The 57,671-nt window shown below is 67.1% G+C and carries 45 protein-coding genes and 4 tRNA genes (2 of these 49 cut by a window edge); 15 read left to right on the top strand and 34 right to left on the bottom strand.

Translation table 11 applies throughout. The features are described 5' to 3' along the window. The 10 genes from murD to HRL41_RS00495 all read right to left on the bottom strand — a co-directional run. Positions 1-905, bottom strand: partial view of a UDP-N-acetylmuramoyl-L-alanine--D-glutamate ligase gene (gene murD, locus HRL41_RS00540; protein ID WP_172135021.1) — the 5' portion only. It extends 589 nt beyond the left edge of the window; the window shows 905 of its 1,494 coding nt (coding positions 1-905); its start codon is at positions 903-905; its stop codon lies beyond the left edge, outside the window. 1 nt (position 906) lies between these two features. After that, positions 907-1,953, bottom strand: a complete 1,047-nt coding sequence (gene mraY, locus HRL41_RS00535; protein WP_172135020.1) for a phospho-N-acetylmuramoyl-pentapeptide-transferase — start codon at positions 1,951-1,953, stop codon at positions 907-909. 1 nt (position 1,954) lies between these two features. Continuing rightward, positions 1,955-3,568 carry a UDP-N-acetylmuramoyl-tripeptide--D-alanyl-D-alanine ligase gene (gene murF, locus HRL41_RS00530; RefSeq protein ID WP_172135019.1) on the bottom strand — a complete coding sequence of 538 codons (1,614 nt, stop codon included), beginning with the start codon at positions 3,566-3,568 and terminating at the stop codon, positions 1,955-1,957. A 3-nt stretch (positions 3,569-3,571) separates the two neighbouring features. Beyond that, entirely contained in the window at positions 3,572-5,155 is a 1,584-nt protein-coding gene (locus HRL41_RS00525) for a UDP-N-acetylmuramoyl-L-alanyl-D-glutamate--2,6-diaminopimelate ligase (protein ID WP_172135018.1), read from the bottom strand. Positions 5,156-5,162: 7 nt separating this feature from the next. Next, positions 5,163-6,953, bottom strand: coding sequence for a penicillin-binding protein 2 (locus HRL41_RS00520; RefSeq protein WP_253904612.1), 1,791 nt, complete (start codon positions 6,951-6,953; stop codon positions 5,163-5,165). Positions 6,954-6,966: 13 nt separating this feature from the next. After that, a complete protein-coding gene (locus tag HRL41_RS00515; RefSeq protein ID WP_172135017.1) occupies positions 6,967-7,428 on the bottom strand; it encodes a cell division protein FtsL in 462 nt (153 codons plus the stop codon). Between the two features lie 54 nt (positions 7,429-7,482). Then, a complete protein-coding gene (gene rsmH / locus HRL41_RS00510) occupies positions 7,483-8,442 on the bottom strand; it encodes a 16S rRNA (cytosine(1402)-N(4))-methyltransferase RsmH (RefSeq protein ID WP_172135029.1) in 960 nt (319 codons plus the stop codon). Positions 8,443-8,460: 18 nt separating this feature from the next. After that, a complete protein-coding gene (locus HRL41_RS00505; RefSeq protein ID WP_172135016.1) occupies positions 8,461-8,940 on the bottom strand; it encodes a division/cell wall cluster transcriptional repressor MraZ in 480 nt (159 codons plus the stop codon). A 441-nt stretch (positions 8,941-9,381) separates the two neighbouring features. Further along, positions 9,382-10,293 (bottom strand): site-specific tyrosine recombinase, encoded by a 912-nt coding sequence (locus HRL41_RS00500; RefSeq protein ID WP_172135015.1) that lies wholly within the window; start codon positions 10,291-10,293, stop codon positions 9,382-9,384. A gap of 65 nt (positions 10,294-10,358) precedes the next feature. Further along, a complete protein-coding gene (locus HRL41_RS00495) occupies positions 10,359-11,960 on the bottom strand; it encodes a CTP synthase (protein ID WP_172135014.1) in 1,602 nt (533 codons plus the stop codon). A gap of 230 nt (positions 11,961-12,190) precedes the next feature. On the opposite strand from HRL41_RS00495, the gene HRL41_RS00490 reads away from it, so the two are divergent. After that, entirely contained in the window at positions 12,191-13,672 is a 1,482-nt protein-coding gene (locus HRL41_RS00490; RefSeq protein ID WP_172135013.1) for a DUF1846 domain-containing protein, read from the top strand. A 192-nt stretch (positions 13,673-13,864) separates the two neighbouring features. Here HRL41_RS00490 and HRL41_RS00485 read toward each other — a convergent pair whose 3' ends face one another. After that, positions 13,865-14,827 (bottom strand): NAD(+)/NADH kinase, encoded by a 963-nt coding sequence (locus tag HRL41_RS00485; RefSeq protein WP_172135012.1) that lies wholly within the window; start codon positions 14,825-14,827, stop codon positions 13,865-13,867. A gap of 69 nt (positions 14,828-14,896) precedes the next feature. Here HRL41_RS00485 and murJ point away from each other — a divergent pair, with 69 nt between their 5' ends. Then, on the top strand, positions 14,897-16,837 hold the full coding sequence (murJ, locus tag HRL41_RS00480) for a murein biosynthesis integral membrane protein MurJ (protein ID WP_172135011.1): 1,941 nt from the start codon (positions 14,897-14,899) through the stop codon (positions 16,835-16,837). A 250-nt stretch (positions 16,838-17,087) separates the two neighbouring features. Here murJ and map read toward each other — a convergent pair whose 3' ends face one another. The 11 genes from map to HRL41_RS00425 form a co-directional block, all read right to left on the bottom strand. Further along, positions 17,088-17,861, bottom strand: coding sequence for a type I methionyl aminopeptidase (gene map / locus HRL41_RS00475; protein ID WP_172135010.1), 774 nt, complete (start codon positions 17,859-17,861; stop codon positions 17,088-17,090). A 150-nt stretch (positions 17,862-18,011) separates the two neighbouring features. Next, complete coding sequence (gene rplA / locus HRL41_RS00470) at positions 18,012-18,722, bottom strand: 50S ribosomal protein L1 (protein WP_165171176.1); 711 nt, start codon at positions 18,720-18,722, stop codon at positions 18,012-18,014. A gap of 133 nt (positions 18,723-18,855) precedes the next feature. Next, the gene (gene rplK / locus HRL41_RS00465; protein WP_165171178.1) at positions 18,856-19,356 is read right to left on the bottom strand and encodes a 50S ribosomal protein L11; all 501 of its coding nucleotides are present in this window, start codon (positions 19,354-19,356) and stop codon (positions 18,856-18,858) included. A gap of 111 nt (positions 19,357-19,467) precedes the next feature. Further along, positions 19,468-19,998: a transcription termination/antitermination protein NusG gene (gene nusG, locus HRL41_RS00460; protein WP_165050517.1), complete on the bottom strand. Its 531-nt coding sequence runs from the start codon at positions 19,996-19,998 to the stop codon at positions 19,468-19,470. A gap of 4 nt (positions 19,999-20,002) precedes the next feature. Continuing rightward, positions 20,003-20,416: a preprotein translocase subunit SecE gene (gene secE / locus HRL41_RS00455; protein ID WP_172135009.1), complete on the bottom strand. Its 414-nt coding sequence runs from the start codon at positions 20,414-20,416 to the stop codon at positions 20,003-20,005. 85 nt (positions 20,417-20,501) lie between these two features. Beyond that, a tRNA-Trp gene (locus tag HRL41_RS00450) sits at positions 20,502-20,578 on the bottom strand. Positions 20,579-20,605: 27 nt separating this feature from the next. Next, positions 20,606-20,755, bottom strand: coding sequence for a 50S ribosomal protein L33 (gene rpmG, locus HRL41_RS00445; protein ID WP_022363057.1), 150 nt, complete (start codon positions 20,753-20,755; stop codon positions 20,606-20,608). 115 nt (positions 20,756-20,870) lie between these two features. After that, positions 20,871-22,067: an elongation factor Tu gene (tuf, locus tag HRL41_RS00440; RefSeq protein ID WP_165171182.1), complete on the bottom strand. Its 1,197-nt coding sequence runs from the start codon at positions 22,065-22,067 to the stop codon at positions 20,871-20,873. Positions 22,068-22,158: 91 nt separating this feature from the next. Beyond that, positions 22,159-22,235 (bottom strand) — tRNA-Met (locus tag HRL41_RS00435). A gap of 5 nt (positions 22,236-22,240) precedes the next feature. Next, a tRNA-Thr gene (locus HRL41_RS00430) sits at positions 22,241-22,316 on the bottom strand. Positions 22,317-22,320: 4 nt separating this feature from the next. Further along, positions 22,321-22,405: transfer RNA gene (locus tag HRL41_RS00425), tRNA-Tyr, on the bottom strand. 410 nt (positions 22,406-22,815) lie between these two features. Between HRL41_RS00425 and HRL41_RS00420 the strand changes: the two genes are divergently transcribed. Then, complete coding sequence (locus tag HRL41_RS00420) at positions 22,816-23,958, top strand: NlpC/P60 family protein (protein WP_172135008.1); 1,143 nt, start codon at positions 22,816-22,818, stop codon at positions 23,956-23,958. Between the two features lie 272 nt (positions 23,959-24,230). Here the strand turns inward: HRL41_RS00420 and putP are convergent, their stop codons facing one another. Next, positions 24,231-25,793: a sodium/proline symporter PutP gene (gene putP, locus HRL41_RS00415; RefSeq protein WP_172135007.1), complete on the bottom strand. Its 1,563-nt coding sequence runs from the start codon at positions 25,791-25,793 to the stop codon at positions 24,231-24,233. Positions 25,794-25,980: 187 nt separating this feature from the next. Between putP and HRL41_RS00410 the strand changes: the two genes are divergently transcribed. Next, a complete protein-coding gene (locus tag HRL41_RS00410) occupies positions 25,981-27,276 on the top strand; it encodes an aminotransferase class I/II-fold pyridoxal phosphate-dependent enzyme (protein WP_172135006.1) in 1,296 nt (431 codons plus the stop codon). Positions 27,277-27,615: 339 nt separating this feature from the next. Here the strand turns inward: HRL41_RS00410 and HRL41_RS00405 are convergent, their stop codons facing one another. The 5 genes from HRL41_RS00405 to HRL41_RS00385 form a co-directional block, all read right to left on the bottom strand. Beyond that, on the bottom strand, positions 27,616-28,506 hold the full coding sequence (locus HRL41_RS00405; RefSeq protein ID WP_253904611.1) for a DmsC/YnfH family molybdoenzyme membrane anchor subunit: 891 nt from the start codon (positions 28,504-28,506) through the stop codon (positions 27,616-27,618). A 169-nt stretch (positions 28,507-28,675) separates the two neighbouring features. Next, positions 28,676-29,359 (bottom strand): Tat proofreading chaperone DmsD, encoded by a 684-nt coding sequence (gene dmsD, locus HRL41_RS00400; protein WP_172135005.1) that lies wholly within the window; start codon positions 29,357-29,359, stop codon positions 28,676-28,678. A gap of 349 nt (positions 29,360-29,708) precedes the next feature. Beyond that, positions 29,709-30,572 (bottom strand): DmsC/YnfH family molybdoenzyme membrane anchor subunit, encoded by an 864-nt coding sequence (locus HRL41_RS00395; protein WP_172135004.1) that lies wholly within the window; start codon positions 30,570-30,572, stop codon positions 29,709-29,711. A 1-nt stretch (position 30,573) separates the two neighbouring features. Then, complete coding sequence (locus tag HRL41_RS00390) at positions 30,574-31,194, bottom strand: 4Fe-4S dicluster domain-containing protein (protein WP_172135003.1); 621 nt, start codon at positions 31,192-31,194, stop codon at positions 30,574-30,576. A gap of 30 nt (positions 31,195-31,224) precedes the next feature. Beyond that, positions 31,225-33,621 (bottom strand): DMSO/selenate family reductase complex A subunit, encoded by a 2,397-nt coding sequence (locus tag HRL41_RS00385; RefSeq protein ID WP_172135002.1) that lies wholly within the window; start codon positions 33,619-33,621, stop codon positions 31,225-31,227. Between the two features lie 259 nt (positions 33,622-33,880). Between HRL41_RS00385 and HRL41_RS00380 the strand changes: the two genes are divergently transcribed. The 3 genes from HRL41_RS00380 (at position 33,881) to HRL41_RS00370 (ending at position 36,344) form a co-directional block, all read left to right on the top strand. Beyond that, positions 33,881-35,542 carry a LuxR C-terminal-related transcriptional regulator gene (locus HRL41_RS00380; RefSeq protein ID WP_172135001.1) on the top strand — a complete coding sequence of 554 codons (1,662 nt, stop codon included), beginning with the start codon at positions 33,881-33,883 and terminating at the stop codon, positions 35,540-35,542. 180 nt (positions 35,543-35,722) lie between these two features. Beyond that, entirely contained in the window at positions 35,723-36,085 is a 363-nt protein-coding gene (locus tag HRL41_RS00375) for a type II toxin-antitoxin system RelE/ParE family toxin (RefSeq protein WP_172135000.1), read from the top strand. Further along, entirely contained in the window at positions 36,069-36,344 is a 276-nt protein-coding gene (locus tag HRL41_RS00370) for a helix-turn-helix domain-containing protein (RefSeq protein ID WP_371808772.1), read from the top strand. The genes HRL41_RS00375 and HRL41_RS00370 overlap by 17 nt, the downstream gene beginning before the upstream one ends. A 546-nt stretch (positions 36,345-36,890) precedes the next feature. Here HRL41_RS00370 and nifJ read toward each other — a convergent pair. Further along, positions 36,891-40,430 carry a pyruvate:ferredoxin (flavodoxin) oxidoreductase gene (gene nifJ, locus HRL41_RS00365; protein ID WP_172134999.1) on the bottom strand — a complete coding sequence of 1,180 codons (3,540 nt, stop codon included), beginning with the start codon at positions 40,428-40,430 and terminating at the stop codon, positions 36,891-36,893. A 507-nt stretch (positions 40,431-40,937) separates the two neighbouring features. On the opposite strand from nifJ, the gene HRL41_RS00360 reads away from it, so the two are divergent. The 8 genes from HRL41_RS00360 (at position 40,938) to HRL41_RS00325 (ending at position 51,526) form a co-directional block, all read left to right on the top strand. Continuing rightward, on the top strand, positions 40,938-42,551 hold the full coding sequence (locus tag HRL41_RS00360; protein WP_172134998.1) for an ABC transporter substrate-binding protein: 1,614 nt from the start codon (positions 40,938-40,940) through the stop codon (positions 42,549-42,551). A 105-nt stretch (positions 42,552-42,656) separates the two neighbouring features. Continuing rightward, positions 42,657-43,562 carry a GDSL-type esterase/lipase family protein gene (locus tag HRL41_RS00355; RefSeq protein WP_172134997.1) on the top strand — a complete coding sequence of 302 codons (906 nt, stop codon included), beginning with the start codon at positions 42,657-42,659 and terminating at the stop codon, positions 43,560-43,562. Positions 43,563-43,806: 244 nt separating this feature from the next. Further along, on the top strand, positions 43,807-44,763 hold the full coding sequence (locus HRL41_RS00350; RefSeq protein WP_165171204.1) for an ABC transporter permease: 957 nt from the start codon (positions 43,807-43,809) through the stop codon (positions 44,761-44,763). A gap of 4 nt (positions 44,764-44,767) precedes the next feature. Next, positions 44,768-46,789 (top strand): dipeptide/oligopeptide/nickel ABC transporter permease/ATP-binding protein, encoded by a 2,022-nt coding sequence (locus HRL41_RS00345; RefSeq protein WP_172134996.1) that lies wholly within the window; start codon positions 44,768-44,770, stop codon positions 46,787-46,789. After that, a complete protein-coding gene (locus tag HRL41_RS00340; protein WP_165171208.1) occupies positions 46,789-47,646 on the top strand; it encodes an ABC transporter ATP-binding protein in 858 nt (285 codons plus the stop codon). Before HRL41_RS00345 ends, HRL41_RS00340 begins: the two co-directional genes overlap by 1 nt. Before the next feature lie 143 nt (positions 47,647-47,789). Then, on the top strand, positions 47,790-48,740 hold the full coding sequence (locus tag HRL41_RS00335; protein WP_165171210.1) for a dihydrodipicolinate synthase family protein: 951 nt from the start codon (positions 47,790-47,792) through the stop codon (positions 48,738-48,740). Between the two features lie 87 nt (positions 48,741-48,827). Beyond that, positions 48,828-50,069, top strand: a complete 1,242-nt coding sequence (locus HRL41_RS00330) for an AGE family epimerase/isomerase (protein WP_172134995.1) — start codon at positions 48,828-48,830, stop codon at positions 50,067-50,069. Positions 50,070-50,149: 80 nt separating this feature from the next. Beyond that, a complete protein-coding gene (locus HRL41_RS00325) occupies positions 50,150-51,526 on the top strand; it encodes an ROK family protein (protein ID WP_172134994.1) in 1,377 nt (458 codons plus the stop codon). 134 nt (positions 51,527-51,660) lie between these two features. On the opposite strand, the gene nagA is transcribed toward HRL41_RS00325, so the two are convergent. The 5 genes from nagA to secY form a co-directional block, all read right to left on the bottom strand. After that, positions 51,661-52,809: an N-acetylglucosamine-6-phosphate deacetylase gene (gene nagA, locus HRL41_RS00320; protein WP_172134993.1), complete on the bottom strand. Its 1,149-nt coding sequence runs from the start codon at positions 52,807-52,809 to the stop codon at positions 51,661-51,663. A 172-nt stretch (positions 52,810-52,981) separates the two neighbouring features. Beyond that, positions 52,982-53,719, bottom strand: coding sequence for a glucosamine-6-phosphate deaminase (gene nagB, locus HRL41_RS00315; RefSeq protein ID WP_172134992.1), 738 nt, complete (start codon positions 53,717-53,719; stop codon positions 52,982-52,984). 15 nt (positions 53,720-53,734) lie between these two features. Then, positions 53,735-55,912, bottom strand: a complete 2,178-nt coding sequence (locus HRL41_RS00310; protein ID WP_172134991.1) for a cytochrome C oxidase Cbb3 — start codon at positions 55,910-55,912, stop codon at positions 53,735-53,737. Positions 55,913-56,008: 96 nt separating this feature from the next. Beyond that, complete coding sequence (locus HRL41_RS00305) at positions 56,009-56,635, bottom strand: adenylate kinase (RefSeq protein WP_165171220.1); 627 nt, start codon at positions 56,633-56,635, stop codon at positions 56,009-56,011. Positions 56,636-56,744: 109 nt separating this feature from the next. Continuing rightward, on the bottom strand, positions 56,745-57,671 hold the 3' portion of the coding sequence (secY, locus tag HRL41_RS00300; RefSeq protein ID WP_165171222.1) for a preprotein translocase subunit SecY. It continues 354 nt past the right edge of the window; the window shows 927 of its 1,281 coding nt (coding positions 355-1,281); its start codon lies beyond the right edge, outside the window — the gene reads right to left on this strand; it ends in the stop codon at positions 56,745-56,747.

The raw sequence follows: 57,671 nt of genomic DNA, 5'->3' as shown, positions 1-57,671 counted from the left end.
TCCTCGCCGCGCAGGGCCACGCGCAGGCGCCCGTCGGCGCCCACGAAGGCGGCGTTCTCCGCGCCGCACGCCGCGCGCATGTCGGCGTCCACGCCGCGCGCGGTGCCCACGGGCACGTAGTCGAACCCGCGCTCCTCGCGCGAGAGCGCCTTGAGCGCGCGCACCTTGGCGCGCACCTCGTCGTCGGTGGCGTCGAGCACGGCCACCCCGCCGGGCACGCTGCCCAGGTTGGCGAGCACCTTCCACTTGGCCGCGGCGTAGTTCTCGTGCGTGCGGTGCCACTTCACGTGGTCGGGCGTGATGTTGAGCACCACGGCCACCTGGGGCGCGAACGCGCACGTCGACGCCAGCTGGTAGGAGGACACCTCGGCCACGTAGACGTCGGCGTCGTCCGCCGCCACGGCCTCGATGCACGTGTCGCCGATGTTGCCCACCGCCCGCGCGCGCATGCCGCACGCCGCGAGCACGTGGGCTGCGAGCGCCGTCGTGGTGGTCTTGCCGTTCGTGCCCGTGATGGCCACCCACTTCGACTCCGCGCGGCTCTCGCGCCATGCGAACTCAACCTCGCTGATGACCTCGTCGCTGTGCGCGGCGGCGTTGCGGTAGAACGCCGAGAACTCCGAGATGCCCGGGCTCGCGACGCACACGTCGTAGCGCCCCGTGATCTCCTCGGTGTCGAAGGTCACCTCGGCGCCGCGCGCCTGCGCCTCGCGCGCCCACGCGCGCGCCTCGTCCGTCGCCGCGCCCGCCGCCACGGACATGCTCTCGACGCGCGTGCCGAGGCGGTCGAGCAGGTAGCCCGCGCATGCGCGCCCGCTCACGCCGAGCCCCAGCACGAGCACGCGCCCGAGGTTCTCGGGCGCGAGCTTCCTGCCGTCAACCAGCTTCTTTCCGCTTGCGCTCATATCAAGCCACCACCATCATCGACTCGGCGAAGTACAGCACGAAACCACAGGCCGCGAGCACCCCCGACACGATCCAGAACCGCACGACCACCTTCGTCTCGCTCCAGCCCTTCTTCTCGAAGTGGTGGTGGAGCGGCGCCATGAGGAAGACGCGCTTCTTCGTCCGCTTGTAGTAGAACACCTGGATCATGACCGAGAGCGCCTCGGCGACGAACAGCCCCCCGATGATGATCACCACGAACTCGGTCTTGGTGACCACCGCCAGGCACCCGAGCGCCATGCCGAGCGCGAGCGAGCCCGTGTCGCCCATGAAGATGTCTGCCGGGAAGGAGTTGAACCACAGAAAGCCGATGCACGCGCCCGCGAGCGCCGCCGCGAAGATGGCGGGCTCGAGCAGGTCGGAGCGGTACGCGATGGCCGCCATCACGATCATCACGATCATCACCGTGCCCGCCGCCAGGCCGTCGAGGCCGTCGGTGAGGTTCACGGCGTTGCACAGGCCCACGAGCAGGATGAGGTCGAATACGAGGTAGAGCCACGGGACGGCGATGCCGTCGCCGATGGGGATGACGGTGGTGAGGACGCCGAGGTCGAACGTGTAGACGAAGGGGATCTCCACCGTCGGCGCCACGCCGAGCAGGTTGACCGCCACCTCGACGAACACGGCCGCGATGACGAACTGGCCGATGAGCTTCGCCTTCGGCGTGAGGCCGAGCGAGCGCTCATGCGCCACCTTTGACGCGTCGTCGATGAGCCCGAGCGCGCCCGTGAGCACCGTGGCGCCGAGCAGCAGCAGCGTCTCGGGCACGGGAAGCCCCACGAGCAGCGCCGTGACGATGACGGCGATGAGCATGATGACGCCGCCCATGGTGGGCGTGCCCTGCTTCACGAGGTGGCTCTGGGGGCCGTCGGCGCGCACCTGCTGGCCGATGTGGCTCGACCTCAGGAAGCGGATCCACGCCGGCATGAGGGCGATGGTGAGCACGAGCGACAGCACGATGGCCAGAAACACCAGAAACGTCGGATATGCTGCGAAAATAGAGAACATGCTAGTTAACCAACCCTTCGACCACGCGGGTAAGGCCCATGAAGTGGGACGCCTTGACGAGCACCGCGTCGCCCTTCTCCAGATACACGTCGAGCTCCTCGAGCACCTCGGCCACCGTGTCCGCGCGCATGACGCGCGCGGGGTCCATGCCGGCGTCGAGCGCGCCCTGAGCGATGCCGCGGGACAGCTCGCCCACGCAGATGAGCAGGTCGAGCGGCAGGCCCGCCGCCACCTCGCCGATGCCGCGGTGGCACGCGGGCGCGAAGTCGCCCAGCTCGCCCATGTCGCCGAGCACCGCCACGCGCCGCCCGGGCACGTCGAGCGCGCAGAACGTGGAGAGCGAGGCGCGCATGGAGTCGGGGTTGGCGTTGTACGCGTCGTTCACGATGCTGAAGCCCCCGCGCGCCGCGAGGACCTCCTGCCGCCCGCTCTCGGGCACGGAGGACGCGAGCGCTGAGGCGATCGCGCCAAGGCCGATGCCGAGCGAGCGCCCCACCGCCGCGGCGGCGCAGGCGTTGCCCACGTTGTGCAGGCCGCGCAGGCTCAGGTGGCACGTCGCGCGCTCCACCGCGAAGGCGGGCTCGGGGGCGGATGCGGCCGCCTCGCGCGGGGCCGCGCCGGACGTGACTGACGCGGCCGCCGTCTCCGCGCCTGCGTCGGCGCTCGGCACGGCGGCGAACCCGCAGGCGCACAGCGTGAAGCGCGGGCGCCCCTCGCCGTCGAGCTCGACGTCCTCGGCCCACACGCGCGGGCCCGCGGGCAGATCCACGTTGTCGGACGCCAGCACGGCGGCCGGCACCTCGCGCGCATGCCCCGTGCAGCTGAACGCCGCGTGCCCGCTGCCGTCGTAGGCGACGCACGCCACCGCGCGCTCGGAGAGGCCCGCGCGCTCGGCGATGGAGGCCGCGAAGTCGTCGGCCGCGTTCAGGAACGCGCGGCCCACCCCCGCGGGCAGCGCCTCGAGGAGCTCCGCCTTGGCGCGCGCGATGTTCTCGCGGCTGCCCAGAAGCTCGATGTGGCTCTCCCCCACGTTCGTGACGATGCCCCACTCCGGGCGCACCACCTCGCACAGCTGCGCGATCTGGCCTAAGCCCCGCATGCCCATCTCCACCACCACGCACTCGGTCTCGGGGTCGGCGGCGAGCAGCGTGCGCGGGACGCCCAGCTCGTTGTTCTGGTTGGCCTTCGTGGCCACCACGCTCCTGCCCGCGCGGGCCACGTCGCGCACGAGGTTCTTCGTGGTGGTCTTGCCCGTCGACCCGGTCAGCGCGACGATGCGGCCCCTGAGGTGGCCGCGCCACTCGCGCGCCAGGTCGGTGACGGCGCTGTAGGTGTTGGGGACCTCGATCACCGAGGCGCCCATCTCGCGCGCCAGAAGGCGCGTCTCGCGGTCGAGCGCGTCGCACACGAGCGCCGCGCGCGCGCCGGCGCGCAGGGCGGCCGCCACGAAGTCGTGCCCGTCGACCCGCTCGCCCGAAAGCGCCACGTAGAGCCAGCCCGGCTCGATCTCGCGCGAGTCCCACGAGACGCCGCAGACGAGCTCGGAGGCGTCGATGGGATCGACGACGAAGCTGCCTCCCGTGTAGGCGGCGATCTGCTTGTGGTTGAGGCGCATAGGCTACTTCACCTCGGTCGCGTCATGCGGCTGCGAGCCGTCGGCCGCGTCGGCTACGTCAGCCGCGCCGGCCCCTTCGCCGTCAGCCGCGCCGGCCGCGCCGGCCCCTTCGCCGAACGCGCGCGTGAGCTCCTCGGCGGCCACCACGCGGTCGTCGAAGGAGAGCACCTCGTCGCCGACGAGCTGGTAGTCCTCATGCCCCTTGCCCGCGACCAGGATGCTGTCGCCCGGCTCGGCGAGCGCGATGGCGCGCGCGATGGCGCGTCGGCGGTCGGGCTCCACCTCGAAGCGCCCCGCGCCCTCGGTCATGCCGGCCAGGATGTCGTCGATGATGCCGAGCGGGTCCTCGTGCCGCGGGTTGTCGCTCGTGACCACGGCGAAGTCGGCTGCCAGGGCCGCGCGTCCCATGATGGGGCGCTTGCTCGCGTCGCGGTTGCCGCCGCAGCCGAACACCACGAGGGTGCGCTGCGGCGAGAGCGCCTTCACCGACGAGAGCGCCTTGGCGAGCGCGTCGGGGGTGTGCGCGTAGTCGACGTAGACCGACACGCCGCCGTCGGCGGGCACCTTCACGCGCTCGAGGCGGCCCGGCACCGACGGCACGTCGGCGAGCGCCTCCACGATCACCTCGGGGGCGATCCCGAGCTGCATGCCGATGCCGAAGGCGCACATGACGTTCTCCACGTTGAAGCGCCCCACGAGCGGGTAGGTGAAGTCGAAGCGGCGGCCGCGCACGTCGAGCACGACGCGCGTGTGCGCCGCGGCGTAGTCGACCTCGACGGGGAAGATCTGCGCCGAGGAGTCGAAGCCGAACGTGATGACGGCGTCGCCCGCCGCCGAGCAGCGGCGCAGAAGCTCGAGGCCCCACTTGTCGTTCACGCTGATCACGCGGCGCGCCGGGTAGTCGCGCGAGAACAGGAGCGCCTTCGCCTCGAAGTAGGCGTCGAAGGTGTGGTGGTAGTCGAGGTGGTCCTGCGTGAGGTTCGTGAACGCCGTGACGGCGAACTGCGTCCTCCACGTGCGCACCAGGTCGAGCGCGTGCGAGCTCACCTCCATGGCCACCACGTCGCAGTGCGCCGCGCGCATGCGCGCGAACGTCTCCTGCAGGTCGGGCGACTCGGGCGTGGTGTGCTCGGAGCGCTCCTGCACGTCGCCGATGCGCGTGCCCACGGTGCCGATCACGCCGGTGCGCTTGCCCGCCACGCGCGCGATGTGCTCCACCAAATACGTGGTGGTGGTCTTGCCGTTGGTGCCGGTGATGCCCACGAGCTGGAAGGCGGCCGACGGCTCGTCGAAGAAGCGCGTCGCCGCGTACGCCATGGCCTTGCGGCTGTCCGACACCACCACCTCGGTGACGTCGGTGGCGTCAGCCAGGTACACCTTGCGCTCGACCACGAGCACGCGGGCACCGCGGTCGATGGCGTCCTGCGCGAACGAGTGGCCGTCGGTGGTGAGCCCCACGATGCAGAAGAACACGTCGCCCTCGCTCACGCGGTCGCTGCGGTAGGCGAGCCCGGTCACTTCCTCGTCCGCGTTACCGATGATGGTGCATTCAAGCCCCTCGAAGAGCTCGGCGCATGTCTTGCCCATGATTCGCTCATACCTCCGGCACGATGTTGTACTGCTCTATGGCATTCGCCATTATATCCTTAAACGTAGAGGCCACCGAAGCCTCGCTGTAAACCTCGTTGGCACTCACAAAACAAACTAACTGGCTCGAGGAGTTGTCGATGAAGCCGGTGAAGCACAGGTTGTACTTGCCCGCGACGTAGCCGCCGTCGCCGGCGATCTCGGCCGTTGAGGTCTTGCCCACCACGTCATAGCCCTCGATGTCGGCGGCCGTGCCCGTGCCCTCCTGCACCACCGTGCGCAGCATGCTCTTGATCTGCTCGAGGGCGCCCTCGTTGTCGATCACGCGCTTGGCCTCGTACTCGGGCACCTCGCCGGTCTGCGGGTAAGAGATGAGGAAGTGCGGCGTCACCGCCACGCCGTCGTTGGCGATGGTCCCGTAGAAGCGCGTCATCTGCAGCGGCGAGCAGGTGAGGCCCTGCCCGAAGCTCACGTTGTAGCCGGTGATGCGCGCCCACTCGTCGAAGTCCTGCATGAGGCCCGGCGCCTCGCCGGGGTAGTCCACGCCGGTGGCCTCGTTCAGCCCGAAGCGCACGATGGCGTCGTGGAGCTTGTCGAAGCCGACCTTGTTGATGGCGAGCGAGATGCCCACGTTGGAGGACTTGTTGAGGATCTCGCGCAGCGTCATGGTCACGTCGCCGCGCGCGTGCGCGTCGGAGATCTCGTACTCGTCAGCCTGGATGTAGCTCGGGCAGAAGAGCATGTCCTCCGAGGTCATGGCCCCGGACTCGAGCACGGTGAGCGCCGAGACCGTCTTGAAGATGGAGCCGGGCTCGAACGCCTGCGTGACGGCCGTGAGGTTCTCCGAGCCGACGTCGGACTCCTCGAGGTTCGTGGGGTCGAGGTAGGGCAGCGAGCAGATGGCGTAGATCTCGCCCGTGGCGGCGTCCATCACCACCGAGTTGCCCTTCTCGCCCGCGATGGCGGGGTCCTCCACGCCCGCCTTGAGCGCGTCCTCCACCACGTGCTGCAGCTTGATGTCGAGCGACACCATGATGTCCTGCCCGTCGACGGCCTGCGTCTGCTCCTTCACGCCGCCGGGGATGGGCGTGCCCTTGCGCCCGCGCTCGGCCTCGTAGGTGCCGGGCGTGCCGCGCAGGACGTCGTCGTACTGCAGCTCGAGGCCCGTGATGCCCTCGCCGTCGACGTTGCAGATGCCGATCACCTGCCCGCCCACGGCGCCGTTGGGGTACTCGCGCCGCGTGTCCTCGATGAAGTAGATGCCGTCGAGCTCAAGCTCGCGCAGCCGCTCGGCCTTGTCCACGTCGGCCTGGCGCTTCACGTAGACGAAGGTGGCGCCGGGCGTGCTGAGCGCCTCCTTGTAGTCGGCCACCTCGCCGCCGAGCACCGAGGCGATCTTGTTGGCCTCGTAGCTCGCGTCGGTCACCTCGGCGGGGTTCGCGTAGACGGTGGTGGCGTCGACGCTCGTGGCGAGCACCACGCCGTTGCGGTCGTAGATGGTGCCGCGGCGCGGCGTGGTGTCGAAGCTCACGGTGCGCGACTCGCTCGCCAAGGCGGCGTAGTGGTCGCTCACGATGACCTGCAGGTAGAACAGCCGCGCGAAGAACACGACCACGATGATGCCGAACAGCGCCATGACGAAGGCGAGGCGCGCCGAGCCCATGGCCTCGGTCAAGGCCCCGAACTGGGTGTTCACGGTGTCGGAGAAAGAAGAAGCGCGACCAGCCCTGTGGTCGCGCGCGCTGCGGGCCTCACGCGAGCCGCGGCGGTCGCGCGTGTTGCGGGGACGGGACGTCAAGGGAAGCCCCCTCTCACATGCCCGCGACGGCCGCGACGCTGCCCGAGAGCGAGAGCGCGCCTGCCTCGTCGGTGACCACCACGTCGGCAGGCAGGTTGACCTTCACCGTCTCGGCTGCCGGCGCCATGCCGAGCGCCGCGGCGGCGCCCTTCACGGCCGTGGGGTTGGAGAGCGTGCTCTGCGCGACCTCGAGCTGGCTGCCCGCCACGCGGGCCTCCTCGATCTGCGCGCTGAGCTGCTGGGATTCTATCGCGGTGGCCACTGTCGCCGAGCTCAGGGCAATGCGCGCGACGCTCAGGAGCGCGAACGCCAGAAGCGCGGCAACTGCCACCTTGGCGAGGACTGCCACAGAAGAAGAGCGCGGCTCGCTCTGGACGGAGCGGCCGCGACCGGGCACGACGCTGATGTCGGGGCGCGCATGCCGCTCGCGCTCCAGGGCGCGCGCTTGGAAGTCGTACGCTGGCGCTGCGCTCATGGGCCTGCCCTCCTTCTGCTTCGTTTCGTGTGCGTTTCAGCGGGCGAGAAGGACTCAGGCGCGCTTGCGCGCCACGCGCAGCTTGGCGCTGCGGGCGCGCGGGTTGCGCTCGACCTCCTCGGGCGTGGGCGGAAGCGGCTTGCGCGTGACTATGTCGAGTACCGGCTTCTTGCCGCACACGCACACCGGAAGGTCCGGCGGGCAGGTGCAGCGGTTCGCGAACGCCGCGAACGCGTCCTTGACGATGCGATCCTCCAGGGAGTGGTAGCTGATGACGGCTATGCGCCCGCCTGGGTTGAGCCAGCGGACCGCCGCGTCGAGACCGCGGCGCAGGACGGTCAGCTCCGAGTTGACTTCAATCCGAAGCGCCTGGAAGGTGCGCTTGGCAGGGTGCCCCCCGGCGCGGCGCGCCGAAGCGGGGATGGCTGCCTTGATCACGTCGACCAGCTGCCCGCTCGTCTCAAGCGGCGCGTCCTCGCGAGCGCGCACGATGAACTCGGCGATGCGGCTCGCCCACTTCTCGTCAGAGTAGGCGCGAATGATCCGAGCGAGATCTGCTGCGTTGTAGGTGTTGACGATCTCTGCTGCGGTGAGGGTGGTGTTACCCGGATCCATTCGCATGTCGAGCGGGGAATCCTCCTTGAAGGAGAACCCGCGAGACGGCGTGTCGATCTGCACGGAGGAGACGCCCAGGTCAAAGAGTATCGCATCAATGCCGGGGACCTCTGTCTCCACGAGAAGCTCGTCGAGGCTGCCGAAGTTGCCGCGCAGAAGCTCCAAGCTCGGGCGGCGATCATCGGGTATCTGGCCGAGGCGCTCGGCGGCGCTTGCGAGCGCCACCTCGTCCTGGTCGATGCCGATGAGCACGCCTTCGCTTCCAAGCCGCTGCGCCGCCTCGAAGGAGTGGCCGGCGAAGCCCAGGGTCGCGTCAACGAACACGTCCCCCGCTTCGAGCCTCAGCTGCTCGAGGCATTCGGCGAGCATGACTGGTATGTGCCGGTATTCGCTTGTCATCACGCTCACGTCTTACGACTAGTCCTCGTAGAACATCGACGGGTCGAAGTCCTCGAAGTCCTCGTCGTAACGCTTCGCGTCCCAGATCTCAAAGTAGCCCGTGTTGCCCACGAGCACGACGTCCTTGTCAATGCCGACTGCGCTGCGCACGTCCGCCGAGAGCATGATGCGCCCGGAGGAGTCCACCTCCACGTCGGCAGCGCGCGACTTCAAGAAGCGGCGCGCCCTGGTGTGGGTGCGGTTCGTCGAGCGGAACTCGCCGAACTTCTCGGCGAGCATCTGCTTGACCCAGTCGTCGAAGATCGGTCGGTCGAAAACGCGAACGTACTCGTCCGTGGGGTCGGGGGTTACGATAAGCTCTGTAGGAAGTACCTTGCGGAATTTCGCGGGAAGGGCCATGCGGCCTTTGCTGTCGACCTTGAAGCGAAACGAACCGTACAGCTCAACGGGATCATGCGGTTGAGCGGTGCGTTGCGCCTCTGTGACGGCGTCGGCCATGGGGTCCTTTCCGTGCTGCGTTTAGGCTGGGTTTCGAATCGTGTTGGTGGTGCGTTTCAAAATCCCGGCAAGGTAGTGTTCCGTGGAATGCATATTACCCCACATCGACCCACTTCGCAACATTTTGCTGCACCTAAAGTGCTTTTTCGAGCCACTTTCGGCGCGGCGGGCGGAGGCTCCGAAGCCGCGCGGCGTGCCGCAATATAGCGGCGTTTCAACGCGTTTTGAGCTTGTTAGCACTATATGTTGTGGTACTCCTTTTCGCTCTCCACCCTATCTGGGAAGGCGGTGGGGCGAAGTGGGGCGCGCGGCGGTGCTAAGCGGGGCTTGGGGCGCGCATGACGCGCCCACCCGACCGTCATCCGCCCGTCACCGCGCCCCTACGCTCCCTCCACATTTCGGGCCGCCAGAGCCAGCGAGCGGCAAGGAGCGCGCGAGCCCCTACCCCTTCGCGCGCGGGTGGGCGGCGCGGTACTCCTCCTGCAGGTGGGTGCGGTCGACGTGCGTGTAGATCTGGGTGGTGGAGATGTCGGAGTGGCCGAGGATCTCCTGGATCACGCGCAGGTCGGCGCCGCCCTCGAGCATGTGCGTCGCGAACGAGTGGCGCAGCGTGTGGGGGTGCAGCCCCGCGATGCCGACCGCCGCGCCCGCGCGCTCCACGATGCGGTGGACGCCTTGGCGCGAGAGCCGCCCGCCGCGCGCGTTCAGAAACACCGCAGGCAGGTCGGCCGCGCGCGGGGAGGTCGCCTTCATGCTGAGCGCCGGGCGCGCCTCGGCCAGGTAGCGCCCGAGGCTCTCCGCCGCGCAGCCCGACAGCGGGGCGACGCGCTCCTTCGCGCCCTTGCCCACCACGCGCACGAACCCCTCGTCGAGGTACACGCTGCCCACGTCGAGCCCGCACGCCTCGCTCACGCGCAGGCCGCAGCCGTAGAGCACCTCGAGCAGCGCGCAGTCGCGCACGCCTGCGGGCGCGGGGTCGCAGCACGCGTCGATCACCCGGCCCACGTCGGCGATGCTCAGCACGTCGGGCAGCCGCCCGGGGACCTTCGGAAGCGCCAGCGCGCTCGCCGGGTTGTCGGCGGCGTAGCCCTCGCGCGCCAGGTAGCGGTGCAGCCCCTTCACCACCGACATCCGCCGCTTGACCGACGAGGGCGCGTAGCCGCGCGCGATCACGTGCTCCTCGAAGTCGCGCAGCACCTCGCGCGTCACCTCGTCGGGGCGCTCGATGCCGCGCTCGGAAAGGAACGCCTGGTAGTCGCGCAGGTCGCGCTCGTACGCCTCCACGGTGCGCGCCGAGGCGCCGCGCTCGATGCGCAGGTACGCCACGTACTCGCCCACGTATGTCTCGATCATCGCGCCGCCTCCTTCCGTCACGCGCCCTTCCCCACGTGCCGTCAATTGTAGCGCGGCCTCCCGCCCTACCCGCGCGCGGACAGGGCGGCTCCCACGAAGTCGCGGAACAGGGGGTGCGGGCGGTGCGGGCGGCTCTTGAACTCGGGGTGCCCCTGGCTGGCCACGAACCACGGGTGGTCGGGCAGCTCCACCATCTCGGTGAGGCGCCCGTCGGGCGAGAGCCCCGAGATCACCATCCCCGCGCCCACGAGACGGTCGCGGTAGGCGTTGTTCACCTCGTAGCGGTGGCGGTGCCGCTCGTAGACGACCGCCTCGCCGTACGCCGCGGCCGCGCGCGTGCCGGGAAGGACCTTGCAGGGGTAGGCTCCCAGGCGCATGGTGCCGCCCTTGTCCTCCACGTCCTCCTGCTCGGGCATGAGGTCGATCACGGGGTGGGCGCACGCAGGGTCGAACTCGGCCGACGTGGCGCCCTCGAGCCCCGCCACGTGGCGCGCGAACTCGCACACCGCCGCCTGCAACCCCAGGCAGATGCCCAGGTAGGGCACGTCGTGCTCGCGGGCGTAGCGCGCCGCGGCGATCTTGCCCTCGAACGCCCGCTGCCCGAAGCCGCCCGGCACCAAGATGCCGTCCATGCGCCCGAGCACCTCGGCCGCGTTGGCGTCGGAGAGCTCCTCGCCGTCGACCAGGCGCACGTTCACGTGGCGCCCGTGGTGCACGCCCGCGTGCCCGAGCGCCTCGATCACCGACAGGTACGCGTCGGGCAGGCTCACGTACTTGCCCACCACGGCGATCTCCACCTCCCCCTCGCAGCTCGCCGCGTCGCGCAGAAAGCCGCGCAGGTCGCTGAGGTCGGCGCAGCGGCGCTCGAGCCCCAGGCGGTCAAGCACCTTCGCGTCGAAGCCCTGCTCGAACAGGCTCAGCGGCACCTCGTAGATGGAGGGCGCGTCGATGCAGGCGAGCACCTCGTCGGCGGCCACGTCGCAGAACAGCGCGATCTTCTCGCGCACCTTCGCCGAGATCTCGTGGTCGGACCTGCAGACGATGAAGTCGGGCTGCACGCCGATGGAGCGCAGCTCCTTCACCGAGTGCTGCGTGGGCTTGGTCTTCACCTCGTGCGCGGCCGCGATGTAGGGCACGAGCGTCACGTGCACGAAGATCACGTCGCCGGCGGGCTTCTCCTTCTTGAACTGGCGTGCGGCCTCGATGAACGGCTGGCTCTCGATGTCGCCGATGGTGCCGCCGATCTCCGAGATCACGATGTCGGCGCAGCTCTGGTCGGCGATCCGGCGCAGGCGCTCCTTGATGGCCTCGGTCACGTGCGGGATCACCTGCACGGTGCCGCCCAGGAAGTCGCCGCGGCGCTCGCGCGCGATGAGCGTCTGGTAGATGGAGCCCTGCGTGAAGTTGGACTCGCGCGTGAGATTCTCGTCGATGAAGCGCTCGTAATGCCCCAGGTCAAGGTCGCCCTCGTGCCCGTCCTCGGTCACGAACACCTCGCCGTGCTGGAACGGGCTCATGGTGCCGGGGTCCACGTTGAGGTAGGGGTCCATCTTCTGCATGGTCACCTTGTACCCCCGCGCCTTCAGCAGATGCCCGAGCGACGCCGCCGTGATGCCCTTGCCCAACGACGACACGACGCCGCCCGTAACGAAGATGTGCTTGGCCATGATGCTCTCCTTCCCGCCTGAAAAAGAAAAAGCGCCGCACGGCGCCGTCATGAGACGCCCTGCAAACGCCTTTCTATTCTACGAGCCGCCCCGCCCGCGCTCCCCGCGCGCCTCCTGCTTTTTACAAAGGCGAAACGAAAGCGCGGCCGCCTTCGCTATAATACGTTGGTACGCGCTATTCGTGCGTACGCCTCCACTGACAAGCACGACGAGAAGGGGCAGGCCCACACATGCAGCGCGGCTTCGACAACGACAAGTACATCACCCTGCAGGCAGAGCACATTCGCGAGCGCATCAACCAGTTCGGCGGGAAGCTCTACCTCGAGTTCGGCGGGAAGCTCTTCGACGACTACCACGCCTCCCGCGTGCTGCCCGGCTTCGAGCCCGACTCCAAGATCCGCATGCTCAGAAGCCTCATCGACGACGTGGAGATCGTGATCGCCGTCAACGCCAACCACATCGAGAAGGCGAAGGTGCGCGGTGACCTGGGCATCACCTACGACGACGACGTGCTGCGCCTCATGGACATCTTCCGCTCCATGGGCTTCATGGTGGGCAGCGTGGTCATCACGCACTACGCCAACCAGCCCGCCGCCGACGCGTTCCGCAAGCGCCTCACGTCCATGGGCATCACGAGCTATCTGCACTACCCCATCACGGGCTACCCCTACGACATCGACCACATCGTGAGCGAGGACGGCTTCGGCCGGAACGACTTCGTGGAGACCTCGCGCCCGCTCGTGGTGGTGACCGCGCCCGGCCCCGGCTCGGGCAAGATGGCCACGTGCCTCTCGCAGCTCTACCATGAGAACAAGCGCGGCGTCGTGGCGGGCTACGCCAAGTACGAGACGTTCCCCATCTGGAACCTGCCGCTCAAGCACCCCGTGAACATCGCGTACGAGGCCGCCACGGCCGATCTGGCCGACGCGAACATCATCGACCCGTTCCACCTGGAGGCCTACGGGAAGACCACCGTCAACTACAACCGCGACGTGGAGATCTTCCCCGTGCTCAAGGCCATGATGGAGCGCATCCTCGGCGAGAGCCCGTACCAGTCCCCCACCGACATGGGCGTGAACATGGCCGGCATGGCCATCGTCGACGACGACGCGGTGCGCGCGGCGGCGAACATGGAGATCGTGCGCCGCTACTTCCAGACCGCCGTGAAGGCCAAGCGCACGGGCACGGGCACCGAGGAGGTGGAGAAGCTCGAGATGCTCATGAACCAGGCGGGCATCAACGCGAACCTCTCGCCGGCGCGCTCGGCGGCGCTGCTGAAGGAGGAGATGACGGGCGGCCCGGCGGGCGCGATGGAGCTGCCGGACGGCACGGTGGTCACCGGCAAGACGGGAAACCTGCTCGGCGCGGCCTCGGCGCTGCTGATGAACGCGCTCAAGGGCGTCTCCGGCGTCGACGACGAGCTCTACGTGATCTCCGACGACGTGCTCGAGCCCATCTGCCACCTCAAGACCGAGCACCTGAAGAGCCAGAACCCGCGCCTGCACTCCGACGAGACGCTGCTGGCGCTCTCGATCAGCTCGGTCACCAACCCCATGGCCGAGCGCCTCATGGAGAACGTGGACAAGCTGCGCGGCTGCGACGCCTACTTCAGCGTGATCATCTCGTCGACCGACGAGAAGCTCTACCGCACGCTCGGGATCAACGTCTGCTGCGAGCCGAAGTACGAGCAGCACCGCTACTACCATAAATAGGGGGGCTACCCGGAAAGCCTCACTCGTCGTTCGTAAAGTCAGCGAGGGTTCTTGCGGTGCCTGAGATAGCCCCGCCGCAGGGCCAAGTGGGCTCCGCCCACGCCGAGCCCTGCACAAGGGGCTAGGTTAGGTGCCGCAAGAAGCCGCAGCGTCGAGCAGTTCCGCCCGTTCCGCCAGGACGGGCGGAACTGCTTAGAAGAACACTTCGGCGGCGTAGGTGTAGAAGTTCTCGGCGGCCGAGCGCAGAAGCACGGTGGGCTCCTCGCCGCGGCGGGCGTAGACGCGCTTCACGGGCTGGTCGAACGCGAGCATGTCGCCGTCGACGAACAGCGTGGCCTCGCGGTCGGCGTCCTTGCCCTCAAGCGTCACGCACACCACGTCGTTGTCGCTCGTGAGGATCGCGCGCGAGCGCAGCGAGTGCGGCGCGAGCGGCACGGTGACGAGGCCCGTGAACCCCGGCGCCACGAGCGGCCCGCCTGCGGAGAGCGCGTAGGCCGTCGAGCCCGTGGCCGTCGCCACCACCATGCCGTCGCCGCGCATGTGCGCGATGCGGTTGTCGGAGATGTCGAGCGTGAAGTCGATGATGCGCCCCATGGCGCCGCGCGTGATGGCCACCTCGTTGAGCGCGAAGAACGTGCGCGGCGCGGACAAGCCGCCTTCGCCGCCCTCCCCCACGTCCTCGTCGCCCCACGCAGAGGCGGAGGGGGCGCCCCCGGCGTCTTCGCCGCACTCGGCATCCCCTTCGTCGTCGAACGGGTCGCGCTCGCCCTCGCAGACCACGTCGATGCGCAGGTTCGCCCTCCGCTCGACCTTGAGCTCGCCCGCCAGCGCGCGCGACACCATGGCGACCACGCCCTCCTCGCACGCGTTCGCCAGAAAGCCCAGATGCCCGAAGTTGATCCCCAGGATGGGCGTCTGCGTTCCCGCGAGCAGGCGCGCGGTGTGCAGGATGGTGCCGTCGCCGCCGAGCACCACGGCGAGGTCGACGCGCCCCGGCAGCGAGCGGGCGGCCTCGCGGTTGCCCGCGTCGCCGCTGATCTGCCCTGATCCGAGCGTCGTGAAGCCGATCCCCTGCGCCGAGAAGTAAGCGGCGAGCAGAAGCGACGCGTCCGTCGCCTGCGGATTGGAGTTATTGCGTACGATAAGTGCGTGCATGCGGGCCAGCTTCCTCGTTTTGCTATGATTGACTGACCATTATATCCGATGCGCACGAAGGCCGATCTCATGTCCGAAAAGCTCAGCCGAGCTCAACATACGCGCGGTCGGCACGCGCGCATCGAGGATGCCCCCGCGTCCAGCCCCGCGCACGCGCCCTCATCCGCCGAGGCGCCGCGCACGCGCGGCCGCCACGCCGGCGCTGACCGCGATCCCATGCGAAGCACCCCGGCCGGGCAGACGGGCCTCATTCCCGTCATCGGCAGCCATGCGGGCGTCGACCGCACGCAGGAGGTCGCTGCGCCGGGTGAGCCCGAGCCCGCGCACGCGCCTCGGCCAAAGCCCGCGCGACAGCGCGCCGCGCAAGCTGAAGCCGCCGCCGAGACGACGCGCGACCGCGACCCCGAGCCCGCCGCGCCCGAGGTCGGCACGTCGGCGGCTCTCATCAGCATCTGCACCATCATCTCGCGCATCACCGGCTTCGCCCGCACGTGGGCCATGGCCTTCGCGCTCGGCGCCACGTTCGTCTCAAGCTCCTACCAGGTGGCGAACAACCTGCCCAACATGCTCTACGAGCTGGTGATGGGCGGCATGCTCGCCACGGCGTTCCTGCCCGTGTACCTCTCGGTCAAGAAGAAGCTCGGGCGAGGGCCCAGCGAGGAGTACGCCTCCAACCTGCTCACTATCGTGGTGGTGGGGCTCGGCGCCGTCTCGCTTCTGTGCATGCTCTTCCCCGCGCAGGTGATCTACACCCAGACGTTCTACTCGAACCAGGACGAGATGGACCTGTCGGTGTTCCTCTTTCGGTTCTTCGCTATCCAAGTGGTGTTCTACGGGGCGTCGTCCATCGTGTCGGGCCTGCTCAACGCCAACCGCGACTACCTGTGGGGCGCCATCGCGCCGGTGTTCAACAACGTCATCGTGATCGCCACGTTCGTCATGTACGCGTTCGTCGCGCCGAAGAACCCCGAGCTCGCGTTCTACGTGATCGCCATCGGGAACCCGCTCGGCGTGTTCGTGCAGATGGCCATCCAGATCCCCGCCCTCAAGAAGAACGGCATCCGCCTGCGCCCGCGCATCAACCTGCGCGACCCGGCGCTGCGCGAGACGGTGAGCCTCGGCGTGCCCGCGCTGTTCGTCACGGTGTGCTCGTTCGTCACGGTGTCAGTCACCAACGCCGCCTCGTACTGCTTCGCCGACAACGGCCCGTCGGTGATCGCGTACTCGCGCCTGTGGTTCACGTTCCCCTACTCGTTTCTGGCCATCCCCGTGGCGACCACCATGTTCACGGAGCTGTCCGACATGCAGGCCGACGGCAACACGCGCGGCGTGATCCGCGGCATCACGAGCGGCTCGAGCCAGATCTTCTTCCTCATGATCCCGTTCGCGCTCTACCTCGTGGTGTTCTCGGTGCCGCTCGTGACGCTTTACCACATGGGCGCGTTCACCTCCGACAGCATCACGCAGATCGCGGCGTATTTGGCCGTCATGGCGGCGGCGCTGCCGTTCTACGGCGTGAACACCTACCTCCAGATGGTGTTCTCGAGCATCCGGAGGATGACGGCGTTCTCCGTGGTCACGTTCATCGCCTCAGCGCTGCAGGTGGGCGTCGTGATGGCGTCCGCGTGGGGGGTTGAGAGCGGGATGCCGCTGTCGATCGAGTGCATCGCCGGGGGAACCATCGTCGCCTACCTCGTCGGCGACGTGCTGCTGTTCGCCTACCTGCGCCGCCTCTACGGCGCCATGGGGCTCGGCTCCATCGCGCTTTCGTGCGTGCGCGCGCTCGGGCTGGGGCTCGTGGGCGCGGCGGCGGGCGCAGGTGTGCTCGCGCTGCTCGAGGGCTTCGTCGCGCCGCTCGACGGGTCGATCGTCCAGGCGTTCGCCTACATCGTAGTCGCGGGGCTCGTGAGCCTCGTCGTGACCTTCGGGCCCGCCGTGAAGCTGCAGCTCCCCGAGGCGCAGTTCGTCACCAGCATCACCGGCAAGATCGCGCGCAAGCTGCGGCGATAGCGCCGCGCAGGGCGTTCGCCCAGGCCGCGGCCGTATCCCCGGCCTGGGCGAACGCAAGCGCAAAGCCTCTGGCGGCATGCCTCCCGTGTCATCCCGAGCGGAGCGCGAAGCGCGTAGTCGAAGGATCTGGTCGCGAACGGGTTACGCGTGTGGGCACGCCATGCTCGGGGCCAGGTCCTTCGGCTCGCTTCGCTCGCTCAGGATGACACGGGGAGCGTTGCGTGCGAGGTGACGCTCCTGGCGCAGAGCGTCACACGGGGCGGCGGTGACCCTCCTCGGTGGTGAGCACCACGGGGCCGTCCTCGGTGATGGCGACCGTCTTCTCGAAGTGCGCCGAGGGCTTCCCGTCACGCGTGCACACGAGCCAGCCGTCGGGCATCGCGCGCGTCTTGTGCGTGCCCATGTTGATCATCGGCTCGATGGCGATCACCATGCCGGGCTGGAGGCGCATGCCCGTGTGGCGGAACCCGTAGTTGGGGACGTTGGGCTCCTCGTGCATGACACGCCCGACGCCGTGCCCCACGTACTCGCGCACCACGCCGTATCCCGCCGCCTCGGCCACCGCCTGCACCGCATGTCCGATGTCGCCGAGGCGGTTGCCCGGCCGCGCGGCCTCCACGCCGGCCCACATGCACTTCTCCGTCACCTCGAGCAGGCGCGCCTTCTCGGGCGAGACCTTCCCCACGGCAAACGTCCAGGCGTTGTCGCCCACCCAGCCGTCGACCACGGCGCCCGTGTCGATGGAGATGATGTCGCCTTCCCTGAGCACCACCTTCGCCGACGGGATGCCGTGCACGATCTGCTCGTTCACCGACGCGCAGATGGAGCCGGGGAAGCCGCCGTAGCCCTTGAACGCCGGGACGCCGCCCTCGAGGCGGATGAGCGCCTCGGCGAACTCGTCGAGCTCGAGCGTGGTGACGCCCGGGCGCACCATCTTGCCCACCTCGCGCAGCACCTTGGCGGACACGCGGCCCGCCTCCCTCATCGCCTCGATCTCCGACGCGCTCTTTATGACAACGCCCATGCCTAACCCTTCCCATCGACTTTCACGCCGACCCATTATACCTGATCATCTGGCGAAATACCTCCGCGCCCCGCGCACATCCGACCCTCGCCCAAACGCAAAAAAGGCCGCCCCACAAGGAGCGGCCTTCAGATGATGAGAGAGTATCTGCTACTCAGCAGCCTCGAGGTAGTTGCGGGTCACCGCGGAGTCAACGGGCACGCCCGGGCTCATGGTGGAGGCAACCGTGACGGACTTCACGTAGCGACCCTTGGCGGCAGCCGGCTTCATGCGCAGGATCTCGTCGAACACGGCGCCGTAGTTCTCGGCGAGCTGCTCGGCCGTGAAGCTCACCTTGCCGAGCGTCACGTGCGCGATGCCGTAGCGGTCGGCGCGGTACTCCACGCGGCCGCCCTTGAGCTCCTTGATGGCCTTGGCGACGTCGTTGGTCACCGTGCCGAGCTTGGGATTCGGCATGAGGCCGCGGGGGCCGAGGATCTTGCCGAGGCGGCCGACCTTGCCCATCTGGTCGGGCGTGGCCACGGCGGCGTCGAAGTTGAACTCGCCGGCCTGCACCTGGGCGACGAGCTCCTCGGTGCCGACGATGTCAGCGCCCGCCTCCTCGGCGGCACGCGCAGCCTCGCCCTCGGCGAACACGGCGACGCGCACGGTCTTGCCGGAGCCGTTCGGGAGGCTCACGGTGCCGCGCAGCTGCTGGTCAGCCTGGCGGGTGTCGATGCCGAGGCGGAAGTGGCCCTCGACGGTCTCGTCGAAGTTCGCGGTCGCGATCTCCTTGACGAGCTTCATCGCGGCGAGCGGGGAAACGGGCTGCTCGGGGATCTGCTCCATCGCAGCGAGGTACTTCTTGGACTTCTTGGTCATGCTCTGATCCTTTCGTGGTAATGGCGAGCGCTTCTAGCTCTTCCACTTACAACTGACGTGTCATGCGAGCACGTGCTCGCGAACGCCGCTCAAAGCCTCGCAGGGGCCGTGCCGCCTGCGAGCCTGCGGCAGGCTACTCCTCGATCGTCTTGCCCTGCAGCATCGCGGCGACCTTGCGAGACGGAACGTACTTCTTCTTCATCTCGCGGCCCTCGATGCGCACGCCCATGGAGCGGGCCGTGCCGGCGACGATCTCCATGGCGGCCTCGATGGTGTTGGCGTTCAGGTCGGGCATCTTGATCTCGGCGATCTCGCGGAGCTGATCCTCGGTCAGCGTGCCGACGGTCTGCAGCTGCGGGATGCCCGCGCCGCTCTTGATGCCAAGCTTCTCCTTGATGAGCACGGCCGCCGGGGGCGTCTTGCACACGAAGGTGAAGGTCTTGTCCTCGTAGATCGTGATCTCAACGGGGATGATGGTGCCGGACTGGTCCTGCGTCTGGGCGTTGAACGCCTGGCAGAACTGCATGATGTTGACGCCCTGGGCGCCGAGCGCCGGGCCGACCGGCGGTGCGGGGTTCGCGGCACCCGCGGGAATCTGCAACTTGACGAAGCCCGTCTGCTTCTTCTCAGCCATCTGTCACTACCTTTCAGATGTGGTCGAATACTCTCTCTATCACAAAAACCTCGCGCTCGTGAGAAGCCCCGGTCCACGCGGGCACGAACGCGACGTTCAGTGTGTTCAAACTTAGATCTTGGCCACCTGGTCGAACGAAAGCTCAACCGGGGTTTCGCGGCCGAAGATCGAAACCATAACCTTAACCTTGCCGGCTTCGGGGGACACCTCGGAGATCACGCCGTCGAACTCGGCGAGCGGGCCGGAGACCACCTTGACGGGCTGCCCCACCTCAAGGCTCGACGAGGTCTTCTTCGGAGCCTCGTGGCTCGTGCGCTTCATGATCTTGTTGTACTCGTCGCGCGTCAGCGGCGAGGGGTTGCCTTGGCTCCCCACGAATCCCGTGACGCCCGGCGTGTTGCGGACGGCAGCCCAGCTGCGGTCGTCGAGCTCCATGCGCACCAGGACGTAGCCCGGGAACACCTTCTTCTCGCTCTCGACGCGGCGGCCGCCTTCCTTGATCTCCGTGACCACTTCGGTCGGGATCTCGATGCCGAACACGTTGTTTTCGAGGCCCATGGTTTCAATGCGGGTCTCGAGGTTCGTCTTAACCTTGTTCTCATACCCGGAATAGGTATGCAGGACGTACCACTTCTTAGCCATAACGTTAAGCTCCAATGCCAGAGACCAGGACGAGAAGCGGCGTGATGATGGCGTTGTCGAGCAACGCGACGAACACGCCGAAGAACAGGAGGGCCACGACCACGACGCCCGACCAACGCAGGACGTCGGTGCGGGTCGGCCAGGTGACGCGCTTCATCTCGGAGCGGACCTCGCGGAGGAACTTGAAGCGCTTCTTCTTGGGCTTCTTCTCCTCAGCCTTCTTGGCAGAGCCCTTGGGCTCAGGGCTTTTCGCAGCCGCGTCGTCGCTCGTCTTCTTGAAGAGCGACTTCTTGGGAGCCTCCTCGACCGCCGGAGTCGTCTCGACGCTCGGGTTGAGCTCCTCCTGCTCACGCGCAGCCTTGCGCTGCTGACGAGCCGCGGATGCCTTCGCTCTCTGTGTCTTGGACTTCTTCGCCATGAGAATCCTTCTGAAAAAAGTGGTGAAATGATTAATCGTCTAAACGCCAAACAAGCAGCCGTCGGGCTGCTCGTACCAAACAAGCTGGCAGGCCAGGAGGGACTCGAACCCCCAACATGCGGTTTTGGAGACCGCCGCTCTACCAATTGGAGCTACTGGCCTATGCCTGTTTCCTAAAACACCAAACCTCTAGCGAGTTTCCTTGTGCATGGTGTGATGCCCACACCACTTGCAGTACTTCTTGAACTCGATGCGGTCAGGGTTGTTCTGCTTGTTCTTCTTGGTCGTGTAGTTGCGGCGCTTGCACTCGGTGCAGGCCAGGGTGACCAACGTACGCATGAATTCTCCTTTTGCCGTTAAACTCGAGCAAGCTTAGCGCATACACATGAATTCCGAAGAGCAGGGCTTGCGCCTGCGAGCAAGCGCAAGCCCTGCGGTATCAAGCAAGGTTCAGTTACTTGATGATCTTGGTCACGCGGCCGGAGCCAACGGTGCGGCCACCCTCGCGGATAGCGAACTTGAGGCCCTCTTCCATGGCGATCGGGTGGATGAGCTCGCCCGTGATGGTGACGTTGTCACCAGGCATAACCATCTCGGTGCCCTCGGGAAGATGTGCAACGCCGGTGATGTCGGTGGTGCGGAAGTAGAACTGCGGACGATAGCCGTCGAAGAACGGGGTGTGGCGGCCGCCCTCTTCCTTGGTCAGGATGTAGACCTGGCCCTCGAACTCGGTGTGCGGGGTCACGCTGCCGGGCTTGCAGAGAACCTGGCCGCGGACGATCTCCTCGCGCTTGATGCCGCGAAGCAGGCAGCCGATGTTGTCACCAGCCTGGGCCTCGTCGAGCAGCTTGCGGAACATCTCGATGCCGGTGCAGACCGTGTTCTGGGTCTCGCGGATGCCGATGATCTCCAGCGGGTCGTTCACGTGCAGGACGCCGCGCTCCACACGACCGGTGGCAACGGTGCCGCGGCCGGTGATGGTCATGGTGTCCTCGACAGCCATCAGGAACGGCTTGTCGACGTCGCGCTCGGGGGTCGGGATGTGCTCGTCAACGAGATCCATGAGCTCCCAGATCTTCTCCTGCCACTCGGCCTCGCCCTCGAGGGCCTTCAGAGCAGAGCCGCGAACGATCGGGCAGTCCTCGAAGCCGTAGGAGTCGAGCAGCTCGGTGACCTCCATCTCGACGAGCTCGATGAGCTCCTCGTCGTCGACCATGTCGCACTTGTTCAGGAAGACCACGATGTAGGGAACGCCAACCTGGCGGGCGAGCAGGATGTGCTCACGCGTCTGGGCCATGGGGCCGTCGGTGGCGGCGATGACGAGGATCGCACCGTCCATCTGGGCAGCGCCGGTGATCATGTTCTTGACGTAGTCGGCATGGCCGGGGCAGTCAACATGAGCGTAGTGACGCTTGTCGGTCTCGTACTCGATGTGAGCGATGGAGATGGTGATGCCGCGCTCACGCTCCTCGGGAGCCTTGTCGATCTGATCGAAGGCGGTGAAGTCAGCGCGAGCAGTGCCGTGCGCGCCGTCGTTCTCGGACAGGGTCTTGGAGATGGCGGCCGTCAGCGTGGTCTTGCCATGGTCGACATGACCGATCGTGCCGATGTTAACATGCGGCTTGGAACGCTCGAACTTCTCCTTAGCCATGTTTCATCCTCCTTATTAAAAGAGATTCCTTCGCATACGCGAAACAAACAAAATAAACGCGTCCGCAAGGAGCGGACGCGACAGTTCCTCATGGTAGCGGTGACTGGATTTGAACCAGTGACGCCACGGGTATGAACCGTGTGCTCTGACCAACTGAGCTACACCGCCATTAATGGAGCCTGCGACCGGACTTGAACCGGTGACCTCTTCGTTACCAACGAAGTGCTCTACCGACTGAGCTACACAGGCGAAATGGTGGGCGCGCTAGGATTCGAACCTAGGTAAGCATAGCTAACGGGTTTACAGCCCGTCCCCTTTAACCACTCGGGCACACGCCCATTTCGGCACTTAATTCATGTGTATTTATCAAGCTGCCACCCGCCCGTCCAAACGTGCTCCGAACAAGCGAGCGAATGAATAATACGCTACCGGATACCGCCTGTCAACTACTTACACGCCTCCGGGCGTATCCACACATCTCCTCCGCAAATCGCGCGGGACGAGCGGAAAAACCTCCTTCGCATCAGGCATTATACCGAATGGCGCGCACCTGATCCCCCTCTTTATAAGAGTATGGCGCGTGCAATCCCTGAAAAAAGTTCGAGCATAATCAAGCACCTAACGCTAAGCAGCGAGTTATGAAGGCTTTCTCAAGGAAGCATGCGCACGGGCTTCTCGTGTTATGATAGCCAGCATGTTTGCAACGAACGATATTCCACGTGCTCAATCTAGGGAGGTTCACAGACTGATGAGCGAGCATTTCAGCGCCGTAACCAGGCGCACGTTCCTCGGCAGCGCCGCGGTCTTCGGAGCTGCAACCTGCACCTTGGCCCTCAACCCCCTCACCGCCCTCGCCACGCCCACGGCCGCCGAGAAGCAGGCCGAGGCCGCCGCCACGCTCGACAAGATCAACGCCATGCAGACGCAGCTCGACGCCGCGTCTGACGACTACTTCACCGCGCTGGCCGAGCAGGAGGCCGCGCAGGGGAAGATGGACGAGGCGCAGGCGCGCATCGACGAGGCCAGCGGGCAGATCGCCGACCTCCAGGACAAGCTCGGCACGCGTGCGCGCAGCATGTACCGCACCGGCTCGCTGTCCTTCATCGACCTGCTCTTGGGCTCCACCACGTTCCAGGCGTTCACCAACAACTGGGACCTGCTCAACAACATGAACGAGAACGACGCGAACATGGTCCAGCAGACCAAGGACCTGCGCGCCGAGGTCGAGGCCCAGAAGGCCACCTACGCCGAGCAGGAGCGCATCGCCGCCGAGCAGGCCGAGACGGCCCGCCAGGTGAAGGAGGAGGCCGAGGCCACCGTCGCCGAGATGCAGGCCGTCTACAACAGCCTGAGCGCCGAGGCCGCCGAGCTGCTCGAGCAGGAGCGCGAGGCGCAGCGCCGCGCCGAGGAGGCAGCGGCGGCGGCCGTCGTTGCGCAGGCCATCGCGCAGGCCGAGCAGTCGCAGTCGTCGGGCGGCGGCAACTCGGGCGGCGGATCCAACGGCGGCGGCAACTCGGGCGGCGGGTCCAACGGCGGCGGCAGCGTCAGCAACGCCCCTGCCTACGTCCCCGCCGACGCGGGCTCGGTCGTCGGGCGCGCGCAGAGCTACGTGGGCAACGCCCAGTACGTGTGGGGCGCCTGCGCGCCGGGCCAGTTCGACTGCTCGGGCTTCGTGTCCTACTGCCTCACCGGCTCCTACAGCCGCCTGGGCACCACCTACACCTTCCTCGGCTGGCCGCGCGTGAGCGACCCGCAGCCGGGCGACGTGTGCGTGAACTCCGGCCACTGCGGCATCTACGTGGGCAACAACCAGATGATCCATGCCGCCACCGAGGGCGTCGGCGTCATCTACGGCCCCGTGCAGGCCGGCATGGTGTTCGTCCGCTACTAGGACGCCGCCTCAGCTTGGCGCGGCACCGCGCCGCGCTCCCCCTGCGCTCCCCCTGCGCTCCCCGCGCTGCTGAGCTCCGTGCCGCAAGGTCAAGCATCCTGAGATAAGAAGATCCCCGCCGAAGCGGGGATCTTCTTTCATGGGGAAGCACGTTGCGCAGGTTACGTGGACGCCTTCGCGAGGAGCGAGGCCTCAAGGCCCGAACCTGCGACGAGCGCCATGCGGCGGGCAGGACGCCAACAGCGTCGGCCGCGCCATGCGACTGGAATCCGCTAGACGTCGAGCTCCATGTAGGTGTCGAAGTCGTCGAGCACCTCCTGCTTGGGCTCGGGCGTGAGCAGCGACACCACCACGATCACCACGAGCGCGAGCACGAAGCCGGGCAGAAGCTCGTACACGCCGAACCAGCCGCCGAGCGGCTTGACGAACATGTTCCAGACCACCACGGTGCACGCGCCCGTGAGCATGCCGGCCACCGCGCCCTGCATGGTGGTGCGGCGCCAGTACAGCGACAGCAGCATGAGCGGGCCGAACGACGCGCCGAAGCCCGCCCACGCGTACGACACGATGTTGAAGATCGAGGAGTCCTGGTCGAGCGCGAGGAAGCAGCCGAGGATCAGGATGGCCGTCAGCGTGACGCGCGCGGCGATCATGACCTGGGAGTCGGTGGCGTCGCGCTTGAGCAGGCCCTTGAAGATGTTGTTCGCCACAGCCGAGCCCGAGATGAGCAGGTAGGACGACGACGAGCTCATGGCCGCCGCGAAGATGCCCGAGACCACCAGCCCGCAGAAGAACGAGGGCAGGAGCATGCGCGAGAGCACGATGAACACGCTCTCGGCGGAGGCCTGCGTCAGAAACTCGGCGGGGATGACCGCGCGGCCGATGAGCCCGATGCACACCGCGGAGCTCAAGGAGACCACGAGCCAGATCATGGCGATGAGGCGCGACTTCTTGATCTCGCTCGAGTGGCGGATGGACATGAAGCGGATGAGCACCTGGGGCATGCCGAAGTAGCCGAGGCCCCACGCCAGGCCGCTCACGATGGTGACCAGGCCGTACGCGCCCGCCTCAGCGAAGAGCGGCTGGCCGTTCTCGACCACCTGCTTGCCGGCCTCGTCGACGATCGGCACCGCGATCTCCGTCCCCGACAGAAAGCCCGGGATCGACTGCAGGAAGGCCACCGTGTTGTCCACGCCGCCCGCCGCCGTCACGCTGCCGACGAAGATGGTGGCCAGCGCGAAGAACATGAGCGAGCCCTGGATGAGGTCGGTGGTGCACACCGAGAGGTAGCCGCCCAGGAAGGTGTAGAGGAACACGATGATGGCGCCGATGATCATCATGGTGGCGTAGTCCCAGCCGAACAGCGTGGCGAACAGCTTGCCCACCGTCACGAAGCACGAGGCCGTGTAGATGGTGAAGAACAAGATGATGATCAGCGCGGCGATGGTCATGAGGACGTGCTTGCCGTCATGGAAGCGGTTGGAGAAGAAGTCGGGCACCGTGATGGAGTTGTTCGCCTTCTCCGAGTACTTGCGCAGGCGCTTCGCCACGAACTTCCAGTTGAGGTACGTGCCGATGGCCAGGCCGATGGCCGTCCACATGGCGTCCGACGCGCCCGTGAAGTACGCCACGCCCGGCAGGCCCATGAGCAGCCAGCCCGACATGTCCGACGCCTCGGCCGACAGCGCCGTGAGCCACGGCCCGAGGCCGCGCCCGCCCAAGAAGTACTCCTCGCTCGAGGAGTTGGAGCGCTTCGCGTACACAAAGCCGATGCACACCACTACCGCGAAGTAGATGAGCATCGCGAATACTACCCAGACATCGCTCTCAATCATTTCCCTTTAGCTTTCTCCCCTTGCGGCCCCGCACGCGCTTATCTGCGCGTTAAATCTGAAGATGCCCTCGCTGGCGGGGTCTTACCCTATCATGTGACTAAACAGGGGGATTATACTTTATCCGAGTGGAGTGTCTCGCTCTTTCTCGCCCAAGTTACGAATGTTTAACGGTGAAAGGACGCATGCTATGACGCGCTTTGCGGAAATGCCCATCGACCAGCTGCGCGACGAGCTGGCGGCTCAGCAGGAAACGTACGCGGGATTCAAGGCGCGCGGGCTTGCGCTCAACATGGCGCGCGGCAAGCCGACGTCCGACCAGCTCGACCTGTCCATGCCCATGCTCGGGCTCGTCACCTCGGCGGCCGACTGCTTCTCCGAGGACGGCACCGACTGCCGCAACTACGGCGTGCTCGACGGCCTGCCCGAGGCGAAGCGCCTCATGGCCTGCCTGCTCGACGACGAGCCCGCAAACGTCATCGTGTTCGGCAACTCGAGCCTTACGGCGATGTACGACGCGCTGGCACGCTGCCTCGACTTCGGCTGCCTGGGCAGCGCGCCGTGGTGCGCCTGCGACGCCGTCAAGTGGATCTGCCCCGTTCCGGGCTACGACCGCCACTTCGCCATCACGCAGGCGTTCGGCATCGAGATGATCCCCGTCGAGATGAACGAGGACGGGCCCGACATGGACGAGGTCGAGCGCCTCGCAGCCTCAGACGCGCGCGTGAAGGGCATCTGGTGCGTTCCGAAGTACTCCAACCCCGGCGGCGTCACGTACTCTGACGAGGTGGTGCGCCGCCTGGCCTCCATGGAGTGCGCCGCCGAGGACTTCCGCATCTTCTGGGACAACGCCTACGCCGTGCACCACCTCCATGACGAGGCGAGCGAGCAGGACCAGCTGCTCGACATCGCCCGCGCGTGCGCGGAGGCAGGCAACCCCCACCGCTACCTCAAGTTCGCGTCCACCTCGAAGGTGACCATCCCGGGCGCCGGCGTGGCGGCCATGGCGGCCTCGCCGGAGAACATCGCGGAGGCGAAGTCCCACCTCACCGTGCAGATGATCGGGCACGACAAGCTCAACCAGCTGCGCCACGTGAAGTTCCTGCGCGACGGGGACGGCATCGCGGCGCACATGGCGCTCCACGCCGCCATCCTGCGCCCGAAGTTCGCGCTCGTGGCGCGCAAGCTGGAGGAGGGGCTCGGCGAGGCGGGCGTCGCGCGCTGGACGAGCCCGCGCGGCGGCTACTTCGTGAGCTTCGACGGCCCCGAGCACACGGCCGCGCGCATCGTGGCGCTTGCGCGCGAGGCGGGCGTGGTGATGACGGGCGCAGGCGCCACCTGGCCCTACGGGCGCGACCCGCACGACTCCAACATCCGCATCGCCCCCACCCTGCCGCCCGCGGAGGAGCTCGAGGAGGCCATGGACGTGTTCGTGTGCTGCGTGAAGATCGCCGCGCTCGAGCAGCTGATCGCGCAGGCGGAGTAAAGCTGCCAGGAACAGGACTCGCTCGCTCGGGGCTCGGGAGCGGCGAAGCTCATCTGGCGAGCACGGGGTCGCCGCCCCTAGGCGCTCGAGGCTCGGGGCTCGGGGGCGGAGGGGGAGCCCCGTGCTCAAACAGGCTTCGCTTGGTGAAACAGCCCACTGGGCTGTTTCAGTCGCTGCAGAACCTGCGCGCGGGGCACCCCCTCCGCCCCCGAGCCCCCACCTTGAACCTTACAGCGAGATTGCATGTAGGACGCTCCGGCGCCCCCCGCTCGCGCAAGACGCCACACACCCCGTACACGCCTGAGTAACGCCCTGCTGTCCCCTGCCCTGCGAGGCGGGCTACACGCCCAAGCCCACCGTCAGGTGCATCATGTAGAAGGCGAACCGCATCACGAAGATGCCGGCGAGCGCGAGCACGCAGGCCGCCGCGAGGCGCACCGTGGTCGAGCGCCGCGGGTCCGAGCCTGCTCGCAGCGCGCTTGCCGCAACGCCGACGCCCGCCCCTACGAGGACCGCGAACGCGCCGAGCATCGCGAAGTAGCCCGGCACCTGCGACGCCGCCGCGGTCACGTGGTTCTCGATGCCCGCGAGGCCAAGCCCCTGCAGCATGTAGACGCACGCGTTGGCCGCCGCGAGCAGCGCCGCCGCGCACACGAGCGCCCAGCCGAGCCGACCGCGCACCGCGCGATATCCCGCGACGTGCAGGCTGAGCAGCGCGAGCAGGGGCCCGCCCGAAAGCGCGTTCAAGCAGAGCGCCAGCGGCACGTAGGGCGTGCTCCACGCGAGGATGGTGGGGGCGTCATAGGCGAACGCGATGGCGCCCACGAACGCCATGCCCGCCGCGCACACGACCGCGAGCCCCGCGCGGCGCAACCCCGCGCGCTGGCGCTCCGAGAACGCCGTGAGCCAGTACACGCCGGCAAGCCCCAGGAACACCACGCCCGCGAACACCTCGTTCGACAGCGGCGAGCGCCCCACGCCCGCCAGCACGTAGAGCGCGTTGGCAGGGTTGCCCAGATGCGTGGTCGACACCACGAGCCCCGTCAGGGTGACGGCGATGGGAATGCACATGAAGCGGTCGATCGCCACGCGCTCGCGCTCGCCCGCGCACCCCGAGAGGAAGGGCAGGCCCATGAGGATGAGCGCCACCACGCCCGAGGGCGCGAGCGTGGTGAAGAGCACGAGCGTGATCTCGCCGAGCGCCGTGCTCAAGCCGTCCATGCTGTACATAGCCCTCCCCTTTCTCGAAGACGGCGGGAGCGTAGGGGGCACAGCCCGCCGCCGCATGCGCTGCCCGCCGTCGCATGCGCGAGCCGACTAAATCTTCTGCCGCATGCGCTGCCCAGCACCGCCCGACGCTGCCCGCGCACGCGTCACAGCCGTCCCGCCGAGGATCTGCCTAACGGTAGAAGCGCGGGTAGGCCACCTCGAGGCCGCGCGCCTCGCGCACGCCCTCCAGGCTCGCACACGTCAGGCGCGCCAGGCCCTCGTAGAACGGGTGCGCCGCCTCGCGCTCGGCGAGGGAGAGGAAGTGCCCCGCCCAGGTGAGCAGGTGCTCGCGCAGGTACTCGTCGAGCAGCTCGGGGCGGTTGTCGGCGATCCACGTCATGAGCAGCAGCATGAGCCCGATGTGGTCCTCCGGCTCCGCCTTGTCGCCCAGCCGCTCGATGCCGTGCGCGCGCATCCACGCGCGCAGCTCAAGCGTGCTCGCGCCGAACACCACGCACTCGCGGTCGGTGTACACCGAGCCCCATGGCGGCGCGGCCTTCTTCGCCGGCCCCACGAACAGCCGCCGGTACTCCCACACGAGGTCGTCGTCGACGCCGGCGGCAGCGCCGACGCACATGAGCTCGAGCGCTGCGCGCGCCTCCCCCTCGTCGACGAAGGGCCATTCGGCGGCGGCCGCCCGCACGTCGAGCGACGCGAAAGACGCCAGGGCCGCGCAAGCCGCCTTGCCACCGCGGCCGGGGTCGTTCAAGAACAGCGGCCCGAGCGTCTCCCCGAGAAACGCCACCTGCTCCAAGGCGTGCACCGGGGCGTGCTCCGTGGCAGCTTCGCACGTCGCGCCGTTGAGGTCGTTCATGGTTCTCTCTCTCCCTTCGTGCGAGAAACACGCGATCTGATACCCGCCGTCGCGCAAGCAGCCTGCCGGTGTGGACGCAGCCCGGCAAGCTGCAGGCAAAACCGCAGGTCCGCTTCACGTCAAGCAGCCGCGCATGCGGCTCGGGAAGCCCCGATGGTATCAGATCGCGGCTTTCTCGCCCCTTCCTTCGCAAACTCTCCGACAACGAGCCGACAACGAGCGAAGCGAGGTGCGCCGACGTCGACGCACCCCGCCCTCGAGCAGCAGGACCCAAGCCCGCCGCCCCGCTTGGCCGAGGTCGGAGACAGCAGGATGCGCTCCCGCCGCCTCGGCCAACCCCGCGCAGGCCCTAGAACACGTACAGGCCGACCGACAGGGACATGGCGTAGAACGCCAGGCGCGCGCACAGGATGCCGACGACCGCCAGCGCGCAGGCTGCGGCACCCAGGGTGAGCGGACGCTGCGCGCGCAGCGCCAGCACCGTGCACGCGCAGGCCGCGATGATCCCCACGACGCCCGCGCCGATGAGGGGCGCGGCCGCAGCCACCAGGTCAGAGCCGAGGGTGAGGGCGTTCTGCAGCCCCGAGGCGGTCACGGCCTGCCCGGCCAAGCCCGCGATGCCGAACGCCGCACCCGAGACCGACACGACCAGGATCGCCTTCTTGGCCGGCTTGAGCGCCTCGGCGTCAAGACCGCCGAGGGCGAGCACCAGCACGCCCGCCGCGGCGCCGCCCACCAGGGCGAAGTTGACCATCTGGAGGGGCGAGAACACCGTGTCCCACGAGGGGATGGTGCCCATCATGTACGCCAAGCCCATGAACAGGGCGTACACCACGGCCAGCGCGGCCACGGCGGCGCTGAGCCCGCGCCGCGCGCCCGCGGGGAGCTTGCCGGCAACCGCCAGCGCCCAGTAGACGACGGCCGTCACCGTGAACACGCAGCCCACGGCAATTTCGTTGGACAGCGGCGAGCGGCCCACGCCCGCAAACACCTGCGGGGCGTTCATGACGTTGGCCAGGTGGAAGAACGCCGCGATGAAGCTCACCAGGATGAGGGCCAGCGGGATCGCCGTCATCTTGTCGATCTTGCCCAGCTGCTCAGCGCTCGGCTTCGTGGTGGCAAGCGCCACGGCCAGCGTGACGAACGCGCCCGCGCCGATGGCGGACAGCGTAGTGAACAGCGCCAGCGGCATTTCGGCGAGTACGGCCTCCATGCTACATCACCTCCAGGGGGTTCGCGACCTTCGCGTCCATGTCGCCCGCAGGCTTCGCGTCCGCAGAGGGCTTGATATACAGGTTGGGCTCGGTATAGGCGGGCTCGGGCAGAGGCGCGATGTTGCCGCGCTCGCCCTTCTCGGCCATCTCCTCGACGGTGCCGAAGTCGAGGGCGCGCGCCGGGCACGCCTTCACGCACACCGGCTTCTCGCCGACGGCCAGGAACTCGGCGCAGCCGTCGCACTTCACCGAGTGCCCCTTGGCGCGGTCCACCTTCGGGGCGTTGTAGGGGCAGGCCATGTGGCAGTAGCCGCAGCCGATGCACTTGTCGGCGTCGACGCTCACCAGCCCCCGCTCGGCGTCCTTGCCCATGGCGCCCGTGGGGCACACCTCCACGCACGCCGGCTTGTCGCAGTGGTTGCACGACATGGACAGCGCGTAGCTCACGCACGAGGTGGTGAAGCAGCCGTCCGCGCCGACGGTCGTCTCGCCGAGCGTCACCTCGTACACCTTGCGGAACGCGATGCCCAGGTCGAGGTCCTTGTAGTCCTTGCAGGCCATCTCGCAGGTCTTGCAGCCCGTGCAGCGAGTGCCGTCAAAGTAAAACGCATGCTGAGTCATGTTTGTTGCCTCCTTCTCCTACTCGCTGCCCTACGCCTTGGCCACTTCGCAGATGTTGCTGTGCTGGGGGTTGCTCTTGGAAAGGGGCGAGGGGCGCTGCGTGGTCAGCGTGTTGATGCAGCCGCCCTTGTCGATGCGGTCGCCGAACATGTCCGCGTCATGCCATGCCCCCTGGGCCATGGCAACGGTGCCGGGGACGATGCGAGGCGTCACCTTGGCGGAGATCTCCATCTCGCCGAACTCGTTCCGGACGCGGACCTTGTCCCCGGAGACGATGCCCCGAGCTGCGGCGTCGGCAGGATTGATCCAGACCTCCTGGGGATTCACCTCCTTGAGGGCGTCGATGCTGCCCCACGAGGAGTGGATGCGGCCGCGGTAGTGGAAGCCCATGAGCGCGAGGGGATGCTCGTCCGTCACGGTCTCGACGCCGTGCCACTCAGGTATGTAGGCCGGGATGGGCAGGACGATCTCGCCTTCGGCAAACTCCCACGTGTCAATCGCCTCGGCTATCTTCTGCGAGTAGATCTCGAACTTGCCTGACGGGGTCCCGATCTGAGTGCCTTCGGGATCGGCGATGAACTTCTTCATGGCTATGGCCCCGGGGCTTTCCCTCTTGTACGTGCCCGCCTTCATCAGCTCGTCGTACGGCGGGAGCTTGCCGTCCTTCTCCTGGTCGGCCTCGTAAAGGCTGCGAATCCACTCCTCCTGCGTCTTGCCCTGGGTGAACTCGTCTTTCACCCCGAGCTTCTCGGCGAGCATCGCGCACACGTCATAGGCCGTCTTGCGCTCGAACTTGGGGGACGTGCAGGGCTGGGCCGTGACGATGTAGGCCGTGTTGCTCCCCGTGCTCGCCAGGGAGACCTGCTCGGACCTGAAGAGGTCGGGCAGCAGGATGTCGGAGTACTTGGCAGAGTCGCACATCACCGTGTCGAAGCCGAGGATGAACTCGCACTTGCTCTCGTCAGAGAGGATGTCGTGCGCCTTGTTGATGTCGGAATGCTGGTTGGTCAGGCAGTTGCCCGCGTAGTTGACCATGAACTTGATGTTGCTCGACAGGCGGGCCGCGCCGCGGACCCCGTCCTTCGTCGCCGTCATGTCAACGCCGTGGTCGATGGCATCGGTGAACAGGAAGCACGAGATGGACGCCTTGACCGGGTTCTTTCCCGAGGGGAAGTTCGAGAGCGGGACGCTGAAGCGGCTCTCCCTGTTGCCGTTGTTCGTCCCCGGCTTGCCAACCTGGCCGACGAGGAACGGAAGGAGGCAGATGGCCCAGAAGTTCCACTCGCCGTTGGAGCGGCGCTGCGGACCCCAGCCCTGGACCACGTACAGAGGGCTCGCCGTCGCGATCTCCTGGGCGAGCTGGCGAATGGTGTCGGGCGAGATGCCCGTGATGGGGGCGGCCCACTCAGGAGTCTTCTCCGTCATGTCGTAGCCCGTGCCGAGGACGTAGTCCTTGTAGCTCAGGTGCTTGCCGCGAAGCTCCTCCGGCATGCTCTCCTCGTCGAAGCCCGAGCAGTACTTGTGGAGGAAGTCGACGTCGACCAGGTCTTTCTTGATGAGCTCATGGGCGATGGCCGCCACGAGCGCCGCATCGGTGCCTGGGTTGATGGGCGGCCACTGGTCGGAGTGACCGGTGATGGAGTCGTTGAAGCGCGGGTCGATCAGGATGATCTTGCCCTTCGTCTTCTCTCGCAGCTGGACGAAGTCGTAATGGGTGTGCAGGCCTCCCTGGCGCGTCTCCGTCGGGCTGCTTCCGAAGACCAGGACCAGCTCGGCGTCTTCCGCCGTCTTGAGGGCGCTGCCCCCTCCCGCGGTCCCGAAGATGGTGCCCTGCATGTAGGCGAGCTGGCCTGCGCTGTAGCTGCCGTAGCTGTCAAGGAAGCCGCCGCAGAGGTTGAGAAGGCGCTGGAACGGCTGTCCCGTCGTCACGCCCTCGACGCCCGTGGCGTAGGCGATGTACACCGCCTCGTTGCCGTAGGCGTCGATGATTCGCTTGAGCTCAGACGCGATGGTATCGATAGCCTCGTCCCAGCTGATGCGCTCGAACTTGCCCTCGCCGCGCTTCCCGACCCGCTTGAGGGGATAGCTGAGCCTGTCGGGGCTGTTCATCCAGCGACGATAGGTTCTCCCCCTCAGGCAGGCGCGCGCCTGGTGGTCGTCGAAGTCCGCGTCGGAAGACGTGTCCGTGTCAACCCAGACTATCTCGTCGTTCTTGACGTGGAACTTGAGCGGGCACCTGCTGGGGCAGTTGATGGCGCAGTGGCCCCACGTCACCTTCTCCTGCATCTCGGCGTGCGCCTCGGCCACGCCCTCGCCGAAGAGCGCGTCGGTTGCGGCGAGGCCGCCTCCGGCCACCGCAAGCGCCCCGAGCGCTCCGCCCGTCTTCAGAAACGTGCGGCGGCTTAGGTTAGAAAAGCCATTCTCCATAGCGTTCCCTCCTCTTTCCTCTTGATCACTGATCCTCGAGCGCGGCCCGCGCGCCCAGACCAACGGCGCCACGATACGCCCCAAAGCCCGACCGCCCGTCACATACTATGTGTGATATTTGCAAAGTCGCAGGTCATACGCTGTATATCCCCAGTTGCGCATATAGGGTGAATAAACGGCGGGGCCCCTTGCCACGCCGCGCGTTCGGTATACTGGCTGTCATACCGTCATGCCCGAGACGAGCCGGGAGAGGTGATTCGTGAACGCAGCCAGCGTACTCAGCGTGCTCAAGCCGAGCGTCACCTCGCTCGGCTACGCGCTCTTCCTGGCCGTCAACGCCGCCGGCGTGTGGGGCGGCGTGTTCCCGTTCCTCCCCATGGACTTCCAGACCCACGAGATCGTGCTCCGGTTCTTCCTCGCGCAGTCGCTCACGTTCGCGGCGAGCTTTTTGGCGAGCGCCGTGGGCGTGTACTTTCTGCCCGGCCCCACGCGCACGTTCCTCGTGAAGCTCACGAGCGCGCCCTACGCGGCCGGCTGGGCGGCGCTCATCGCCGCCATCTACCTGGACGACTTCGCGCTGGAGCTCGTCACCTTGGGCGGCGCCTTGCTCGGGCTGGGCTCGGCTGGGTTCTACATGCTGTGGCAGCGCCTGTTCGCCAGCCAAGACCCCGAGAGCGGCACGCGTGACCTCGTGACGGGCAGCGCCTACGCAGCGCTTATGTACTTCTCGCTCTACCTCATCCCCCAGGCGGTGACGGCCTTCCTCATTCCGCTCGTGTTCCTGCCGCTGTTCGGCCTGTGCATCGCGCTGAGAAGCCGCGAGATAACGCTCGACCAGCCCATGTTCGAGGACGTGCCCCGCGAGCACCCGCAGGTGTACCGCCGCATCCTGCGCGACTTCTGGCGCAGCGCGCTGTCGGTGGGCACGCTCGGGTTCTGCGCCGGCGTCATGCGCTCGCTTGCCGTGGCCGACCCCCAGGTGGGGTCGCTCGTGAACATCATGTCGATGGCGGGCATGCTCGTGGCCGCGCTGGCGCTCCTGTTCGCCTGGCGCTTCCGCAACGTGCACCTGAACGTCATCGGCATGTACCGCATGGCGTTCCCGTTCATCGTCACGTCGTTCCTGCTGCTGCCGCTTCTGCCGGGCGCGTACCAGCGCGGGCTCGCGGCGGTGCTCTACGCCGCCTACAGCGCGGCCCTCATGATCATGATGATCCAGAGCGCGCAGGTGTCGCGCGACCGCGGCGTGAACCCCGTGTTCGTCTACGGCTTCTTCGGCGCCGTAGTCTACGCGCTGCACGACATCGGGTTCGTCGGCGGCACGTTCGCCGAGGCCGCCTCCTTCATCGGCGTGTCGCCCGACGCCCTAGTGGCGCTTGTGGCGCTCTACCTGCTCGGGATCATGCACTTCGTGGGGTCAGGCGGGTTCGCGCACGCCGCCGCCCGCGAGGCCGCCGACATCGAGTTCATGGCCCTGAGCACGCCCGAGCCCGCCCGCAAGGCCGCAGAGGCGAAAGCAGGAGCGGCGAAGGGGGCTGGGGCGAAAAAGGACGCGGCGAAGGAGCGCGCGGCGAAGGGAAGCGAAGCGGCAAGAAGGCTCGAGGCGGGGCGCAAGCTCGCAGCGGCGCAGAGGCCGCCCGCCGAAGCATCCCCCGCCCCGTCTGCGCCGCACGACGAGCTCGGCCCCGACCGCATCGCCGCCCAGGCCCAGGCGCTGCGCGAGCACTACCGCCTCACCGCGCGCGAAGCCGAGATCATGGAGCTCATCGCCCGCGGCAACACCGTGGCGCGCATCGCCGAGATGCTCGTGGTGTCCGAGAACACGGTGCGCACCCACTCCAAGCGCATCTACGTCAAGCTCGACATCCACAAGAAGCAGGAGCTCGTCGACCTCATCGACACCTTCGCCCCCGCCCGCTGAGTGCCTTTCGGCGGAGAACTGGGAAACACCCTCCCTTCGATTCAATTATCCCTCAACGAGCCCTTCCATTTAAAACATTCGTTCGCTATAATATAAAACAGATGTTTGATCAATCACAAGGAAACACTCGATGCTTCTATCTCATGCATAGCATTTTTGCTATACTCAAAGGAGGCCGACGTGAACGAGTATCACGTCGTGTTCTACGCGACGAGCACGGGTAAGGAACCTGCCAAGGAGTTTATCGAGAGCCTTCCGACGAGAGCCAAGGCGAAAGCCCTCCGCGACCTAAGCCTGCTCCAAGAGGTAGGACCTGGCTTGCGGGAGCCGTTCTCCAAGCATATGGCCGACGGGGTTTTCGAGCTTCGCGTCAACGCAGGAGGCGATGCAGCGCGCATGTTCTACTTTTTCTTTTCGGGGCAACAGATCGTCATCACGAATGGCTTTCTCAAGAAAACCCAGAAGACTCCCCCGCGTGAGCTGGCAAGAGCCCTCAAGTACAAGAAGGACTGGGAGGTGAGGCACCGTGGCAACGTCTCTTGACGAGTACCTCGACGAGTGCATGAGCGATTCCTCGTTCGCCGAGGAATGGGAGCGCCTTAGCCCCGAATACGAGATAATCCGCGCCGTCGTAAACGCGCGCGAGAGCAGCGGGCTCACGCAGAAGGAGCTTGCCGCACGCTGCGGCATGACGCAAAGCGCCCTCAGCCGACTGGAGACGGGCGGATCGAGCCCCACCGTAAAGACGCTGCAGCAGCTCGCGAAGGGACTGGGCAAGAAGCTCGAGATCAGATTCGTGTAGCGGAAGCGCCGCCAGCCGGCATCAGGCGAAAAGACCGCCAGTCGGAGGCGAAAAAGCACGAGACGCCCCCGTCGCCACGACACCAAAGACAGCCGAGAAGCCGAAACCGTGAGAGCGGGTTGACCCGATCACTTCGACAAGATGTAGCGAGTGCTCTTGCCTGCTCCGATGCGATCAACCGCGCACTTTCCCGCACTTTCCCGCACTTTCCCGCAGTTCCTGCGATTCGCTCTCGGCAAATACGTCATTCCGATGGAAGATGAGCTTGGCTCCGTCAGACGTACGCGCGCACTCGACACGCACGCCGAAGGCCTCTCTTCGCTGATGGAATTATACTCCGCGTCGCCATTCACATGTCGAGGCAAGGGCCGCATTCGCCAACGAGGCAACGGAGCCGAAGCTCATGCCAAGCCGCTCTCCAAGGCGAGCCTCGGCGAAAAAGAAGGGAGCCCCGCATGTGGCGGGACTCCCTGATCGAGCGGGGCGGCAGGGGCGGCGGGCTGCATGCCCGCTGCCCCGCCCCGCTTCGCCAGCGTCAGCGGCCTCTTACGCGTCGGCGTAGAGGTCCTTGAGCTTCACCAGGTGCTCGTAGCGCTCCACGGCAGCCTGCTCGTTGCGCTCGAAGAGCTCCTGCGCGCGCTCGGGGAACTCGCGCGTCAGGCGGCTGTAGCGGGCCTCGTTCATGAGGAACTCGCGGTAGCCGCCAGCCGGCTCCTTGGAGTCGAGCGTGAACTTCTTGCCCGCGGGCGCCGCCGGGTTGAAGCGGTACAGGTTCCAATAGCCGCACTCCACCGCGCGCTTCATCTCCTCCTGGCAGTTCTTCATGCCGCCCTTGATGGAGTGCATCTCGCACGGCGAGTAGCCGATGATGAGCGACGGGCCCGGATACGCCTCGGCCTCCTGGATGGCCTTGAGCGTCTGGGCCGGCTTCGCGCCCATGGCGACCTGCGCCACGTACACGTAGCCGTAGGCCATGGCGATCTCGGCGAGGCTCTTCTTCTTGATGTCCTTGCCGGAGGCGGCGAACTGCGCCACCTGGCCGATGTTGGACGCCTTGGACGCCTGGCCGCCGGTGTTGGAGTACACCTCGGTGTCGAACACGAACACGTTCACGTCCTCGCCCGACGCCAGCACGTGGTCGAGTCCGCCGTAGCCGATGTCGTACGCCCAGCCGTCGCCGCCGAAGATCCAGACGCTCTTCTTCGCCAGGTACTCCTTGTCCGCGAGGATCTCGGGGGCCGTGGGGCAGCCCGCCTCAGCCGCGGCCTCAAGCGCCGGGATGAGCGCGCGGGCGGCTTCGGCGTTGGCCGCGCCGTCCTCGAGCGTGTCCACGTACGTCGCGATGAGCTCGCGCGTGGCCTCGGGCGTCGCCTCGGCGGCGGCCATGTCGCGCAGCTTCGCCACAAGGCGCGTGCGCACGGCCTCATGCCCGAGCAGCATGCCCAGCCCATGCTCGGCGTTGTCCTCGAACAGCGAGTTGCTCCACGCCGGGCCGTGGCCGTCCTTGTTCACCGTGTAGGGCGAGGTGGCCGCCGGGCCGCCCCAGATCGACGAGCAGCCGGTGGCGTTGGCCACGAACATGCGGTCGCCGAACAGCTGCGTGACCAGGCGCGCGTACGACGTCTCCGCGCAGCCCGCGCAGGAGCCGGAGAACTCGAGCAGCGGCTGCTTGAACTGGCTGCCCTTGAGGCTCGCGTCCGCGAGCTCCGGCTTGTCGGAGACGTTCGCCACGCAGTAGTCGAAGGCCTCCTGCTGGGGCAGCTCGCCCTCGACGGGCACCATGGCGAGCGAGTTGGTGGGGCACACGCCGATGCACACGCCGCAGCCCATGCAGTCGAGCGGCGAGATGGCGAGCGTGTAGGTGAGGCCCTTCGCCGCCTTGCCCTTGGCGGCCACGAGCTTGGCGGCCTCAGGGGCGCTGGCAGCCTCGTCGTCGGTCAGCGCGAACGGGCGGATGGTGGCGTGCGGGCAGACGAAGGAGCACTGGTTGCACTGGATGCAGGTGGAGGCGTCCCACGTGGGCACCGTCACGGCCACGCCGCGCTTCTCGTAGGCGGCCGCGCCCTGCTCGAACTGGCCGTCCACGTGGTCCATGAAGGCCGACACCGGCAGCGCGTCGCCGTTCATGCGGCCCACCGGCTCCATGATCTCGGTGACCATGCGCACGAGCTCCGGGCGGCCCGACAGCGCGGGGGCCTCGCCCGCGTCGGCGGCGTCGGCCCAGGCGGCCGGCACCTCGACGCGCACGGCGGCGGTGGCGCCGGCGTCGATCGCGCGGTGGTTCATGTCGACCACGTCCTGGCCCTTCTTCAGGTAGGACTTCGTGGCCGCGTCCTTCATGTAGCGGATGGCGTCCTCCTGCGGCATGACGCCCGCGAGCGTGAAGAACGCGGACTGCAGGATGGTGTTGGTGCGCTTGCCCATGCCGATCTCGATGGCCAGGTCGATGGCGTTGATGGTGTAGAGCTTGACGTCGTTGGCGGCGATGTAGCGCTTCGCCTCGGCGCTCAGGTGGTGCTCGAGCTCCTCAGGCGTCCACTGGCAGTTGATGAGGAAGATGCCGCCCGGCTTCACGTCCTTCACAATGGGGAAGTTCTTCGTGATGTAGGACGGGTTGTGGCACGCCACGAAGTCGGCCTTGTTCACGTAGTAGGGGCTCTTGATGGGGGCGTCGCCGAAGCGCAGGTGCGAGATGGTCACGCCGCCGGTCTTCTTCGAGTCGTACTGGAAGTACGCCTGCACGTACTTGTCGGTGTGGTCGCCAATGATCTTGATGGAGTTCTTGTTGGCGCCCACCGTGCCGTCGCCGCCGAGGCCCCAGAACTTGCACTCGATGGTGCCGGGGGCCGCGGTGTTCGGCGAGGGAACCTCGGGGAGCGACAGGTTGGTCACGTCGTCGACGATGCCGATGGTGAACTCGCGGCGCGGCGCGTCCTGGGCGAGCTCGGCGTACACGGCGAACACGCTCGACGGCGGGGTGTCCTTGCTGCCGAGGCCGTAGCGGCCGCCCACCACGGTGAGGCCGGTGACGCCCTCCACGGCCAGCGCGTTCACCACGTCCATGTAGAGCGGCTCGCCCACGCTGCCGGGCTCCTTGGTGCGGTCCAGAACGGCGATCTTCTTCACCGTCGAGGGCAGCGCGGCCACGAACTTGTCGGTCACGAACGGGCGGTACAGGCGCACCTTCACGAGGCCGACCTTCTCGCCCTGGGCGGTGAGGTAGTCGATGACCTCCTCGGCCACGTCGCAGATGGAGCCCATGGCCACGATCACGCGCTCGGCGTCGGGCGCGCCGTAGTAGTTGAACAGCTCGTAGCTGGTGCCGAGCTTGGCGTTCACCTGGTGCATGTAGTCCTCCACCACGGCGGGCAGCGCGTCGTACGTGGAGTTGCACGCCTCGCGGTGCTGGAAGAAGATGTCGCCGTTCTCGTGGGAGCCGCGCATGGCCGGGCGCTCGGGGTTCAGCGCGTGCTCGCGGAAGGCGCGCACCGCGTCCATGTCGCACATCTCGGCCAGGTCGTCGTAGTCCCACACGGCGATCTTCTGGATCTCGTGGGAGGTGCGGAAGCCGTCGAAGAAGTTGATGAAGGGGACCTTGCCCTTGATGGCGGAAAGGTGCGCCACGGCGGACAGGTCCATGACCTCCTGGACGTTGGTCTCGGCGAGCATCGCGAAGCCCGTCTGGCGGCACGCCATGACGTCGGAGTGGTCGCCGAAGATGTTGAGCGCGTGCGTGGCCACCGTGCGCGCGCTCACGTGGAACACGCTCGGCAGCTGCTCGGCCGCGATCTTGTACATGTTGGGGATCATGAGGAGCAGGCCCTGGGAAGCCGTGTAGGTGGTGGTGAAGGCACCTGCCGCCAGCGACCCGTGCACCGCGCCCGCGGCGCCCCCCTCGGACTGCATCTCGCACACCTTGACGGTGGTGCCGAAGATGTTCTTCTTGCCCTGCGCCGCCCACTGGTCGACGTAGTCGGCCATGGGGCTGGAAGGCGTGATGGGATAGATGCCCGCAACCTCGGTGAACGCGTAGGAGACGTACGCCGCCGCGTTGTTGCCATCCATCGACTTGAGTTCTCTCGTCATTTACCTCTCCTTCGAAGGGGGGACCTGTGCCTATCGGGAAAAGCCGGGCGACCGGGTCGGCGAGGCCGAGAGGGCCGCATGCGGCTTGGGCTTCCTCGACGAACAGAAATACGCCGTCCATGATACCAGCCACGCGCAAGGCGCGCGCGGCGCGGGAGGGCAAAAGGGCGCCCGCAGAAGGCGCGTATTCGGTAAGTGGGACGCCGCGCTCGCCCCGCGCGGGGCGAGCGGCAGCGCAAGCGGGGCGGGCGGGACGGGGCGCAAGGGACGAAGGCCGACCGGGAGCACGCGCGCCATCAGCGGGAACAACGCCCCGCCAGCCGCCTCGCCGCTGCGTGAGAGCCGCTCCGCGGGAAGGCGGACGGGCGGCGTCGAGCATTATTTCGCCGCTTTGCTTTATTTTGCAACGGTTTTCGCCCATAATATAGTTATCGCGCGCGCGAACCCAATAGCCCGTGCATGCGATGCGGGGCTGGCGCCCCGCCGACTCACAAGTTGGAGGGAATTATGGAACAGGTTAATCTGACTCGCCGTGGTTTCTTGGCAGGCACGGCGGCGACCGGTGCCCTCGCGGCGCTCACCCTGAGCGGCTGCGGTGGCGGCGGCGAGGAGAAGAAGCCCGCTGAGAGCAGCGCGGCCGAAGCCCAGGGTGGTGGTACCATCACGGCTGCCTGCAGCTACAAGAACTCGAACTACAACCCCGTCGGCGCGAGCTCCGCTCTGATGCTCCCCGCCATCCAGCACTGCCTCGAGGGCCTCTACGAGCTCGACTACTTCACCGGCAAGGTGAACGCCGCCCTGGCCGCCGGCGAGCCCACCGAGGTCTCCAAGACCGAGTACGAAGTGAAGCTGCGCGAGGGCGCCAAGTACAGCGACGGCAACGCCGTGACCGCTGCTGACGTCGTCGCCTGCGTCGAGGCCAACAAGGCCAACGCCACCTACGCCGACATGCTGTCCTTCATCGAGGCCGCCGAGGCCAAGGACGACACCACCGTCACCTTCAAGCTCGGCTACGAGTTCATCGACAGCGCCAACCTGCTCAAGGAGCGCCTGTCGCTGGTCCGCGTGTTCCCGGCCTCCGAGATCACCACCGAGCCCATGAAGACCCCGGCCACCGGCTCCGGCCCGTGGATGTGGGGCAAGTGCGACGGCGAGGACGGCGGCGCGCTGAACTTCACCCCGAACCCGAACTACAACGGCGCCACCCCCGCCAGCGCCGACGCCATGGAGTGGCTCGTCCGCGTTGACAACACCGCCCGCGTCACCGCCCTGCAGGAGGGCACCGCGGTTGCCGGCGAGAACATCCCGTTCGACAACGTCGACCAGCTCGTCAACGCCGGCGTCACCGTCGAGAGCGTGCCCAGCTACGGCATCGGCTTCCTCATGTTCAACACGCAGAAGGAGCCCTTCAACGACAAGCGCGTGCGCCAGGCGTTCTTCTATGCCATCGACTACGACAAGATCATCTCCAACCAGCTCGGCGGCACTGCTGACAAGATCACGTCCTACCTGCCCGAGTCCAACCCGGCCTACCACAAGGCCTCCACGGTCTACACCTATGACCCGGAGAAGGCCAAGGCCCTGCTCAAGGAAGCCGGCCAGGAGAGCATGAAGGTCACCCTGCTCGTCATCGACAACTGGATCAAGAGCATCTCCAACCAGATCCAGCAGGACCTGCTCGCCGTGGGCATCGACTGCACCCTCGACGTCCAGGCTGCCCCCTACCCGACGATGGCCCCCTCGCCGACCGACGAGGTCCTGCCCTTCGACGTGTTCCTGGCCCCCGGCGACGTGAGCTGCTTCGGCACCAACGCTGACGTGCACCTGTCCTGGTTCTACGGCCAGAACACCGACTGGGCCCAGGGTCGTTCCTGCTGGGCCAAGTGCGGCGACGGCAAGTGCGAGGAGTTCAACGGCTACCTCATGGACGCCCGCAAGGCCACCGACGAGGCCGCCCGCCAGGACGCGTGGAACAAGTGCTTCGACCTCATCTCCGAGGAAGTGCCGCTGTACCCGCTGTTCCACAAGCAGGTTACCACCGGCTGGTGGGACGAGAAGATCGAGGGCTTCGAGCCTAGCCCGACCACCGGCCTGTACTTCCAGAACGCTTCGCTCAAGTAGGCACGCCCTCGCTTGACGCAGCGCCTGCAAGCGCATCGGAAGCCCGCCTCACCCGAGGCGGGCTTCTTTTTAACGAGACACTCGAGGACAGGAGACTGATTCACCATGACGCGTCTTTTCTCCGTTTACGGCGATTCCATCAGCTCGTTCGAAGGCGCGCTGCCCGAGGGCTGGCGCGTGTTCTACGAGGGCGAGCAGCGCGCGGCGACCGGCGTCGACTCCGTCGCCGACACCTGGTGGGGCCAGGTCATAGGCCACTTCGAAGGGGAGCTCCTCGCCAACGCGGCCTGGTCGGGCTGCGTGGTCGAGGGCACGGAGTTCCCCGTCGGCGCGAGCGCGGAGCGCATCGCGGCGCTTGCGCGGGACGGGCGGGCCCCCGACGACATCATCGTGCACATCGGCATCAACGACTACGGCTGGGGCTCGGGCGACGCGCAGATCGCCGCAGCCACGCCGTCCGCGCCGCCCAAGCTCGCCGCAGCCTGCCCCTACCACGGCCGCGAGGCCGGCATGGCGCCCGAGGGCGCCGTCGCGAACTTCGCCGCGTCGTACGGCCGCATGGTCGACCAGATGCGGGAGAGGTGGCCCGAGGCGCGCATCTGGGTGTCCACGCTTCTGCCGGGGCGCGTGGCCGGGGCGCGCCGCCCCACCTCGCCGCGCTACTTCCGCGGCGTGTGCGTCGACGAGTACAACGACGCCATCCGCGCCGTCGCGGCGGCGCGCGAGGGCTGCTACCTGGTCGACATGGCCGCGTTCGGCTTCGACTACGACGCCATAGACGGCACGCACCCCACCGCCAAGGGCATGAGGCAGATGGCCGCCCTGTTCATCCGCGGCATGGAGCAGGCGTGCGCCGAGCTTCCCCGCACGCCGTACGCGGGGGCCGACCTCCTCACCGAGGACATGCGCAGCGCGGAGTTCTGCACGAGGCCCTGCGTCGGCTGCGAGCACGCGCGCGGCACGGGCAACAGCTGGTGGCACGTGTGCGAGAGGCAGCTCGCCGACGCCTAGCGCGCCCGCGCGGCGCCTGCCGCCTCGCGACAGCCTGGCAGCCGCCCGGTGCCGGCGGAACGTCAACGGGGACGCGGCTTGCGCCCCCGTTGACTTGCCCTTTACTTTCCCGAAAAAAACACGGTTTCTCCCCTTATAATGGAAGATGGCTATTTCTATTGAGACGTCGGACCAGGGGAGCTCTTTCAGAAAGGCCGTCTACAGGAAAGAGGGCTCGTCAGAGCCGAAACGAAAGGAGGATTCAGTGAACAATCTCTTACGATTGATCGGCAACCGCCTCATCTGGCTACCGATCATGATATTTGGTGTCACCGTCCTCGTGTTCTTCCTCATGTCGCTCTCGCCTATCGACCAGGCCTACTCGGCGCTCGGCGAGAACGCGGCGCCCGAGCAGCTCGAGGCCTACCGCGAGTCGCACGGCCTCAACGACCCGACCGTCGTGCAGTACGGCCGCTACATGGCCGGCTTCTTCCAGGGCGACCTGGGCACCTACGGCGCGGCGAGCCAGTCGGTGGCAGACCGCATCGCGCAGGCCCTGCCCGTCACGCTGCAGCTGGGCTTCTTCGGCTTCATCATCGCGATCATCCTCTCGGCCATCCTGGGCGTCGTCTCGGCCCTGTACCGCGACCGCTGGCCCGACCAGGTCATCCGCGTGTTCTCGATCGCGTGCATCGCGACGCCGTCGTTCTGGCTCTCGGTGCTGTTCATCCTCCTGTTCTCGTCCACCTTGCACCTGCTGCCCGCATCGGGTCCGCTTCCCCCGCTCCTCGAGGACCCCGCCGGATGGCTCGCCCGCATGGCCATGCCCGGCGTCGCGCTCGCGGTTCCCCTGACCGGCCAGATGACGCGCATCATCCGCACCTCGATGGTCGAGGAGCTTGACAAGGACTACGTGCGCACCGCGCGCGGCTTCGGCATTCCCTACGGCACCGTCGTCGCCCGCAACGTGCTGCGCAACGCCCTCATCACGCCCGTCACCGTGCTCGGCCTCAAGTTCGGCTACATGATCGGCGGCGCCGTGGTCCTCGAGGTCATCTTCGCCCTGCCCGGCATGGGCATGGCCATCCTCTCGGGCGTCACATCGAACTACGTCATGTTGGTACAGGGTGTCGTCCTCGTGGTCGCCATCACGTTCATCATCGTGAACGTGATCGTCGACATGCTCTACATCCTGATCGATCCGCGAATCAGGACGGTGTAGCGCTATGGTACAGCTTCGTGGAAACCTCACCAAGAAACTCGAGGACAACGCTGGCAAGGTCCGCTTCCGCCGCTGGAAGGCCATGACCATCGGCGCGCGCATCTCGCTCGTGATCCTCATCCTCATCATCCTCATGGCGCTGCTGGCCGACTTCATCGCGCCGTACGACCCGCTGGCCATCTACACGGCCCGCACGCCCCCCAACGCCGACTTCCTCTTCGGCACCGACGACAAGGGCCGCGACGTCCTGTCGCGCATCATGTGCGGTGCGAAGTACTCGCTGGCCATCGGCCTGGGCGCCACGACGTTCGCGCTCGTGGTGGGCTCCGTCATCGGCGCCATCGCCGCCGTGGTGCGCCCGCACATCTCCAACGTCATCATGCGCATCCTCGACATCATCATGTCGTTCCCGGGCATCGCCCTGGCCGCCACCTTCATCGTGGTGTTCGGCAACAGCGTGCCCTCGCTCATCTTCGCGATCGGCTTTCTGTACATCCCGCAGATCGCGCGCATCGTGAGGGCGAACGTCATGAGCGAGTACAACCAGGACTACGTCCGCGCGGCCATCGTGTCCGGCGCGCACGCGCCGTGGATCCTCACCAAGCACGTGGTGCGCAACTGCATCGCGCCCGTGCTCGTGTTCACCATCGTGCTCGTGGCTGACGCCATCGTGTTCGAGGCGTCCCTGTCGTTCATCTCGGCGGGCATCCCCGAGCCGACGCCCACCTGGGGCAACATCCTCGCCGACGCGCGCAACGGCGTGTTGGCCGGCCGCTGGTGGCAGGCGCTGTTCCCCGGCATCGCCATCATGGTCACGGTGCTCTGCCTGAACATCGTGTCCGAGGGCATCACCGACGCCATGGCCGCCCCCAAGAGCGCCGTGAAGCTCACCGAGTCCGACCTCAAGACCGACCGCGAGGCCGATCGCCTGGTCGCCGACCCGAAGCTCGCCTACGCCGCTCAGGCTGACATGCTCGAGAAGCGCCTCGCCCGCCTGAAGGAGATGGAGGGCATCCGCAACGACCGCTTCGAGGCGCGCACCGACGTGCCGCCCATCCTCGAGGTCAAGGACCTCTGCATCAAGTTCCCGCGCCACGGCGACGTGAACGTGGTGGACCACGTGAGCTTCGTGGTGCGCCCGCGCCAGTCGATGGGCCTCGTGGGCGAGTCCGGCTGCGGCAAGTCCATCACCTCGCTGGCCATCATGGGCCTGCTCGACCCCAAGGCCGAGATCTCCGGCGAGATCCTCTACGACGGCAAGAACCTGCTCACCATGACGCAGAAGGAGATCAACGAGCTGCGCGGCAAGGAGATCTCCATGGTCTACCAGGACGCGCTGTCCTCGCTCAACCCGTCCATGCTCATCAAGACGCAGATGAAGCAGCTCACCTCCCGCGGCGGCACCCGCACGGCCGAGGACCTGCTCGAGCTCGTGGGCCTCGACCCGAAGCGCACGCTCGGCTCCTACCCGCATGAGCTCTCCGGCGGCCAGCGCCAGCGCGTGCTCATCGCCATGGCGCTCACGCGCGACCCGAAGCTCGTCATCGCCGACGAGCCCACCACCGCCCTCGACGTGACGGTGCAGAAGCAGGTCGTCGACCTGCTGAACCGCCTGCAGCACGAGCTCGGCTTCGCCATGGTGTTCGTGAGCCATGACCTCGCGCTCGTCGCCGAGGTGGCGAACTCCATCACCGTCATGTACGCCGGCCAGGTCGTGGAGCAGGGCCCGGTGAAGGACATCCTCACCCACCCCATCCACGAGTACACCCGCGGCCTTCTGGGCTCAGTGCTCTCCATCGAGGCCGGCGGCGACCGCCTGCACCAGGTCCCGGGCTCGGTCCCGTCTCCGAAGGACTTCCCCGAGGGCGACCGCTTCACCCCACGCTCGAGCCATCCCGACAAGGTCTCCCAGATCCGCCCGGTGCTCAAGCGCTACCTCCAGACCGACCACTACTACGCCGAGCTGCCTGACAGCGAGCTTGCACGCCTCGGCATCGAGCCTTACGTGAAGGGAGGTGTCGAGTAATGACCGAGGAGATCAAAGCCGAGGCCGTCGAGACGAAGGCTTCCGACGAGCAGACTCCCATCATCTTCCTTGACGACGTGAAGGTGACCTTCAAGACCCGCACGGGCTCCATCCTGCACCCCAACAAGGTCCAGGCCGTGCGCGGCCTCACGCTCAAGCTCATGCCCGGCGAGACCATCGGCATCGTCGGCGAGTCCGGCTGCGGCAAGTCCACCACGGCGAACGTGATGTGCGGCTTGCAGAAGCCCACCGAGGGCCGCGTGTTCTTCAAGGGCAAGGACGTCACGCACCGCACCGCGGCCGACCGCCGCACCATCGGCCGCGTGATCTCGGTGGTGTTCCAGGACCCGGCGACGGCCCTGAACGCCCGCATGACCGTCCACGACCAGCTCATGGATCCGATGAACCTGCACAAGGTGGGCACCCCCGCCGAGCGCGAGGCGCGCGTCCACGAGCTCATCGGCATGGTCGGCCTGCCCGAGAGCGTGCTCGAGGCGCTGCCCGGCCAGATGTCCGGCGGCCAGCGCCAGCGCGTGGCCATCGCCCGCGCCCTGTCGCTCAAGCCCGACGCCATCATCGCCGACGAGCCCACCAGCGCCCTCGACGTGTCCGTGCGCGCGCAGATCCTGAACCTGCTCATGGACCTCAAGAAGGAGCTGGGCCTGGCCATGGTGTTCATCAGCCATGACATCCAGACCGTGCGCTACATCTCCGACCGCATCATCGTGATGAACGGCGGCCTCGCGGTCGAGGTGGGCACGTCCGAGCAGGTCTTCAACAACCCGAAGGACGACTACACGCGCCTGCTTCTGGGCGCCGCCCCGTCGCTGCTCCATCCCGACCTGGGCAAGAAGTAGACCCTTCGACATGACGACGAGAGAGGAGGCTTCCGACTGCGTTGGGGGCCTCCTTTTTTCCTTGACCCCACCACCTGAACCATCTATAGTTTGTCGCTATAGTTTGTCTCGCCGGGACCTAAACTTCGAAGAGAAGGTGTGCTATGGAAACCTCAAAGATCCGGGGCGTCATACCCCCTGTCATCATTCCGCTCACTGAGAAGAAGTCGCTCGACCTCGATGCTTTCAACCGGTCGGTCAACCGCATGATCGACGCGGGCGTCGACGGCCTGTTCTTCCTCGGCTCGAGCGGCGAGGTGGCGTTTCTGACCGACGCGCAGCGCTACCACGTGCTGCAGGAGGCCGTCGCCATCGTCAACGGGCGCGTCCCCGTGCTGGCCGGCATCGTCGACATGGAGACCATGCGCGTCGTGGACCAGGCCAAGCGCGCCGCGGGCTTCGGCGTCGACGCGCTCGTGGCCACGGCGCCCTTCTACGCGCTCGGCGGCCCGAAGGAGACGGAGCGCCACTTCCGCGCCATCCGCGAGTACACCGACCTGCCGCTGTTCGCCTACGACCTGCCCGTGTGCGTGCACACCAAGCTCGACCCGAGCATGCTGGTGCGCCTGGGGTGCGACGGCGTGCTGCAGGGCGTGAAGGACTCCTCGGGCGACGACGTCAGCTTCCGCTGGCTCATGCTCGAGAACGAGGACGCGGGGCATCCCCTGCAGCTGCTCACCGGGCACGAGGTCGTCGTCGACGGCGCGTATCTGGGCGGCGCCGACGGCTCGGTGCCGGGGCTCGCGAACGTCGACCCCTACAGCTACGTGGAGCAGTGGCGCGCCGCGCAGGCGGGTGACTGGGAGCGCGTGAAGGAGCTCCAGGACCACCTGGCGCGCCTCATGTTCGTCACGCGCCACGTGAGGGCCACCGTGGGCTTCGGCGCGGGCGTGGGCGCCTTCAAGACGGCGCTGTGGCAGATGGGCGTGTTCAACACCAACCAGATGCGCGAGCCCGTCCAGCCGCTCAAGGGCGACGACGTGGAGGGCATCGTGGCCATCCTCAAGCGGGAGGGCATGATGGACCCCGACGCGCCCGTGCGCACCACCTACTAGGAGCACGACGCAGCACGACGCGAAGACCGCCGGGGCGCCGTGGGGCGCCCCGCAGACCAGGCAACGCACTTAACGTGAGGAGGGCCATTGACTGCTGAGGACATCACGAGGCTCGCGGAGGCGCGCGAGTGGATCCGCACGGAGCTGAACACCAGCGTCAGCTTCTGGCTTGAGCACGGCATGGACGCCGAGAACGGCGGCGTGTACACCTGCCTCGACCGCGCGGGAGCGGTCTACTCCACCGACAAGAGCGTGTGGATGCAGGGGCGCTGCGGCTGGACGTTCTCCTACCTCGCCCACCTGTACGGCGAGGAGGCGCCCGCATGGCTCGACACCGGCAAGGCCGACTGGCTCGCCGCCGCCAAGAGCAGCATCGACTTTCTGGAGGACCACTGCATCAACCACGACGCGGGCGGGCGCCTGTACTTCACGGTGACGGCTGAGGGCGCGCCCTTGCGCCAGCGCCGCTACTGCTTCTCCGAGGGCTTCTACTGCATCGCCAACGCCGAGTACTACGGCGTCACGGGCTCGCCTGAGCACCTCGAGCGCGCGCGGCGCGCGTACCGGCTGGTCTACGAGCTGAACAACGGCCTCATCGAGGACCCCGCGGGGCTCGGCCCCAAGACCATCGCGGCCACGCGCTCGGGCTACGCGCTCGGCGACCCGATGATCTTCCTCAACATCATCGGCATCATGCGCCGGGTCGACCCGGCCCACGCCGACGAGTACGACCGGCACGCGCGCGAGTGCACCGACCGCATCGTGAGCTTCCACTACCGCCCCGAGCTCGGCTGCACGCTCGAGAGCGTGAACGCCCAGGGCGAGCCCGAGCTGTGGTACACGGCGGGGCGCGTGGTGAACCCCGGGCACGACATCGAGTGCAGCTGGTTCATGATGGACGAGGCGAACTACCGCGGCGACGAGGAGCTGCACGCCACGGCCGAGGACATCTTCCGCCTGGCCATCGAGGCCGGCTGGGACGAGGAGTACGGCGGGCTCCTGTACTTCATCGACGCCAAGGGCCTGCCGCCCGAGGCGTACGAGCACGACATGAAGCTGTGGTGGCCCCACAACGAGATCATGATCGCCGCGTCGAAGGCGTACCGCGACACGCGCGACCCGTACTTCCTGGAGTGGTTCTTCAAGACGCTCGACTACGCGCGCGAGCACTTCGCCGACCCGGAGTACGGCGAGTGGTACGGCTATCTGCGCCGCGACGGCAAGCCCACCATGCCCTCCACGAAGGGCTCCACGTTCAAGGGCCCCTTCCACGTGCCGCGCGCCCTGGCCATGACCGAGCGCATCCTGACCGAGATCCTGGAGGGCTAGCCGGCCCCGCGAGGGCCGGCCTCCCCACGAGAACCGGCCCTCCCCACCCCTTGCAAACGCTTCTCCGAGAAAGGAAGAACATGAGCAACTACCTGGGCATCGAGTATTCCGTCGAGAACATGCCCGTCCTGGATGGCGACTACGTCCCCTTCGGCGTGTGGATGCGCGAGTACCTCAAAGGCGCCACGCACCCCGTCAAGGTGGCCGTCGAGCGCGAGGACGGCCTGATCTCCGTGCGCGAGAGCGCGATCCGCGGCGGCGAGTTCGCCGAGGCCAACCTGCGCTACGTCGAGCGCCTCATCAAGTTCTCGCTGTGGAGCATCGGCGGCTTCAAGGTCTACGTCTGCGGCTGCGACGACATCGCCGAGAAGATCGCCGCCATGTACAGCCCGCAGGGAGAGCGCGCCTTCGACCACGGCTTCGTGGACGACCTCTACGAGAAGGACCTCGAGGTGGTGGCGGTGTCCGAGGCTGACTTCCCCGCCGCCAACGAGGCCCCCAAGGCCATCGGCGGGCACACCGAGGGCTGCCGCATCGGCTTCGACGCGGGCGGCTCCGACCGCAAGGTGTCGGCCGTCATCGACGGCGAGTCGGTGTACTCCGAGGAGGTCGTGTGGTTCCCCAAGGTCACCGAGGACCCCACCTACCACTTCAACGAGATCGTGACCGCCTTCAAGACGGCCGCCTCCAAGATGCCGCGCGTCGACGCCATCGGCGTGTCCTCCGCGGGCGACTACGTGAACAACCAGCCCATGGTGGCGTCGCTGTTCATCAAGGTGCCGCGCGAGCGCCGCGAGGAGGTCAAGAGCATCTACACGCGCGCCGCCGCCGAGATCGGCGACGTGCCGCTCGTGGTGGCCAACGACGGCGACGTGACGGCGCTGGCGGGCTTCATGTCCACCGGCAAGGGCAACATCCTCGGCATCGCCATGGGCACGTCCGAGGCCGTGGGCTACGTGAACGCCGAGGGCAACGTGCTCGGCTGGATCAACGAGCTGGCCTTCGCGCCGGTCGACCTCGCGCCCACCGCGATGCAGGACGAGTGGTCGGGCGACTTCGGCGTGGGCTGCAAGTACTTCAGCCAGGACTGCGTGATCAAGTTGGCGCCGGCCGCGGGCATCGAGCTTGACCCCGAGCTCTCCCCCGCCGAGAAGCTGAAGGTGGTCCAGGGCCTGGCCAACGAGGGGCATGCCGGCGCGCTCGACATCTTCCGCTCCGTCGGCGTGTACCTGGCGCACACCCTCGTGCTGTACAGCGCCTTCTACGAGATCGACACGCTGCTGATCCTGGGTCGCGTGACCTCGGGCGTCGGCGGGGACCTCATCATCAGCGAGTGCAACCGCGTGCTGGGAGAGGAGCACCCCGAGCTGGCGGCGAAGGTGAACGTGACGCTGCCCGACGAGATGATGCGCCGGGTCGGCCAGTCCGTGGCCGCCGCCTCCCTCCCCGAGCTGTAAGGACGAGGCCCGCGCAAGAGGCCCGCGCAAGGCTGAGAGGCCCTGCGAACGAAGAGAGGACCCTCCTTCTGGGGGGTCCTCTCGTTTTCCGGGAAGCCTTCCCGCGGCGCGCGCCGCCGTGCGCCGCAGCGGCCCTACAGCGCCTTGCCGCGGAGGATGACCTGCTTCACCTCGAGCGTCTCCTGGTCGAGCAGGACGGCGTTGGCGACCGCCCCTGCGCCTAAGGTGCCGTAGCGGCCCTCCAACCCCAAGGCGCGCGCCGGGTTGGCCGCAGCGGCCTTCACAGCGCTTGCGAGCGGTATCTGCATGTCATGCACCGCGACGTAGAGGCAGCGCATGAGGTCGCTCACCGAGCCGGCGAGCGCGCCGTTGTCGATGCGCGCCTCAAAGCCCTTCACCGTGACGTCCTGCCCGCCGAGGTCGTACACCCCGTCGGGCATGCCCGCGGCGCGCAGCGTGTCCGAGACCAGGATCATGCGGTCGTCGCCGAACAGGTTGAACGCCAGGCGCACCATGGCCGGGTGGATGTGCACGCCGTCGGCGATGATCTCAGCCGTCACGTCGTCGCGCTCGGCCGCCGCCGGGATGGGGCCGGGCTTGCGGTGGTGCATGGAGTTCATGGCGTTGTACAGGTGCGTGAGGTGCCGCGCGCCCTTCTCGAAGGCGAGCGCGGCCGTGTCGTAGTCGGCGCAGGTGTGCGCGAGCGAGACGCGCACCTCGCCCCCCAGCTCCTCGACGAACTCCATGGCGCCGGGCTCCTCAGGCGCAATGTCGACCAGCTTGATGAGACCGCCGGACGCCTCCTGGAGGCGGCGAAACATCGCCGCGTCGGGGACGTGCACGTACTCGGGGTTCTGCGCCCCCACCTTCGAGGGCGAGATGAAGGGGCCCTCCATGTTGACGCCCACGAGCTCGGCCTCGTCGTCAGCCGGCTCGAAGGCCGCCGCGACGCCCAGCGCGTGTCCGAGGATCTCCTCGGACAGCGTCATGGTGGCCGGGCACATGGCGCCGATGCCGCGCGACGCCTCGTAGGCGCCCATCGCGTGCAGCCCGCCGTCGTCGCCGTCTGACACGTCGCCGCCCGCGGCGCCGTGGAAGTGCAGGTCCACCAAGCCGGGGATCACGTAGCAGCCGGCGGCGTCGATGACGTCGCCCTCGCTGTCCGCGCCCGCGCCCGCAGTGCCGGCAGCCGCGTCCGCCTCGGCGAACACGCCGCCTGAGATGAGCACGTCACGCGCGACGAACCCCTCGCCGTCAAACGCCAAGCCGTTCTTGATTATCATGGGCACGTCCTTTCCAGCCACCTATGTTGAACAAAAGTCAGCGAGAAGCCCTGAGGTGCTTCGGATAGCCCCGCCTTGGGGCCAAGTGGGCTTCGCCCACGCCGCGCCCCAAACAAGGGGCTAGGCGAAGCGCATCAGGGCTTCGCAGCGTCGAGCCATTCCGATTGTTGCGTTAGCAACGATCGGAACAAAGCCTTCCAGCTTCCTCGTCGACGATCACCGTCACGTTGGGATGGAACTGCAGGATGGACGCGGGGACCTCGGGCGTCACGGGGCCGAAGAACGCGCGGCGCACGATGTCGGCCTTGCCCCCGCCGTTGGCCACCACGAGGATCTCGCGAGCCTTCATGATGGTGCCGATGCCCATGGTATACGCCTCGCGCGGCACCTCGTCAACGGAGTTGAACAGACGGCTGTTCGCGTTGATGGTGCTCTCGGTGAGCTGCACGCAGTGCGTGGCCTTCGGGAACTCGTCGCACGGCTCGTTGAAGCCGATGTGCCCGTTGTGCCCGAGGCCGAGGAGCTGGATGTCCACGCCGCCGGCTGCCTCGATGGCCGCCTCGTACGCGGCGCACGCCTCCTCGGCGTCAGCGCAGGCGCCGTCGGGCACGTGCGTGCGCGCCTTGTCGATGTCCACGTGGTCGAACAGGTTGTCGTTCATGAAGTAGCGGTAGCTCTGGTCGTGGTCGCCGGAAAGGCCGCGGTACTCGTCGAGGTTGTACGTCTCCACGTCGGCGAAGCTGATCTCACCCGCCTCGTAGTCGCTCACCAGATCAGCGTACAGTCCGATGGGGGTCGAGCCCGTGGCCAGGCCCAGCACGCAGCTCGGCTGCTCCTTCACGCGCGCAGCCAGCACGTCGGCGGCGCGGCGGCTCATGTCCTCGTACGATTTCGCGATGATCAGCTTCATGTCGTTATCCCTTCCTTAGGTCCAGAATTGGGCGGTTTCAATTATATCCTGATAGGCCCACGGATAGATGTCCGAGTACCAGCCCGTCTCGGGCACGAAGCACAGAAGCGCGCTGTACAGCACGCTGAGCGCGACCAGCACGAGCAGCACCTTCATGCCGATCACGTGCGCCGTCGAGCCCGCCGCCATGTTCTCGTTCACGATGAACGCCAGGAGCACCACCGCCGCCAGGAACATGAAGCTGAAGTCGGCGTAGTAGCGCTGCAGGATGCCCGCCATCTCCGCGTCGAGCAGGGCCACGAGCACGCCCGAGGCGAGCAGCACCACGATGACGCCCATGATGGTGCGCGTGGAGCGCGCGCGGCGGCGCAGGTCGAGGATGCGGCGCGCGAACGGCAGGATCCACAGCACGGGCAGGCACGCGAAGATGCCGCCGAAGGTGACCTCCTTGATGGTCTGCCCCATGTAGGTGGTGCTGAAGTCCACCGCCTGGATGAACGGGAACGTGCCGGTGACGTTGGGCGGCTGCAGGAAGTACGCGAAGAACGCAGGCGCGAGGCGGCCGACGTTCATGCCGCGCTTGGTCATGTCGTTCACCGTGAGGTTGTAGTTGGCGCCGAAGTCGGTGAGGGACCCGAAGCGCGCGTAGTTGTAGCCCATGATGCCCGCGGCCACCACCACGTACGGCGCGACCAGGCACGCGAACTCGCGCGCCCCCGCCGGGGTGAGCAGGCGGCGCTTCGTGATGTAGGTGCGCCAGAACAGCGGGAACGCCAAGAGCGAGAGCGCGAGCAGCTGCGGGCGGCACCCCGCCACGAGCGCCATGCAGAGCGACCCGGCCAGATACCACGCGCACGCGTGCTTCGAGAGGCGCCCGCGCATCCAGCAGTACAGCCCCCACACCGAGAACGCCAGCCCGCACATGATGGGCAGCGAGTAGAACGTGGGGAACTTCACCAGGTAGAGGATGCCGCAGCAGAACACGAGCGGGATCTGCAGCAGCAGGTAGAGCCCCAGGCTCACGCGCTTGAAGTGGTAGCGCGCGAAGCGGTCGAGCAGCGCCGAGCAGCCGAGGATGAAGGCGAGGGCCGCTATGAGGACGCCGATGGCCGTGGGGAAGTTCGCACCCGTCACCAGGTAGAACGGCAGGTAGAACAGAAGCACCGGCACCACGCCGAAGTACACGTAGTAGTGCCCCTCGTAGTAGGCCACGTCGAACAGGTACGCCTCGCCCGTCTCCTTCTGCGCCTCGTCGCGGGCGCCCTTGTCGTAGGGGTCGGGCATGTCCTGCAGCCACTGGGGCGGCTCCTCGTCGAGGTAGAGTTGGCCCTTGGCCATGGCGCGCGCGAGCTCGGCGTACTGCTGGGCGTTGTCGCCCCCCACCTCGAAGGTGTTCACCACCGAGGTGCCGTCCCACGAGCCGAAGTTGTAGCTCGAGGTGGCCACGCCCACGAGGTTCGACCCGAAGAACAGAAGCGAGCTCACGAGCGCCATCTCGACGGCGACCATCCCGATGACGCCCGCCTTCGAGCGGCGCGGGTTCTCCACGATGTTGATGCGGTAGATCGACGAGCGCGGGCGGAACATGAAGCACAGCAGAAGCAGGCCGAACGCCGCGGTGAAGCGCGCGCCGCTGAAGGTGAAGGGGCAGTGCGCGTTGAGCGAGACCGTCCAGAGCTTGATGGGGTAGGTCACCTCGTCGCCGACGACCTCGATGCGCAGGTTGTTCACGTAGCCCGCGGTGTTGAGGTTGATGTACTCGCTCTCGGTGACGTACGTGGAGACGTCCACCTCGGGCACGCCGACGGTGTACTCGGTGGAGTCGAAGTAGGTGTGGTGCGCGTCGTCGGTGAACTGGACCTTCACGCGCAGGTTCTGCGCCGGCTGGTGCTCGTCGAAGTCGATGCGGATGTTGCGCACCTCGGTGTTGAGGTTCTTGAACTCCATCACGTGGTCGACCGCCGTCAGGCGGAACAGCCCGTCGTCGCCCTTCGCAAGCTCGATCTGGTCCTTCAGGTTGATCGGCTTGTTCGACAGCGTGGCGAAGTAGTTGTAGTTGAAGACGAACACCTCGAGCAGCAGCGCTGCGAGGAAGAGCACCGCCACCGAGCGCACGATGTGGGCGATCGACGCGCGGTAGGGCTTGACCGAGCGCTTGTAGGCGTAGGAGATGTTCTGGCGAATGGTAGGCATGTCAGTCCACCATTATACGAAAAAATCCCGCGCCAGACACGCTGGCGCGGGATCACGTCCCCAAGAGAGCGCAGGTACCGTCAGGGCAGGCGGAGCCTAGAGCTTCAGGGCCTCCTTGACGTCGGCGTAGACCACCTGCGGGTCGCGGTCGCCGTCGATGGTGACGAGCAGCTCGCAGCCGCGGTAGTAGTCGATGAGCGGGCTCGTGGACTTCTCGTACACGTCGAGGCGGTTGCGCACCGTGGCCTCGTTGTCGTCGTCGCGCTGGTACATCTCGCCGCCGCACTTCGGGCACGCCGCGTCAGCGGCGGAGCCGATGTGCCCGCACTCCTTGCACATGCGGCGCGAGCAGAGGCGGTTCACGATGACCTCGGCCTCCACGTCGATCAGCAGCGCCGCGTCGAGCGGGCGGCCGAGCTCGGCGAGCATGGTGTCGAGCGCCACGGCCTGGGTGGTCGTGCGCGGGAAACCGTCGAGGATGACGCCCTTCTCGGTGTCAGGCTGCTGAATGCGCTCCTTCATGAGGTCGATGATCAGGTCATCCGGCACCAGATCGCCGGCGTCCATGTAGCCCTTGGCCTTCACGCCCAGAGGAGTCTGGTTCTTCACCGCCGCGCGCAGAATGTCACCCGTGGAGATGTGGCACAGGCCCTCCTCTTCGACGAGCTTCGCCGCCTGCGTGCCCTTGCCGGCACCCGGTGCACCCAGCAACACAATGTTCATTTCAGTCGATCCTTTCGATGGTGGACAGATTGGTGGTTCTATTCTAGCAAAAGAGAGGACCCGCCCCTTGCGAGACGGGTCCTCTCTCCAGTTAACGTGCGAGATTTCCCTACTTGAAGAAGCCCTCGTAGTTGTGCTGCTTCAGCTGGCTCTCGACCTTGCTCATGGTGTCAAGTGCGACGCCGATCATGATGAGGATCGAGGTGCCGCCGAACGACTGGATGAGCTGGTTGCCCGTGAAGTAGAAGATGATCGTGGGCACCACGGCGATGAAGGCGATGAACAGGCCGCCCGGCAGCGTGATGCGGTGGATCACGTTCTTGATGTAGGTGACGGTGGCCGAGCCCGGACGCACGCCCGGAATGAAGCCGCCCTGCTTGCGGATGTTGTCAGCCGTCTCCTCGGGGTTGAACACCATGGAGGTGTAGAAGTACGCGAAGAACACGATGAGCACGAGCGTGAGGATCCAGTTCACCACGCCGGTGGAGCACCAGTTCGCGAACGTCGTCAGCCAATCCACGTTGAAGATGGCCGCCAGCTGCGCCGGGAAGTAGATGATGCAGCTCGCGAAGATGATCGGGATGACGCCCGCGGCGTTCACCTTCAGCGGGATGTAGGTGGACTGGCCGCCCATCATCTTGCGTCCCTGGACGCGCTTGGCGTAGTTCACCGGGATGCGGCGCTGCGCGCGCTCCACGTAGATGATCAGCGGGATGCACACGAGCACCACGGCCAGGATCAGGATGGTGAGCGCGATGCCCATGCCCAGATCGCCCGTGAGGTTCACGGACGAGAAGATGGCGGAGGGCACGCGGGACACGATGCTCACGAAGATGATGAGCGACATGCCGTTGCCGATGCCGCGCTGGGTGATGAGCTCGCCCATCCACATGATGAAGGCGGTGCCGGCGACCAGCGTGAACACGATGACGATGTCGGTGACGATCTCGGGGACCTCGGTGGAGAACACCACGCCGTAGGCCGGCGACTTGAACAGCAGCAGGTAGCCGATGGCGTTGATGAGGCCCAGGCCCAG

The sequence above is a fragment of the Adlercreutzia sp. ZJ473 genome, from assembly GCF_013185065.1.
Taxonomy (GTDB): domain Bacteria; phylum Actinomycetota; class Coriobacteriia; order Coriobacteriales; family Eggerthellaceae; genus CAAEEV01.
This window is presented reverse-complemented; position numbering and strand designations above follow the sequence as displayed.

Coding starts and splice junctions, on each gene's coding strand:
- HRL41_RS00355 (WP_172134997.1), top strand. CDS start 42,657: ATGACGCGTCTTTTCTCCGTTTACGGCGATTCCATCAGCTCGTTCGAA.
- HRL41_RS00515 (WP_172135017.1), bottom strand. CDS start 7,428: ATGAGCGCAGCGCCAGCGTACGACTTCCAAGCGCGCGCCCTGGAGCGC.
- rsmH (WP_172135029.1), bottom strand. CDS start 8,442: ATGACAAGCGAATACCGGCACATACCAGTCATGCTCGCCGAATGCCTC.
- HRL41_RS00340 (WP_165171208.1), top strand. CDS start 46,789: ATGACCGAGGAGATCAAAGCCGAGGCCGTCGAGACGAAGGCTTCCGAC.
- murF (WP_172135019.1), bottom strand. CDS start 3,568: ATGCGCCTCAACCACAAGCAGATCGCCGCCTACACGGGAGGCAGCTTC.
- HRL41_RS00525 (WP_172135018.1), bottom strand. CDS start 5,155: ATGGGCAAGACATGCGCCGAGCTCTTCGAGGGGCTTGAATGCACCATC.
- HRL41_RS00410 (WP_172135006.1), top strand. CDS start 25,981: ATGACGCGCTTTGCGGAAATGCCCATCGACCAGCTGCGCGACGAGCTG.
- HRL41_RS00420 (WP_172135008.1), top strand. CDS start 22,816: ATGAGCGAGCATTTCAGCGCCGTAACCAGGCGCACGTTCCTCGGCAGC.
- nagA (WP_172134993.1), bottom strand. CDS start 52,809: ATGATAATCAAGAACGGCTTGGCGTTTGACGGCGAGGGGTTCGTCGCG.
- secE (WP_172135009.1), bottom strand. CDS start 20,416: ATGGCGAAGAAGTCCAAGACACAGAGAGCGAAGGCATCCGCGGCTCGT.
- HRL41_RS00485 (WP_172135012.1), bottom strand. CDS start 14,827: ATGCACGCACTTATCGTACGCAATAACTCCAATCCGCAGGCGACGGAC.
- HRL41_RS00505 (WP_172135016.1), bottom strand. CDS start 8,940: ATGGCCGACGCCGTCACAGAGGCGCAACGCACCGCTCAACCGCATGAT.
- rplK (WP_165171178.1), bottom strand. CDS start 19,356: ATGGCTGAGAAGAAGCAGACGGGCTTCGTCAAGTTGCAGATTCCCGCG.
- HRL41_RS00310 (WP_172134991.1), bottom strand. CDS start 55,912: ATGCCTACCATTCGCCAGAACATCTCCTACGCCTACAAGCGCTCGGTC.
- HRL41_RS00335 (WP_165171210.1), top strand. CDS start 47,790: ATGGAAACCTCAAAGATCCGGGGCGTCATACCCCCTGTCATCATTCCG.
- HRL41_RS00500 (WP_172135015.1), bottom strand. CDS start 10,293: ATGATCGAGACATACGTGGGCGAGTACGTGGCGTACCTGCGCATCGAG.
- HRL41_RS00345 (WP_172134996.1), top strand. CDS start 44,768: ATGGTACAGCTTCGTGGAAACCTCACCAAGAAACTCGAGGACAACGCT.
- HRL41_RS00325 (WP_172134994.1), top strand. CDS start 50,150: ATGAGCAACTACCTGGGCATCGAGTATTCCGTCGAGAACATGCCCGTC.
- HRL41_RS00405 (WP_253904611.1), bottom strand. CDS start 28,506: ATGTACAGCATGGACGGCTTGAGCACGGCGCTCGGCGAGATCACGCTC.
- rpmG (WP_022363057.1), bottom strand. CDS start 20,755: ATGCGTACGTTGGTCACCCTGGCCTGCACCGAGTGCAAGCGCCGCAAC.
- dmsD (WP_172135005.1), bottom strand. CDS start 29,359: ATGAACGACCTCAACGGCGCGACGTGCGAAGCTGCCACGGAGCACGCC.
- tuf (WP_165171182.1), bottom strand. CDS start 22,067: ATGGCTAAGGAGAAGTTCGAGCGTTCCAAGCCGCATGTTAACATCGGC.
- nifJ (WP_172134999.1), bottom strand. CDS start 40,430: ATGACGAGAGAACTCAAGTCGATGGATGGCAACAACGCGGCGGCGTAC.
- nusG (WP_165050517.1), bottom strand. CDS start 19,998: ATGGCTAAGAAGTGGTACGTCCTGCATACCTATTCCGGGTATGAGAAC.
- HRL41_RS00390 (WP_172135003.1), bottom strand. CDS start 31,194: ATGACTCAGCATGCGTTTTACTTTGACGGCACTCGCTGCACGGGCTGC.
- map (WP_172135010.1), bottom strand. CDS start 17,861: ATGGGCGTTGTCATAAAGAGCGCGTCGGAGATCGAGGCGATGAGGGAG.
- murJ (WP_172135011.1), top strand. CDS start 14,897: ATGTCCGAAAAGCTCAGCCGAGCTCAACATACGCGCGGTCGGCACGCG.
- HRL41_RS00385 (WP_172135002.1), bottom strand. CDS start 33,621: ATGGAGAATGGCTTTTCTAACCTAAGCCGCCGCACGTTTCTGAAGACG.
- nagB (WP_172134992.1), bottom strand. CDS start 53,719: ATGAAGCTGATCATCGCGAAATCGTACGAGGACATGAGCCGCCGCGCC.
- mraY (WP_172135020.1), bottom strand. CDS start 1,953: ATGTTCTCTATTTTCGCAGCATATCCGACGTTTCTGGTGTTTCTGGCC.
- HRL41_RS00305 (WP_165171220.1), bottom strand. CDS start 56,635: ATGAACATTGTGTTGCTGGGTGCACCGGGTGCCGGCAAGGGCACGCAG.
- HRL41_RS00395 (WP_172135004.1), bottom strand. CDS start 30,572: ATGGAGGCCGTACTCGCCGAAATGCCGCTGGCGCTGTTCACTACGCTG.
- rplA (WP_165171176.1), bottom strand. CDS start 18,722: ATGACCAAGAAGTCCAAGAAGTACCTCGCTGCGATGGAGCAGATCCCC.
- HRL41_RS00360 (WP_172134998.1), top strand. CDS start 40,938: ATGGAACAGGTTAATCTGACTCGCCGTGGTTTCTTGGCAGGCACGGCG.
- HRL41_RS00490 (WP_172135013.1), top strand. CDS start 12,191: ATGCAGCGCGGCTTCGACAACGACAAGTACATCACCCTGCAGGCAGAG.
- putP (WP_172135007.1), bottom strand. CDS start 25,793: ATGATTGAGAGCGATGTCTGGGTAGTATTCGCGATGCTCATCTACTTC.
- HRL41_RS00495 (WP_172135014.1), bottom strand. CDS start 11,960: ATGGCCAAGCACATCTTCGTTACGGGCGGCGTCGTGTCGTCGTTGGGC.